Genomic DNA, 57,671 nt, shown 5'->3' on the forward strand with positions numbered 1-57,671 from the left:
GGCGTTTCAGGATCTATCGCACAATAGTACATAGCCACCGCATCCTTCACAAAGGGAACTTTTCCAGCCGTGGACTTTACCTTGTTGAAAAATCCCTTTTTCACCTGTTCTTCCTGTTTTGGATCATACTTGGCTTTGGTTACGTCAAAATCCTTCATAGGTTCCTCCTCTTGCTGACTGGTGAGTTTGAAAGTGCCACCTTCCCGCTTACCAAGCGGATAATTTTGAACCGTCATTTTCACTAACTCAACAGACTTATAGTCATATTTTACTATGACCTCCTTTGATATTCTAGTATATTTTTCCTATTCCTTGCTCCTATGTATTTGTACAGGCTTTTGCTTACGATTCCAGAACAAACTAAACGACCTTTCCCATTAGAATTTCGAGAAAAGGCCGTTACTAAAACAATATGAATCTTTTACTGTTTACCGTTGCTATAAATCGTGCTTAACTTGGATGTTGCTCTGATGCCATTCGGACCTTCAATAATGGCACGTCCTTGTTCAGTATAGCTCGATCCTGCCCAGTCGTTTGACATATCCAAATATTCTAGACCTGATCCATTTCCTTTCCAAGACCATCCGAGATAACCTACACCTTTTTGTTGGGCATAACTCATAATGGTGGCCTCGTCAACATCACCATTTGTATGCTTGATTCCGAATTCTCCAATGATGAGAGCTAGATTTTTGTTTAATACATTGTCAATATTGCTTTTTACTGTTTCGGCATTTCCCCCAGCGTATTCGTACATATGAATGGAGAACATCGTATTTTTAAGCGGATCGGCATCAAACACTTGCGTTCCGTAGTCAAAAATCGACTTCGGATATTGCCCCCACCCAGCGGCGTCAACCATAATGGTATTTTTGATGCCAGCATTTCTTAGCTTTGGAATAACTGATTTATACCCCTGTGCCCAGCCGTTCCCATCCCAAGTACCAAACCATTCATTCGCGATGTTGAGAATGACTGTATTTTCTTTTCCAATCAGTGCACTTTTCATTTCAATCCAGTAATCTGCGATTTTATTCAACACAGCAGCATTATCATTTCCCGTACCATCATGTACTTCAAGGATAACAACCAATTTGTTTTGTTCTGATAAAGTGATCAGGTTTTGCAACGCTGACAAATCATCTTTCGTCCATTGTTGACCGTCAGACAGCACGATTCTAATCGTGTTCGCTCCGGTTTTGGCAATTGCAGGTATCGCAACCGACTCTTGACCTTTGTACCAAGTGTAAGCGTGATTAACTCCTCTCATGACAAAGGGATTTCCGTTGCCATCATAAAGCGTCGTACCTTTAACATAAAATCCTGTATTTTGAGAGGAGTCGGAACTTGTTGTTACTTTTAAGACATTACTTGGTTCCGAAATATTGCCTGCTGCATCTTTCGCTTTTACAGTGAAGTTGTAGGATGTGTTCGCAGTGAGACCCGTCACTGTATAACTTGTTGTGGTGCTCGTGCCTACCAGATCTGTTCCGTTATAAATAACGTAGCCAGTTACACCTACATTGTCTATTGAGGTCGTCCATGTAAGAGTGACAGATGTGCTCGTCTTGGATGAGCTTTGGAGGTTTGTTGGGGCGGTTGGTGGTGTCGTATCTGTTGTCGTATCAATCTGCGTGAATCTCCACCTTTGCTGAGCGCTACCGTTGTCGGCCCATTGTTGAACGTTTGCACCGTCATGGGTATAACCACCGACAACATCCAATGCTTTACCACTAGATTGCGAGATCAGCTTATAATATCCACCACCAACGTCAATGATTTTCCATTTTTGCTGAGCGTTCCCGTTGTCTGTCCATTGTTGAACGTTCGCTCCGTCATGGGTATTACCACCGGCTACATCCAATGCTTTGCCACTAGATTGCGAGATCAGCTTATAATATCCACCACCAACGTCAACCACTCTCCACTTCTGTTGCTCCTTTCCGTTATCGGTCCATTGTTGAACATTCGCTCCGTCATCCTTTGATCCCCCTTCAACTTCCAGGCTTTTTCCGCTATGCTGTGCAGTAATTTTGTAAACAGCATCTGAAATAATATCCGATTGGGCAGACGGTGTTGAATTAAGCGCTAGATTAGTAACTCCATCATTGTTAGCGCTTACAATCATGGTCGGCAATATATAAACAAGCATACTCAACGAGATCAAACACGACAATAACTTCTTCATTTTGTAACCTCCAGGTAACCAGCGTTACAATTCACCGTTTGCTCGAAGTTTCCAACATTTCTATTTAACTGCATCTCGACTTACCCCTCTCCCTTAGCTTATATATTCAAATTTCCATCCCTTAGGCACGTACTACGATCTCTCCCTTCCGGCCATAATTCGGAAAAGAAAAAAGAACCAAAAAGAGCTCTATCCTAATATTAGGTAAACGCTTTCAATTATTCCAAACTAATTATGTGATTGGGAAATGAATTCTTACTCATTCTAGTTTACGTTATACTAAATGTCAATTGTTAGCATAACAAAAATATGTAAAATACAATAATTATTAAAAAAACAAACACCATATAAACATAACAAATTAGTGATATTGATTACCAAGGTTCTTCCATTACCTCCTTTTTTGCTCTAAAAAAATTATATTCATTGTTTTTTTTACACAAGGACGAAAAATAGAAAAAAAACAAAAACATTTAACTTCATTTTGTTAGTCTAATGTTTTTGGAACAACCATCTTGTTAGCTAATTTTAGCACGACAAACCTCTACCATAAATTTAAATTTTTCCGATGATCTTGAATAGCATAGCAAATGAGTTCTTTGAAAATCATAGTCAAAAAAAGCACGCTATATTGGTACTACCAATATGCGTGCATGAAAGAAGATATTGAAGTTCTTCTTGATCCATCACCCCCGTTAATCCTCAAATGTCTCACCGTTCTGATACTTGGTTGATAACTCTATTCTTTCTTTAATATTTACCAGATACACACTGCCTGCAATCAGCACCAGTCCCACAACAAACGTCAAAGTAAGTGATTCCTTGAGCATTACCATACTAAAGACCGTGGACAACACCGGTATCATAAACGTATAGGAGCCGACGGTTCCTGCATCTCCGTTATCGATCAGTTTAAAATAAATCATCCAGCCCATCGCAATCACGAATATCGAAATAAACAATAAAATCGCGATAAAGGAGGTAGTCCAGTGAATATCGCTCCATTTCTCGGTCGTAAATCCAATCCCATTGAGTATGATCCCCCCAAAAATGAGCTGCATCGTCACCGCCCAAATGGAGTCCAATTGATTGCTTTTTTTCTTCATATAAATCGTTCCGAGCGCCCAGCACAGTCCTGAAGCTAGCCCCAACACAATGCCCAGTACCGACAAATGCCCTGCCATCCCACCAGAGCTAATCACGATCACCCCGCCAAAACCCAGTACCAGTCCAATGACCTTCAGGGGAAACATACGCTCCCCCAACCACATCCAAGAGAATAATCCCAACAAGATCGGCTGAAGGAACACTAAAGTGGAAAATAACCCAGCAGGCAAATAACGTAGCCCTACCGTCTGCAAGCCATAGTAGCCTACAATATTAAATATGGCCAGCACAAGATAAGTCCACGCATTCTGTCTAAAGCGCAAGGTTTCCCGGTGACGCATAGCGAACAATAGCAGAATCACACCACCCAGTAGGGTACGGATTCCTGAAAAAAATATCGGCGGTGTATCTGGCAAAGCCAGCTTGGTCAACGGCCAGTTGATCCCCCATACCATCACTAATATCAAGACAAGCCACAGTGTAGCTTTAGGTGTTAATTTTTTCATAGATGTCTTCTCTCCCTTAGATTTTCATCGCTCATTGCTACCGACTAAAATCTGAATAGCCGTTTGCAAAGTTTTGCTTTACTAGCGTATACTGTGATCACTAATAAATAAAATGAATGTTTTCAATAAGGGAGATAACTTTTCACTTATGACCATTACTCAAATTATGATCTTCGTTCGCGTAGCTGAAACGCTAAGCTTCACCCAAACTGCCCATGAGCTGCATATGACGCAGCCCGCGGTCAGCCATGCCATCGCCAGCATCGAAAACGAGCTGGATGTCCAGCTATTGCTGCGCGACCGAAAAAAAGGAGTGCTGCTGACCGATATCGGGAACAAGGTACTGCTGCAATTCCGTATGATGCTGCAAAGCATGGAAAAGGTACAGCAGCAGGTGGCTGCTGAAAAAGGTCTAGACGTGGGCACGATCACGATCGGTGCCTTTCCTTCTGCCTCAGCCTATTTTCTGCCCCCGATTATTCATCATATTCGTCAGCATTATCCGAACCTTGTTTTCGACCTACATGAAGGCTCCACGAATGAAGTCAAGGAGTGGGTGCATACCAGAGAAATCGAAGCGGGTATCATCCTGTTACCAGACCCTCAGGTAGATGTCATCCCTTTATGTCAGGATGACATGGTTATTCTCCTGCCAGACGGTCACCCTTTGCAATCGCACAATAAAATCGCCATTCGAGACTTGAATCAGCAGGATATGATCTTTTGTAAAGGTGGACATGAGGTCGCCATTATGGAAGGTTTTGAACGCGAGCAAAGTCAGTTGCAGGCACAATTCATTACTCATAATATCAGCACCTTGGTCAGCATGGTTCGACAAGGACTGGGTATGGGCATTGTCTCTTCACTCGCCTTGTCCACGTTTCCCCATGATCTGACCGTCAAGGAGACTTCACCTCTGATCACACGCCAAATCGGTATCGCTGTACCATCCCTGCATAATGCTTCACTTGCTGTACAGTTATTTGTGCGAACCGCGCAGGAGCTATTTACGGATTCGAAGCAGTAGAAGCATTGGATCATGATCATAAGGAGGTCTATTCATATGCAGAGAAATCAAATCATTCGACCAAATAGCTAAATTTCTAACCCATTTCAGGTGGTTTTAGGGAAAGACGGAAACAATTCGTGGGGCCGAAATAATTGGTTGCCTATGCTGGACTACGACAAAGAGCAAATCAAAAATTAAAGGTCTATTAAGAAAAGAAAAAGAAAGAAGGCAAGCCTTACAAGGTAGCTCGGATCGCCTGCGCCAACAAGCTTATACATCACATATAATGCATTAATTCCACTGGTATATTATTCTAGCGCAGCGGGTAACCTATACTGAATACCTGCAATTTTTAAACTAGGAGGGTTTTGCATGGACCATCTCGCTATTTTGATCAGAAGTTTCTCTGCATTCGTTATCCTCATGCTAATTGGGAGAATACTGGGGAAGCAAACCCTCTCCAATATGAACTTTCACGAATTCGTGACGGCGGTCATATTAGGGGCTATAGCAGCCAACTTTGCCTTTAACGAAAAAATAGAAGTTGTCCACCTATTAATAGCCCTGTCTGTTTTTACAATTACTTCTTATGTTTTATCCAAGTTTTTTTTGAAATTCAGAAACTTTAAAATGTGGACAGAGGGAGCACCCACCGTTCTCATAGAAGGAGGGTTCATTCTCGAAGATAACTTAAAAAAAATAATATGACATTAGATTCTTTAAATCAACAGCTTCGCCAGAAAGAAATTTTTAATATAGAAGAAGTGGAGTACGCCCTCCTTGAGATTAACGGAAAACTATCTGTTCAAAAGAAAAAGGAACTGCAAGCCGTGACATTAAAAGACCTGCAGTTGAATGCAGGTAATGCCACACAGTTCCCAATTGAGCTTGTAATCGACGGACAGCTTTTACATGGCAATTTAAACTCCAATCATATTCCCGAATCATGGCTGCTGTCTCAACTGAAGGCACGCGACAAAAAGTTAGAGGACGTATTCTATGCCGTTAAAGGCAGCAACGGCCAACTCTATGTGGATGAATATAAGGATAAAATCCAGCATCCAATTGATGTGGAGTAGTATTGACTTGCGGTCAATAGTTACCTGAGATTCAACGTAATCAGATAATTGTATTTGGCAGCGTGCTTAAGCTCATCCAATATGATACCGTACACCGTGTCCTTATAGATGCCAGCAGGCAATCCAAACCAGATGTTGCGGTATCGTTCCACCGCACCCAACTCCCCCATCAAGGCGCGCTGTAAACCTTCTGTATAAGATTGCACCCTCTCATATTGCTCACTACTGATGCCTGCAATTTCCTGTCCTGTCAAAGCCCGATACATCTCTCTGAACATTTTATTGTGGCCGCGCTCATCGTTACGGATGCTTTCAATAATAGCCACCTGCTCTTGTGAGGGAGCCAAATTGATCAATTCATCGTAGAACAACTCATCGTTACGCTCCCCTTGTACCGCTTCCTTTATCATTTGTACTGCTTTCGGAAATCCTGTGTTCCAGATAGGTACAAAATTGGCCCGCATATAGTATGAATTTCCCCAGTAAGAAGGTACTTGATACAAGTTTATCTCCACCCGATGTTAGTTTTTAGAAAGTATATGCGCATCTGCCCATGTTGGTTCCTAACATTAGGAAAAATGACTGTTTCGCACACTCCTAGTCGCCCTTTTCTAGTGAAGTAATGCTAGTGGCTATTTGACTTACCAACATACTGGGTTGATTATACTGATGATAGCTAACACAGGGGAAGAACTCACTAAAAAACTAATTGCGATTTGTGTCATAGTTGAAAGTGCTGCATCTATTGCTATAAGCTACAGAGAAATAGACGAGGGACTCCTTGACAAACATTAGCTGGTTTTCTTGTCTTAATATAGTCTACTAAAAAAATAAATAGGAGTTTTCCATAAACGGAAAACTCTTTCGCACTTTAAACAAACTGCTTCTATACTTTCTTCAATGTCGGACCAATCCACCAGCCAAATCATCCCATCGCCAAGAAACCTCATGTCCATGGAGATGCAGCCCCCCAAACCACTCATCGATCCCTTGAACTGCAATGCGGTCCGCTGATCCATTCAGTACCTCTTTACCCAACTCTGTCAGAATTACCTTTCGGTTCAGAAAATCCGGAATTTGTCTGAAATCCAAGCCAGCCTCATCCCCGTCAATCATCAGTAAAGGATGTTCACCTTGCACCAAAGCACGAATAAATTTCCAGTATTCGAGATCACCCATGCCGAGCACATGCAGAACGTCTGTTACCTGACGAAATAATTCCAATGGCGTATTCACTCCATTATGAACGGCCTGAAGCGTGGTCTGTTCCACAACGCCAAGACCATTCTGCTCCGAGGGCAGCCGCTTGAGATGCGCTGTGAAAGCTTCATAGGCAAAAGGCAGGCCGGATGCTGCCAATTCTGCCTTCTTGTCTTCCAGCAGATTAGCCATTTGAACAGGATCAGGAGAAGCATACGCCTGCCAAAGCTCGCTTCCAAGCTCCATTTCTTGCCGCCCAATAGTCCGCCAGGTCCCGGATAATGTTTGAAGCTGTGCCGGAGTGAGCTGTCCCAGACCATGAAACCGTTCGATTCCCGGAAACTCCCCAATACAGAGCAGGCTCAGCTTCGTGCGGCCCAGTTTCTGTCTTTTGAACCAGTGGAGCAGATAGGCGAGCATGCTCTGATCAAACAGGTCATGCTCAAACCACAATACGACTTCATCATACTTAATAAACTCTCGAAGTTTCTGCTCTTGTTCCTCACAACCCGTAATATATTCGTTGGTCGGAATACCCATCGTTTCTTCCAAGACCCGGGCCCGCAGTGCCCGTTCTTCCGCCCCCGCTGGATTTGCAAATATCGGTCCTGCCGGATACACCTCTCTCCATACAAGCACATCACCCTGTACAACACCCTGCTTCAACATCTCGCCTACAACATCACCGTTAACAATATGCAGCATGTTTTGCCCTCCCTCATACAAATGATTGAACACGGAAACAAGGTCGGCTACCGGGAGTGTACCTTTCAACTTTCGGCGGGCATCGTGCAGCCGCTTCTTAAGCGTCGGGACCGGAGTGCCCAGATAATCCGAAATTTCCTGCAGAGAGTAGCCGTAAAAATAAAACAATCGCAGCGGCACGCGCAGCTTGGCAGACAGTGCCTTCACCGATTGTTGCAGAACTTGACTCTCCTCCCTACGCTCCGCAATTTCTGCTACACCCGGTACTCCTCCGGAAACCTGCACAGCCTCATCCAGAGGAAGCATCGAATGATGCTTCCGCCGCAGCATCCGCTGGCACTGTCTTACGACAATGGTCTTGAACCAGCCTGGAAAAGCGGACGGGTTCTGTAGCTTCTCCAGATTCTGATAAGCCTCTATGAACGCATCCTGCACGGCATCTTCCGCGAGATGAACATCCTTCAGCATGTCATAGGACACCGCATAGGCCATCCCGCGAAAATGCAGCATCAGCTGCCCGAACGCTTCCGCGTTCCCTTGCCGCGCCTTTTCAACCCACTCCCTCATACGTTCCTAGCCTCTTTTCATACGTGTTCTTAATCTTAAGTGCTGGCTCAGTGGGGAAAGGTTACAAGTCATGTTGATGGAAAAATGAAATGATTGATAAATAGCGTCACTGAATACAGCTGTACACAGCAACCATATTAACAGATTCTTTCTCAAAAGAAGCATAAAGTAGCTACAGGTTGTTGGTTTTCAATAGAAATATATCATCCTTTATTTTTCACGAGGTTAAGCTCAATTCCATTATCCCTATCCTTCTGCATTTAAAAGCGCATACTAAAATTATAGAGAAGATAAATTATCACTATAAGAAGTTATGCAATAACAAATGCTGATTAAATGTACAGCCATAAAAAAACACTAAAAGGTGCCCGCCTTTAATTGGCCAAACACTCATTTAGTGATTCAATTTAAAAACTAAATCGTTAGTAAACTAGCATCGACATTGAATCGCGACAGTTTTGGTGCGTATATATGATCAGGATAAAGGTCTTACTATACTCAGATCAATTGCAGTACCCATAGTTATGATTAATTTACCACGTAAGAGATTGGACTATCTTTATGTTGTGTCATTGTCGACTCCTCTGCCAATCCATACATATGATAGAAGCAACCCTGAAGCTCTATTAATTCACAAAATGTCCCTCTCTCTATAATTGCTCCATCAGCGAATACAAATATCATATCATAGCGCTCTAATACTGGTTTTGATAACCGATGAGTAACCATCACGCATGTAGTATTGTCTAAATTCAGAACTGTTTCTTCAATAGCATTTGCTGTTTCCTGATCAAGTGACGAAGTCGGCTCATCCATTAACAATAGAGGAGTGCGACGTATTAACGTCCTTGCTATGGCTATTCTTTGCTTTTCACCTCCAGACAAAAAACTTCCTTTCTCTCCAACCTGTGTCTCCATTCCATTGGGTAGCTTATTAATTAGCATACTCAGACCAGATTTTTGAATAGCATCTTCAATTTCCTTATCAGAAAACATCTGGTGTAATACAATATTTTCCTTAATGCTACTATCAAATAAAAAAACATCCTGATGCAGGACAGACTCCAGTCTGCACCAATCCTCCATATTGATTTCCTTTAAATCTACTTCATCAATACTGATCCTGCCTTTGTAGTTCTCATATTGCTTCATTAAAAGCCGTAATACCGTTGATTTTCCTGACCCGCTCGGCCCGACTAAGGCATACTTCTTCCCTAACTCCAAATCCATATTTAATCCATGTACATTATAGCAGTCATCTTTATAACCAAAAGACACTTCTTTTAACGATACTTTATCCTGGATAGTCGGTTTGCGAATGTAAATCTTGTCCTGTTGCTCTGTATGTAAAAGTTGTGTAATCTTTGCCGAGATATCACGTAACGACTTGATTTGAGTTATATATTGAATACTCATTTGTATCGGATTAACGATGCTATTAGTTAGTTGAACACAAGCAATCATAGTTCCCAACGTGATAAGCTGCCGTAAAGTAAGGAAACTCCCAATAATAAATACTGAAATAAACATAAATCCACCAAATACTTCACTAATAGAGGTAACCCAAGCACTCAATTTCTGAAATCTATATTTTTGATTTTCCGTCTCCTGATTAATACCATCAAATTGTCCTTGTACATGCCCCTCAATACCAAAGCTTTTAATAACTGCAAATCCTGAATACATATCATTCGTATGAATCATAAATTTTTCTAAAGCTTCAACTACTTTTCTCTTACAATTTACAAGTTTCTTTTCAAACATTCGAGGGATAAACATAGATGACAGTGTTAATAAGACAAGGGCTATGACAATTGTAGGACTGAGTAAAAACATCGCTAACAAAGATGCTGAAAAAGATATAAATGTCCCAATTAACGAGAATATATTTTTAAAATAATCATCTTCAATCATCTTTATATCATTACTAAAAATAGAAATATACTTGGCGCTATGATTTGAAGAAAATTGTGTTAGACTTTTATTTAAAATATGCTCAAATACAATTTCTTTTAGATTAAGCATGGTCTTCCTCATATAAGAAGCATGAGATAAATTCGTTAGTAATCGAAGTATTGCACCCAGAATGATTAAAAATACAGCCAAAAAAGCTGATTTAACAAATTCTTGTTCACTTCCGGTTGTAACAGTGTCTACCAATTTCTTAAAGATAAAAGCCATATACATATTCATGAGACTTGATAAAGTGATGCAAATGATAAGTAATATTAACTTAAATCTATACTTAAACAAAAAAAGCTTCATCACTAACCCCCATTAGAATATATTTTTGCTGATCACTGACTGCGAGATTTTTCTTGTATTTTTTAATTTATAATTTTCACACATTAATCATCCCTCTATTTTTAGCAGCAACTACAGCTTCTAATCTAGAATGCACCTCAAATTTATTAAAAATATTAGTTAAATAATATTCCACAGTCCTTTGACTAACACAGAAGATGACAGCGAGTTCCTTATTGCTTTTCCCCTCTGCGATGCATTCCAAAATAGACCGTTCCTTGTTGTTGAGCACTACATAATCCATTACTCCTTCACGGTGATGAAGTTGTTTTAATAAGGCTACGGGTAAAACGGAAATACCGTTTAACACGTTTCTTATAGTCCAAATTAGTTGATCGTGCGAAGGATTATTTTCAATAAATGCTATAACGCCCAGGTTTAAGAGTTTATCCATCATTGTATATGTATGAACCTGTCCAATAAATAGTATGGGTATATCCTGAATTAGATGGATACATTCCAAATCTACAGGAAGCATTTTATTCAAATGATAGATACATAGATTAAAATTATATTTAGTTAAGTTCTCTTTTGCTTCCAAAATAGTTCTGATAAGTGTGACATGTATATATTGATCTTGTTCAATCCACAACTTGGTAACCTATCCTGATTCAGGATGATCATCAATAAGTAAAATGCTGTACATTTGACTAACCTCCTGCGTATTTTATACTTACTAATATATTTCCTCGACAAAGTAGCTAAATAACCGCCTGTCTACTAAAGATAAACAGGCGGTTTCATAATAAAGAAGATTACCAGGAGAAAATAATGCAACCATGATAATACCAACAAGTACTGGCAGGTTCAACAGAACTTTGGGCTGCTTTTGGCTCTACAATCCAACGCATATTTCTCACCTCCTTTCAAAACTACAAAAGAGCGAAATAATAGAAAGTTAATACTTATACTTCAAGTCGGTGATAATTAAATTTAAGCATTTCACCTAAATTGTACTTGTACTCACAACAAACAGGCTGTTTGTCGATACTTTCAAACGCTTGCTGGGCACAACCTCCACCACATAACGGCAGCACTGAGCAACTTCGGCATTTTTCAATTTTATATGGGGAATAATTAAGCCACTTCTCCGTACGCTCATTAGAATTTATACCATTACTAATATGACCTATCGCATAATTTGAGTTTCCTACCGTATTCCAGCATTTTTGAATCCAGCCATCTGGCTGCACTACAATTGAATTATCTGCAATAGCAGCACAAACAACAGGTACATATTGAGGGTAATAAGAAATATTAAGCCCTTTTTCCAATGCTTTCTCATACAAGCTCAGAATAACTCCAGAGAATTCTTGATTGGCAAAGCAGCTATTACTACTTGAACAACCTCCTGCCACATAATCAGTGGTGGCAGAAAAATAAATATTCACTTTTCCCCTAAAGTCTTGCTGCCCTAAATAATCCATATAATCTTCCATTGAAGCTACGTTGTTCAAATCTACATTTGAGCGTATATTAATGTGAATAAAATCACATGAATCTCTAATATTATTTATTATTTGATCAAATGTCCCTTGTTGGTTCGCCAAAACCCTTCTTTTATCATGATTCACCTTATTACCATCGATCGTAATTTGAATACTTTTCAAACCCAAATCTCTTAAAATAACGGCACGACTTTTAGTTAATAAATATCCGTTGCTAACCATGTAGTGCGCTATTTCAATATGTTTCAGCGCTGCCATAGTATTCATTTGATCCATGAGCCGAGTAACCTTTTTAAATTCAAGTAATGGTTCTCCGCCTGTCCAATTGACAGTAATATGTTTCAAATCTGTAGCTTCCATTGCACTTTCTATATAATTCAAAATATCTTGCTGAACTTGATCAGTGAAAGAATGATTACCTGTTTTCTCAGTCAAATTTTCATAGCAATAAGAGCATCTGAAATTACAATTAAACGTAGGTAAAATTGTAAGATGTAATGTGCTTTTTTGATATCTAGTTGTAGTGAATGACTTCTCCATTATCTCTAATTCATTAACGGGATTCAGATATAAAAATCGTCCTTGTATTAAATGTTCTAACTCTTCACAATTCGTTAGATAGGAAAAATCTTCATTAACGAGGGCATCGTATAAGTCCTTCTTTATTTCTCCTAACCCGTTAGTCAGGCTATTATATATTAAATATTTCCCTTCTCCTTCCTCATCTAGTTTCAAGTACTCGTTGTAAGAAGAAATTTTCATGTGTACCCCTTCTATCATTTAGTATTAAGTACTAGATTGACCTACTTCCACAATGCACTGAACTAAATAACTATTTATTACATCATTTTACATCAGAATAATCAATAACCATTCATTCATCTATTTGATTATATTTTACCATTATCTTTCTTAAAAATCACCGCAAATTAACCGCAAATTATAAATAAAGCAAAGATAAAATCATAGAGTGTAAGACAGACTATTTAACAAAAGTGGCCCTAGTTCCCCTGTTTCTACCCACTGGCAGAAACGAAAACACAAAAAACCTCCATAACGATATAGTACGCGACTATACCGCTGGAGGTCTTAACTCACAAACCTAAAATAAATATTTACATTTCGTAATTGTTAGCGTTCATCATGCAAGATTGTACGCGCTCAAGCACACTCAATAACCACACATAATCTGCAATTTTTTGTATTAATTATCGTTCAGATTTATTTTCATACCACCACTCGAAAAACCTGAATTAACAAGGCTCTTCGTTCGGTTTCCCGGCATCCGTAGCTGTACGGAAGCTTGAACCACAGCCACATGTCGCTACAGCATTCGGGTTATGAATCGTGAACCCGCCTGACATTCCAGACTCTTCAAAGTCGATTTCCAGACCGTCTAGGTAGCGGATGCTTTCCTTTTCCACTACAATCTTCATATCCTGTACGTTCATATATATATCCTGATCCGTCTCGTTGTCGTCAAAGCCCATTGCATACGAGAATCCAGTGCAACCACCCGGCGTAACACCCAGACGTAAAAACATATTCGGCGTTTCCTGCTGCTCCAGCATATCTTTCAAACGCTCAGCAGCGGAATCGGTGATGTTAATCATAGCTCCATCCTCCTCTTTTACTTCATGTTCTCCTTCAGTATACTCCACTATTTGCAGGTGCTCAAGTCATGGAATGTCCTTCCCTTACAGGCTTAAAGACCTGTTTTTCTATTCGTTTGTATTGAACACCAGTGGTGTGAGGTTTATAATAGGTGAAGAGTGTGTAAAAGAAACTGTCGGAAATTTGTCATTTCAAAGGCGATATTTTGAGATATTCATCATTGTAGCCTGGCATTGTAACATTTTTCACATATCGTATATCCGCGCTGCCGGATTCTTACCGACGGAACGGGACATCCTGTGCGCACTTAGCGCTTGTGCCGCTGATTTGGCGGACAGCCTCGCACAGAGCAACTTGAAGGAGGAATAGGCATGTCCACATTAGTTACACCTTTTACAGACCGCAGAATGGCGGAAATTGTAGAAAAGGTACAGAACGGTATTCGTTTGAACCTTGAAGACGGTATATATTTGTATGAAACTGACGATATCCTCACACTGGGTCAGTTGGCTAACGAAGCTAATTTACGCAAGAACGGAAAAAAGGTTTATTTTATCGAAAACATGAGCCTGTACTTCACCAATGTATGCGAAGCGCGCTGCGCGTTCTGCAATTTCCGCAAGGATCAGGGGGAGGACGGCTCTTATACGTTGTCCGGGCAGGAAATGATTGATTATGTAGAGCAACACATCCATCCGGGGGTAAGAGAATTTCATATCGTCGGTGGTCATAATAATCATGTGCCTTTCCAATACTATGTAGACTCATTGAAGGCACTAAATGAAAAGTATCCCCACGTTACACTGAAAGCTTACACTGCAGCGGAAATTGACTTTTTCACACGCATAAGCGGCTTGAGTATTAAAGAAGTGCTTCAGGAGCTGCAAAAGGCTGGACTTCAATCCCTGACTGGTGGTGGCGCGGAAATCTTGTCCGACGAATATCGGAAGAAGATGCGTGTTACCAAAGCCAACGTGGACCGCTATCTCGAAGTACATCGCACGGCCCACAATCTCGGCATGAAAACTCATACGACTATGCTGTACGGTTCGGTCGAATCGTATCAGGATCGTATTGAACATATGCTGCAAATTCGCGAATTGCAGGACGAAACGAACGGATTTATGGTATTTATTCCACTGTCCATGCAGCCGAAAAGCAAAAACGCCAACATCATGCGTCGTAACTCCGCTTACGAGGATCTCAAAACCATTGCGATCAGCCGCCTGATGCTGGACAATATCGACCATGTCAAAGCTTACTTCATTAATATTGGACCGCAATTGACGCAGGTCGCTCTCACCTTTGGCGCATCAGACGTCCATGGCACGATTGTGCGTGAGCAGATCAGCCATGCCGCAGGTGCGTTAACCCCTGCCGGATTGACCCGTAAAGAGCTAATCTGGCTGGTCAAAGGTGCCGGACGTATACCTGTTGAACGGGACACCTTCTATAACGAAATCGAAGTTTTCGAATAAATGTAATATCGGATTCAAATTTCCCGCGAGCATTTCATCCCCATTACTCACACCATGCAGCATCTGCTGCCTCGGAATACGCTGGTCTGCCTGACAAAGGCAGGCCTGATTCTCGGGTTTTATAACAACAAAAACTTGTGTTAGATCGACGAGACACCAGACCATTTGCCGGGGACACGGTAGCGAAAGGAAGGCGGATTTTGATGAAAAATTTCGTTATTCTGGGGGGCGGCTATGGTGGCCTTACCATTGCCAAAGAATTGCTGGATAAACACATTCCCGACGATGTTCAAGTTATTTTAGTGGATCGAATGCCCTTTCAGGGGTTGAAAACAGAGTACTATGCCCTCGCGGCAGGTACGGTTTCTGATTTTGATTTGCGGGTGCATTTTCCAGATGAACAACGTCTTATTCGCAAATACGGAGAAGTCACCTCGATGGATCTAGAGAATAAGATTGTCAATTTTCAAGACGGTGAACCCTTGCCCTATGACCAGCTTGTCATTGCGTTGGGTTGTACCGACCGCTTTCACAATACACCGGGGGCTGAAGAACACAGCTGTACGATCCAGTCGTTTAACCATACCCGCCAAACCTATCTGCGCTTGAACGAAATCAAGCCATATGGACATGTCCATATTGTAGGCGGCGGTCTTAGCGGTGTTGAGATTGCTGCGGAGTTACGTGAAAGCCGCACGGATTTGAATATTACCATTATGGATCGGGGCGAGCGGGTGCTGTCGGCATTCCCGCAACGTTTGTCTGCCTATGTACATGCTTGGTTCAAGGAGCATCAGGTTAATGCCCTGAATCATGTTGCGGTTTCCCGTATTGAGCCGGGGGCTATTTATAACCGCGACGAGCAAATTGTAACGGATGCAGTGGTATGGACAGCGGGGATTCAGCCGGTAAAAATCGTGCAGGATTTAGCCGTCCCTAAAGACCCTCAGGGTCGTATCGTGCTCAACGAGTATTATCAAATACCGGATCATCCTGAGGTGTATGTGGTCGGAGACTGTGCGAGCCTTCCCTACTCTCCAAGCGCTCAGGCGGCAGAAGTGCAAGGGGAGCAAATCGCACACATTGTACGCGACCTGTGGAAAGGCCAAACGCCTCACCCGCATCCTTTAAAGCTGCGCGGTACATTAGGCGCACTTGGCAAGAAGGCCGGGTTCGGCTATGGCTTTATGGGCAGTACCTCATTGCGCGGACGAGTACCACGCCTGCTTAAAAGCGGCGTGCTCTGGAAGTCCAAACGCCATTTTGGCTAACCGCATGCTCAACAAACAAAGAAGACCCGCTCCCAGAGCAGGTCTTCTTTGTTTGTTGAGTGTATGATGATGTATATTTCCTATACAAAAGGAAGCTGGTTAAACGGACCATTCTATTTCAATCCAAATCTAGGTTATCCCATGCTTCAGCTTCCTTAATTTTGTTCATAATCACTTCGTACAGAAGCTCTGCTGAATCTGCGGATACAATCTCACCGTTGACCATCGCATAGGGTTCGGCGTTGCACTGACCACAATTGCTTAGGCATCCGTATTCAATCACATCATAATCTGGATTCTGCTCCAGCTTGGACATGATTTCATCGGTACCCCAATGCATATTACTGGTGCAAAACTCAATAATAGGCCTTAACATTTTTTCACCTGCTTTGGATGACGGGCATTTTAATTTGGCCCGCTTTGTAATATAATAATAAAGGTATAGGAAAGGAGTTGAATTCTAATGAGCGAAACACAAAGCGTTCAAATGTATGACGAAGTAGCAGATGTACTGGATAAGCTCCGTCCGTTCCTGCAACGCGATGGTGGCGACGTTGAGCTGGTTGACGTTGAAGACGGCATCGTTAAGCTGAAGCTGGTAGGCGCTTGCGGCAGTTGCCCAAGTTCCACAATCACGCTGAAAGCAGGGATTGAACGCGCTCTTCTCGAAGAAGTCGACGGCGTCCAAGAAGTGGTACAAGTATTCTAATGCTTGATGCATAATGATCATGAGAGTCTTGACTTCGGTAACGAAGCTCAAGACTCTTTTTTGTATTACAGCGTCTGAAGGATCACTTAAGCTTATATGGTTGGCCGAATGGGATCTAAACCTCCCGATACATCCATAATATTGCCTGTTATAAAATCCGAATGCTCCTCACATAAATAGGCGATCACTCGTGCAATGTCCTCTCCGCTCCCCGGACGTCCACGCGGTGTCTCTTTATCCTGCATGCCGATGACATCGGCGATTGACATTTCCTTATTTGCTCCTCGGATGTCCCCTGGACAGATCATATTGACCGTAATGCCATAAGGAGCTTCCTCCACAGCCAGTGACTTCGTAAAAGACACCAGCCCCACCTTGGCGGCTGCGTAGACGGCACGATGCGGCCAAGCCCTTGCTTCTCCAGCATGACCAAAGCCAAAATGAATAATACGTCCCCAATGCTGGCTACGCATGTGGGGCAATACCAAATGATCCAACAACATGGTACCGACCAGATTTCCTTGTATCATGGCATGAATCTCAGCCACACTGTAATCCGCAAACAGACGGCGTTCCCGGATGAACGGTCCGGCATTGTTCACCATAATATCGACTCCACCCAGCCGATCCTGTACTTCACCAATCAGCCTCGTGATATCTTCCTGAACAGAGATATCCCCTTGTAAAGACAGGCAGCGTACTCCTTTAAACTCAATCACCCGCTTAAGCGCTTCGGCTTCTGCTTGGCTATGCACATAATTTAGCGCAATATTACAGCCTTCATCCGCCAGACGCAAAGCGGTCGTTTTACCTAAACCTTTGGCACTGCCGGTTATGAATGCGACTTTATCTCTCAACAATTTTCCTCCTGTTCACAGAGAACGGTCACCCCCAAGTATAAAATATTTAAGCTTCCCCTACAACTCCATCCAAAAAGAAACCCCAGTCCTCTTGTTCAAGAGAATCTGGGGTTTGCGTGCAATGCGTTCTCGTTCCCTGCTTAAAATGCTGGAATAATCGCGCCTTGGTATTTATCTTCGATGAATTTTTTAGTTTCTGGAGATTGCAAAGCTTTGATTAGCTTCTGAATCGCTTCGGAATCTTTATTATCAGGACGTGCTACCAGAACGTTAGCATAAGGAGAATCTTTATCTTCCAGTGCCAGTGCATCCTTCGTTGGATTCAGCTTCGCTTCCAGAGCGTAGTTCGTGTTGATCAACGCAATATCCACTTCAGGCAACTGACGTGGCAGCATAGCCGCCTCAAGCTCCTTGAATTTCAGGTTTTTCTTATTTTCAGTAATATCTTTTACCGTAGCTTCAATGTTGCTTGCGTCTTTCAGCTTGATCAGACCTTGTTTCTCCAACAACAGCAATGCGCGGCCTCCGTTTGTCGCATCGTTCGGAATGGCTACAGTTGCGCCATCTGGGATTTCATCAAGCTTTTTATATTTTTGGGAGTAGATACCGAATGGCTCCAAATGAACTGCGCCCACAGAAACCAGATCCATTTTGCGCTCTTTGTTCATCACATCCAAGTAAGGTACATGTTGAAAGAAGTTAGCATCCAGTTGCTTGTCAAACAATTGTACGTTCGGCTGTACATAGTCGTTAAACTGAACGACTTGGAGACGAACCCCTTCTTTTTCCAACTGAGGCTTGATCGCTTCCAAAATTTCCGCATGCGGCACAGGAGAAGCTCCAATTTTCAGCTCCACTTCACGTGGTGATCCGCCTGTATTTTCGGTCGCATTGTTTGTATCCGATGTTGTGCTCTTTGTACCGCAAGCCGCCAGCACCGCAATTAATGTCAAGCTTAGTACAGCCAATACCCATTTCTTCATGTTATTACCCCTCCAATAATTTGTAATATTCAGGATCAGACGTCCTGATCAATAAGGATATCTATATGTTTTCCCTATTTTCGAGTATAATGCCGCACGAGACGATCTCCCGCCATTTGCAGCAATTGTACCAATACGACCATCAGCACGACCGCAACGATCATGACAGCCGTTTCATAACGATAATAGCCGTAGTTGATAGCCAGTGTACCCAGTCCACCGCCCCCGATCATCCCGGACATTGCCGTGTAGGATACGAGTGTAACGACGGTAATGGTTAATGCAGCGAGCAGACCCGGAAGTGCCTCACGTAACAGCACACGCCGGATAATTTGTCCTGTCGAGGCACCCATCGCTTGTGCGGCTTCAATGACGCCCTTGTCCACTTCACGCAGAGACGTTTCGACAAGACGTGCGAAGAATGGGGCAGCCCCAATAACCAATGGTGGAATGGTTCCCAACACCCCGGTCGAGGTACCTACCAGCGATCGTGTAAAAGGAATAAGTGCAACGATCAAAATGATAAATGGTACGGAACGTAAAATGTTAACGATGAATGATAATACAATGTATATCACCTTCATCAGAGTTAACGAGGAGCGACTCGCCAGAAACAATAATATGCCAAGCGGCAAACCAATAATGAGGGTGAACAATGCGGATGCTCCGAGCATCTGAAGGGTTTCCAGAGTAGAATTCCCTAGCTCATCCCAACTCACTTGTGAAAAATCAAGTTCGCTCATTGTCCGATCACCTCCACATCAAGTCCTTGCCCAGACACTTCGCGCAGCGTATGCTCTATATCTTCATGGTTTCCTTCAAAACGAACGATCAGCTGTCCATAGGGTACATTTTTAATCGTAGATATGGTTCCCTGCAAGATCGCAAAATCAACACCAGTGCTTCGAGCCGTACGCGACAGAATCGCATCATATGTTTTACTGCCCAAGAAGGAGATACGTACTACCTGCGCCGACTCGCCGCCACCTGCTGCCGCAATCGCTGCTTGCAGCTCCTCGGGATGTTCTGACTCCCGTTGGATAAAGTCCTTGGTCACCTGGTGCTGTGGCTTCAAAAATACTTCCGCCACTGGACCTTGCTCCACGATGTCGCCCTGATGAATGACGCCAACTCGATCACAAATGCTTTGAATGACATGCATTTCATGTGTAATCAGCACGATGGTTAAATTAAAGCGCTGATTAATATCCAACAACAATTTCAGGATAGACCCCGTCGTTTGCGGATCAAGCGCAGAAGTCGCTTCGTCACACAGCAATACATGAGGATCACTAGCCAGCGCCCGTGCAATTCCTACCCGCTGCTTCTGTCCACCTGAGAGCTGTGACGGATACTTTCCACTGTGTTCTTCCAGACCCACCAGTTCCAGCAGCTCACGAACTTTCATGTCCAGCTTTTCCCTGGGAGTGTTTACCAACCGCAAAGGAAATGCAATATTGTCATACACCGTTGCCGAAGACAACAAATTAAAATGCTGAAAAATCATTCCGATTTTTCGACGTTGCTTCTGTAACTGGGATTGACTCACAGTAGCGAGGTTTACCCCGTCTACCCATACTTCGCCTGAAGTAGGGCGTTCCAATAAATTAATACAGCGGATCAATGTACTTTTCCCCGCCCCGGAGTGACCAATCACTCCGAATATTTCTCCACGCTTTATAGAAAGATTCAACCCAGACAGCGCATTAACGCGTCGGTTGCCTTTGCCATAATGCTTGGTTAACTGCTTAAGCTCTATCAACGTGCTGCGACCCCCTTCACTTCTTCCTTACCCTTTTAACCAATTGTCATCTCTCAGGATTGTATAAAATCGCTATTTATTTATACAAAAAAGAGCCCCTTTCACAGAATGAAAAGGGCCCCACCTTGCGAACCTTTTCTCATCTGCCAAAATCGCTATAACTCTAGCGGTTTTGTAGGAATTAGCACCATCATGTTCCCTCCCAGTGTATTACACCGGGAAAGAACGGGTTGCCGGGCTTCATCGGGCCAGTCCCTCCACCTCTCTGGATAAGAAAAATATGTTAAACTCCAGCTTTAGCTGTCCGTTAAGTTTATATAAAAAAAACATAATTCAAGCATTTTTCTGAAACTAGGTTTCAGTATAGATAGTTTACATTGCTTTGTCAAAGGATATTTTCTATCATATTTTTGGGCGTACTGCCCGGTTCTCCCATTGTTTCGCAGTATAAGTAAAGGCGTTTGACAGCGACCGACATACCATTTCCAAGCCCTGCTGCAAATCTTCCAAATGGTGATCGAGGTCCTCCAGTTGGATTTTTCCATACAAAGCTCGGTGTCGTTGCCAGAGATCATCCTGCATTTCCGTATTCATATAGTGTATCTCCGTATTCCGACGCTTACGCAGCCGATTGATGGCATCGTTGTAAGTGTCCTTGATATCATTTAAATTATCGGTCAATACAGGATGCATTTTGAGATACTTGAGCTGCCGCAACACGGTAAAATACGAATAATGCGCCTTATACTGCCCTGTTTTTAAATCATACAGATCATTTAGCCAGTTACCCAGCTTATCCAAAATAGAGAAAACCCGAACAAACCCATCTTTATAAAAGAAAACATATAATGCATAATCGGATTTTTCATCCTCACTCATATCTTCAGCATATCCGGCTTTCACTTTCATACGGAAAAAGGCGGAAGCATGATGGCTCTGCTCCAGTTCATCCAGAGATGACATTAGACCGCGTGTTAAAATATCCGCCTTCCGAAAATCGTGGGTCGGATCTCCACCAGCCTGAATTTGCCGCTCCAGCAGGTTCAACATAGCTGACATGCTATTCATGGCATCTAGCAGGATGCCTTTGTTCACACGTGATGGCTCACCCAGTAGCTTGCGTATCATGCTTACGCCTCCTTATAAATGTAGAATCCGGCTGTAGGTTTAATTAGGGCGTCAAGCGAAATAACTCGTCCATCGTTGATCTACAAGCTTAACAATATCCTCACGCGGTAACACCTCATCCGGATACCCCGGCTTCATACGCGCATCCACTACAATCGGCAGCTTATAGTTCAGATGATGCAAACGCACTTCGCTGTCCGCGTACATATCCGTAGCCGGGTTAAAGCGTGTGAATACCGTCCACAGGAACGAGGCTTGAGAGCGAACGACTTCTTTGGCATCGTCCACAATGAAAACGAGCGGCCACTCTTGCTCACCCGCTGCTAATCGCTCCAAAACACGTGCCGCCAGCTCAGGCTCCTGCTCAAAGGACGCACCCGATACGACGAGGCAACCTCCGCAATAGGGCTCAATTTCACGAATTCCCGGCAGATCGCCTCCCTCATAAGCACGAGGCAATTCACGTACAGGCTCACCTATCCCCATCAGGATGGCCTTACTGCCATGATTCAGCTTGCGGCCTGTGTAATCGAGTGTATCGTGTGACGTGTGATTGAATATAAATAAATCCCTTGCTGGATTAAATCGCTCCAGAATGGTTTCCAGCAGCAGGTTAAAGTCCGATAAATCAATTACTCGATCCGTCAGCATCAGGAATTTAGTCAACGACAATTGACCTTGACCCAAAATAGTAAAACCGGATACAAGCGCTTCACGGGAGTAGCTTTCACGTACCACTGCCGCTGCTAGCGCATGTACACCCGTTTCCGCATACGCCCACAGGGACTTGACGGAAGGCATCACAAGCGGATATGCAGGCGACAGCAGACGTTGCAAAAACTCACCGAGATAGTAGTCTTCTTGCCGAGGCTTACCTACAATGGTTGCCGGATAAATGGCATCCTTGCGGTGATGCATATGTTTGACATGAAATACAGGGAAATCATGCTGTAATGAGTAATAGCCAAAATGATCACCAAACGGGCCTTCCGGACGGCGTTCATGAGGCGGTACATAACCGCTGATTGCAAATTCTGCTTCTGCTGGAATCCGGTGACCCCCAAGCGGGTCTTCTGTCATGGGCAGCTTGCCTCCCATAATAAGCGAAGCCAGCAACAGCTCAGGCAAGTTTTCCGGTGCTGGCGCAATGGCAGACGCAATCAGGGCAGGCGGGCCACCGATGATAATCGTCGTAGGCAATGGCTCATTACGCTGCTCCGCTTCATGATAATGAAAACCGCCGCCTTTATGAATTTGCCAGTGAATGCCCGTCGTCTGATCATCATAAATCTGAATGCGGTACATCCCCAAATTATGATCCTTGGGCTGACCTGGCTTCTCAGTATACACGAGTGGAAGCGTAATAAACGGCCCTCCATCCTCATGCCAACTGGTCACTTTAGGCAGTGGTGCCAGCGGAGCCTCTGTACGGCGAACTCCCAATACAGGGGCCTCGCTATGAGATACTGTTTTTAGCCCTACTTTTAGCATGTCCTTAATCAGGCCACGTTCATTCCACAATGCTTTGGGTGTAGGTGGAAACAATGTTTTGGTCGCTCCTACAATCGCATCCATCAGCTGCTCTGGTCGCGGGCCAAAAGCCATGTCCACACGGCGATTTGTGCCAAACAGATTACTGGCTACAGGAAACGGGGTTCCTTTTACATTCGTGAACAGAAGTGCCGGCCCTTCTTCCTCAATGACTCTTCGATGAATCTCAGCCAGCTCCAGGTAAGGATCGACAGGTGCCTCTATAATTTTAAGATGATTTTCTTTACGCAGCGCTTCAATAAATTGGCGCAAATTCTGGTAGATCAACTGGACGACTCCTCCTAAGCAAATCAAGCCCTCGAGAAACTCGCGGGCCTGGTTTGTTTCTTATATGCTATTATACGTGTTTAAACGCCTCTTGGGCAAAAATCCGCTTGACTATGATCTATGAAACGCTTAGGTACGTTGTGCTTGGGTCGGAACAAGCTTGCGGTCCGGTGACAATTGCCATACACGATAGCTCAGATAAGCCAAGATGGAGAACAACGATGCAATCACCAGCATATGTCCCAGCACGATAAACATGTAGATTTCAGGTTTGTTGACGTACAACAAGATAATTCCAATCACCACTTGAAGCAAGATTAACAAGACCGATACGACACCCAATATACGGATATCCCGGTGGTTCGGGTGATAACGGTATGAGTAGTGACCCACAGCCAAGATAATGACGAACAGCAGACCAGCTGAAATCTGATGAAGCAGCAGTGGAGATATGAAGCCCCCAATATTTACAACCTTCTGGATGACCGAGTGACTAAGCAACGCCCCTGAATAGACAGCAATATAGGTATAGATCGTCGATAACCATATAAAGTTACGAAAGCCCCGACTGACAGGCCCAGGAATCAGACGCGGGGTGTGGCGTGAATCTGCATGCTCCTGCCAAGCCCCCAACGTCATCATAGTCGCACTGGCAAAGGCGATAAGCGCAAAGCCAAAATGCAGTCCCATGACTGCAGCCGATTGGGAGAAGACGACAGCCAACGCCCCCATTGCACCTTGTATGATGACAAACATGAGCGTGAGCAGCGAGAATAGCTGCAAATCCTTCCGATGCTTCATAAACAGCAAAAAGCCAACAAATGAGGCGATAGAAAGAATCCCGGCCATGGCACTGACGGAGCGATGAGAGAACTCAATAAGGGATGCGATCGTATGTGCCGGAACCAGCTTACCATTGCACAGCGGGAATTCCCGGCCACAGCCGAGACCAGAATCCGTTCGCGTCACGACACCTCCACCGAAGGTAGCCAAAAACATGACAATACATGTTACGAGTGCCAGCCATTTTAATATTCTGATTTTGTTATTCAAAGAATTCACCCGTATCCTTCCAAATATAATATTTATTCACTTTATATGTTGTGAAATGATCACTTAAAGTAATTATAACTGATATATCGTTCCTTGACATACGAGCTTTGTTGACAAAATGTGAACGTGTCCGTGAGAAAGCCGCCCCCTGAGAAGGAAGCGGCTTTCTGAATGTCTTGATGTTATTTTGCCAAGCTCGCGTGGACTTCAACAGCCCGATCCAAAAATTGCTCAATCTCTTCGCGGGATTTGCGCAGTCTGTTTACCAGACGTACCAGTTCTCGCCCTTCACTGTAAGCGATAAAGCTAGGAATCCCCAATACATTTTGCTCTTGACTGACGCTTTCGGCCTGTTCTACATCAATCTCAATTAATGTAAGCTTATCTGCATATTGTTGTTCCACATCAGGCATGAACGGATCGATGAAATGACAATCCTTACACCAGTCCGCCTTAAACACAGCCACCGTAACGCCCGGAGTGGATATTGCCTTATTAAAGTCTTCATGAGAGACGATTTTTTGCATGGATGATTCCTCCTTAAATTCTTTTTGTGCTGAAAAGATTGCACTTTCTATTGTAACGCCAAGTGAAGCTTTTGCACACTCCCCCATTCTACTCACATGCCGATTGGAAGCCCTCTCATTGAGGCATACTAAAGATATACTTAAGAATCCACATAAGCGTCGACATCCTAACAGCATACCCAACATACTTGGCAGGATACGGGGGATGCTTGCAGTTGGAAAGGAGGTTAATTTAGTCATGTCTCTTACCGAATGGCTCCATACAGCATCTCGACAGCTTCAAGGAGGGCTAAAGTTACTGGGTTCCGTTCCCCGTGTTGCAGAGGAAGCTTGGGAGGGCAAACGGGCGGCTTGGACCGAATCCCGCAAATTACGCTACCCCTTGCGTGAACTAGCGTGGGATTATCATACGGCACAGGCCGCTATGAATGAAGCTGAAGCGATAATGCTGGTGAACGGACCCGCTACGCGTCCCTCTTCTCTGAATATGCCCTTATGCGAAACAGACTGTGAGCTACTGGAACGGATCAAGAACGATACAGCACAGGAGAATCGCAGCAACGTTACCCGCACTGCCGCTTACCTTGAATGCTATCGTGGCTACCCGGAGTTACATTGGGCATTACTGGCCCACCTGGTTTCTCGTAATGGCGGCTATAATATGACCGATCTGAAAGGGGGACTGATTGGCAACCTGTTCGGTGAACAGGAAAAGGAATGGCTGTATCGGCTACTGGAGCGCTGTAACGCCCTTATTTTTCAAGACGCTTATCCGCAGTTGCAACTTTACATGCACAGCCGTCATTTAGGTCGAAGTTGCTTTCATTTGTTGCCTTATTTTCACGTTTCGCCATTCATGAAGCCCTTTTGGGAACGTTTCTGGGCTTGGCGGGATAGCTCTCTGTTGACTGTGGCGCTCATCATTAATGAACAAAACTATATTGAAGGACGTGTGGTAAAAGATCCGTATTTTCAAAAATTTGTGACACACAAGCCGGGGTTTTATTTGCATGACTGGCTCCAGCTTAATCAGGTTATATTTCCACTTGGACTAAACGGTGGACTTGCTGGACTAGTAATGGAGCGTTTCGGCCATTTGGACGAGCGGATCGGCTTTGGCAAAAGTCTCTATGCTATGCTCTTCGGCCATCAGCAGGTGCTGGACCAGGTATCCGCATTCGCTAACAGTGTGCCGCATACAGGTTCACGCAGCGACTATTGGCCCGGATTGTTCACCCCGAATGAACAAAAAGCGCTGCACTCTCCAGATGAAAGTGCAACGCTTTTAGCACATGAATGGCTACCGCCAGGACAACGTCTGTACAGTCCGGAGCTGAACGCCGTCTGGTCCGATACAGCTTATGATCCAATCCCCCGGTATGACTGGTTTCAGGACGGCTCCACACTTGGACATCTCAGCGAACCAAGGCGACCGCTGTTATTTGCCATGCGCCATGAGCATCGTCATGGCATCCAAAAAACAGCAATGGCCCACGTTGCCCATAACAGCTTGCAACCTTTCCACTGAAAGACTGGGGGACTCTTTTAGCCTCGTTGTCCTGTGGACTCACGCTGTAGACGCATTAACGGACGCAGTACCTTTTGCAACATACGCGGATAGTTGCCCAGCTCGTCCCTGCGCAATACGCGCAGTACAACCAGCAACAACAAGTAGCATACCAGTACAGCTGCCCCGGCAATGCAGCACGCGATCAAGAAGGCCACACGCGCAGGCATCAGATGCACCAGCAGAATACAGGCTTCATTTACACCGTATCCGATAGCTCCCGAGACGACGACTGCGGTTAAGAACCCTGCCCAGCGACGGCCCATGATGGAAAAGGAGACAATCCCTTTAAGCACACGCAAATTCAGCAACGTGATCACGAGGAAACATAATCCGGTTGCAGCAATGATCCCATAAATTCCAAGCCAACCAGCCAGCAGCCAGCTCGCTGCAAACTTGACGACGATACCGACCATGACATTAACCATTGAAATACGCGGCTTGCCCATACCGATCAGTATCGAATTAGAAGTCATCATCGTAATCTGGAATATCGTTCCGAGTGTCAGAACAGCGATGATACCACTGCCTCCAAGCGAGCTAAACAGTAAACCATTAATAGAATAGGCGGTTACACATAAAGCCAGCACAATCGGCATCCCAGTCAAAATAGAGATACGCAAAGCCAGCGTCATCTGATTTTGTAAATGCTGCTCATCCTTACGGGCAAATGCCGCTGAAATGATCGGAATAAGCGATTGGCTGAGCGCAATGGCCAAAATCGGCGGAATTCCCGCCACACTCTGTGCCCGAGAGCCTAGATAACCCAACTGAGTAGTCGCCTGATCCAATCCCACTTGACCAGACAATAGTCTCACCACAATAGACGTATCAATAAAGTTGACCGCCGGAACCGTCAGAGACGACAATACAATGGGAATGGAAAGCTTGAAAATATCTTTGTAAATGCGCATCATCGGTAGCGCGGAGCTTTCCTCTTGGAATTGATCTTGACGATCCTGTCGATCCTGGCGACGCAATTTCACCGTGTAGTACAACATGACCGCTAGAGCGCCAAGACTTCCCATGACACCTCCAAAGGAGGCTCCGGCCGCAACCTCGCGATCTCCATAACCTAGCTTCAAAATAATAAAAGCGAGTACAATAGCGGTCGCTACCCGTGCAACCTGCTCCACAATTTGTGAAATACCGCCTGCGGTCATATTACCGCGCCCTTGGAAGTATCCACGCATCATGGCAATGGCAGGGAACAGCAGTAATGCTGGTGCCAAAGCCTGAATGGCCAAAGCGGATTGCGGAACCCCTGCTACATGCTCGGCAAAGTAAGGCGCTCCAAAATACAGCAGCGCTGTAATGATAATGCCTGCCGCGGCCGCGAATATCAAAGCCGCACGATACACACGTCGCGCTTCCGAAGGCCGATCCAGTGCATAACGTTCTGAAACCATTTTGCTCAACGTGCTTGGAATGCCGGCCGTAGCGACCGTGAGCAGCATCAAATAAGCGTTGTTCGCAATGGTAAACGAGGCGTTCCCGACGGAACCGAGCAGATGCTCCAATGGAACACGCTGTACCAGACCAAGCACTCTGGCCACCAAGGCGGCAGCGGCTAAAATAAGCGTACCTTTAAGGAATGTTTCTTTATTGGACAAAATGCGTTCCCTTCTTTCTTGCTGTTCACACGCATGCAAAAGCCCCGCACAAACAGTCATGGCCTGAGCCATCACCGGTGCGGAGCCGCATGTCGATTCTGTCTCTGCAAATCATAATAAACCAAAACGAATCTCGGGTCATAACACCCAAATTAAGAATACAATAATCATGGCAAGCTGCAAAATCACTTTCATCACGGTGCTGGTAAAAAGGCCTAATACAGAGCCAAAGCCCACTTTTATAGCTCGATCCAGTGGGGCTTTGCTTATCAGCTCACCTAGCACAGCACCAATAAATGGTCCCAAAATCAGGCCAAATGCCGGAATAACGAAGGGGCCGATAATAATCCCGATGGTACTCAGTATCGCCGACAGACGCGAGCCGCCAAATCGCTTGACACCCCACGCATTCACAGCATAATCCGCAACAAAAAGGGCAACGACGATTAGTGTTTGTATAATCCAAAACAATGCATTGTATGGAGCAAACGAGAAAAACCAGCCGTATACAAAAAATGCAAAATAGATGGCGAGCGCCCCCGGCAATACGGGATATACCGCCCCGGCCATGCCCACAATGAACAGCACAATAACAACAATCCAGCCTACAACGTCCATGGGCCTCCTCCTTCTCGTCCATTCATCCGGCCTGCTGCATTATTCATTTTATTACACAAGCACATAATCACGGATCACTTCTACAATGCCGTCGTCATTATTCGAAGCCACGACCAAATCAGCGGCTTCTTTAACCGTATCCTGAGCATTCCCCATTGCTACGCCCAGTCCAACCGCTTGAATCACAGCCAGGTCATTCAGACTGTCGCCAACGGCAACCACCTGCTCCAGAGTAATGCCAAGCAGATCGCACACTTCAGCGATTCCACTGGCTTTGGATATACCAGCTGGGTTAATTTCCAGATTTGTCATCGAAGAATTGGAAATTTCAAGTCCACCCATATCCTGAAGCTTAAGTAAAATTTGGTGGCGAATTTCGTCATTTTCCGTATTATAACCGAATTTGAGCCACTCCTGTGTGTCCAATGTATCCGGCCAACGATCCCTATTATATAATTCCTCCGTTGAGTAAGCCCAGAACCAAGAGCCTGTTTCTACAGCAATTTGGTGCATCTTACGAACGAGCTCCTTATCAAGTAAATAACGGCGCCACAACTCGTGGGGTGATTTCCACACCTCACTGCCGTTTACGGTTACCATTGGCGTTTCCAGGCCGAGTTGCTGACCGTAAGGCAGAGCATGCATCGCTGCACGTCCGGTGGACAAGCATACATGAATCCCTTCCTGAATCGCCTTGTTAATCCAGTTAATCGTTTCCAAGGAAATTTCATGATTATCATTCAGTAAAGTTCCATCCATGTCGAGCGCAAGCAGTTTGTATTTATATTGGTTTTCTCCCATAGTCTCTCTTCCTCCTGTATGTCCCTTATGTCCAACGACATTTTACCATGAAAAAGAGAAGCCCACAAAAGTATTCAAGTCCTCACTTTGCTGCCAGAGGCTTTTTAGGAGTACCATCTAGCCCATATACTTCGTCATACGCATCAAATATTTTACGCGCAACCGGTCCTGCGCTCGTCGCACCAAAGCCCCCTTCAGGAATGATGACCGCTACTGCCAGCTTCGGATTTTGACGCGGAGCAAAAGCGATGAACACCCCGTTATCTTTAACCGTACGTCCCACCAGCTGCTGGGAAGTCCCCGTTTTGCGGGCATAATCATAAGGAAATCCATTAAAGGCTTTAACATCCGTGGCCATACCTCGAATCACTGTATTCCAGTACGTATCTGAAAAAGCGACCTCATTCAGCACCTTCGGCTTAAATTCACGTACAAGATTCCCCTGATCATCTACAATTTTGCTGACCAAATGAGGTTGCATACGCTTGCCCTTTGTTGCCAACACAGTCGTATACTGGGCCAGCTGCATCGCCGTATACTTTCCCTGCTGACCAAAGGATGCCTGCACCAATCGTGTCAGCGCACTTTCATGCTTGCTCGTATACTCAAGTCTACCTGCCCACTCGCCCGGCAGATCTACTTCTGTCGGAACGCCTAATCCAAATTCCTTCATATACTTGTCCCATACGTCAATTCCCTGATGTACCCCTGCATTACTTCCGTATTTGCCATACAGCGGCTTGCCGATCATATCCACCATAAACGTATTCGACGAGACCTCAATTGCCCTGCTAGGTGTCAAAGAACCATACACATGTCCGCTAGAATTCCCAACCCGGCTGGAGCGATTTTTGCCGTAGTACGCACTTCCCGTATCCAGATAAGTTTGTCCGGGAGAAAACAGGTTTTCCTTCAACCCGATCAGCACGGATAGCGGTTTAATGGTTGAACCCAGAAGCACCGAGGATTCTGGATGTGGACCCGCTTTTCCGCTAGGCACGGATTTAATGGTTCCATTTCCCATTTTATGCTGAATTTCGTCATATACCGAAGGCGAGGTACTTCCACTTTTCCATACATTAGAGTCATAATCCGGCATACTGGCCATTGCCACGATATTTCCGGTCTCTACCTCCATCGCTACAGCGAAGCCAGTGGTAGCGTCTTGATGAAGCTTCCCCGATACGGCATGAGTATGAAGCCAGCGAAGCTGATCCATAATGGCCTGTTCGGTTTTCTGCTGAATTTCCTTGTTAATGGTGGAATATAAATGATGTCCTTTTTCAGGAGGAGTAATGGATTCAATGCCCTCCGGCATGCTGCGCGGATTGACTTCTACCGTTTTATATCCGTTTTTTCCTCTCAGCTCATCCTGGTACTGAAGCTCCAAGCCATCATATCCGACCGTTTCACTTTCCGAATACACCTGTGTCGGTCTTAGAACCTCCGAATTAGCTTCATAGAGCTCTTTATATTTGGGCCGGTTCGTTCGAGCTCCTTTGAACTTGTACATATATCCAATCGTTTGTACCGCCACCCGATCCGGGTCATAATGGCGTATACTTTCTTCTACAACCTCTACACCAGGGAACTCTGTCCGATGTTCCAGAAAATAAGCGATTTCCTCCCGACTCAGGTCGGATTTGACCAAACGTGGGGTAAATCCCCTATATTGATTATAATCCGGGTCCAGTCGCTTTTTTATTTCCTCTGCATTAAGCTGCTCTCCTTCGTTACGACCCAGTTCGTTTAATTTGGCAGCAAGCTTGGCAGCAAAAGCATTGAGCTCAGGGAGCAGCTTTTCCCCCGGCTTGCGATCTTTCTCCGTACGCTTGCTATAATCCTTAGATAAAGTTACATACAGGGACTGTACTGGAGTCGAATATGCCAGCTTAACCGTACCTGTGGAGTCATAAATCGTGCCGCGACTCGGGGCTAACGGTACATTTTTCGTATTTACGGATTGCTGCTGGCCTTTCAGCTCCTCCGATTGTACAAACTGCAATACAGCTAGTCTGGTAATGATCAGGGCAAACAGCACAAAAGCACTAAAAAACAGTAGGTTGGTTCGTAAAACCGTCCGTTTTTTTCGTGACTCTTCATTCTCTTCAACATTTTTCTTTTTAAATGAAAACTTTTTATCCAAACTTCCTCTGTCCATATTAGCTGGTCATTACTCCTTCCAAGTTAGGGTTTCACATTCCTGATCCTACCATATCCAAAGCAATAAACGATGAATTCCAAGATGACAATTTTGTAAGAAAACGTAGAAAAAGCATAAAAAAGCTTCGCTCAGCCCTAAGGCTAAGAGAAGCTTTCATGAAATGATATCGTATAAAATGATTATGGCTGTTTGATTGCGTTAGGATCGGTCGTTGTAGCATCCTTTTTCTTAGGCACCCCGTCCAATCCATAAACTTCGTCGTAGGCATCAAAGATTTTACGTGCCACAGGTCCGGCGCTCCAAGCCCCGAAGCCTCCTTCTGGAATAACAACTGCTACTGCAAGTTTGGGGTTCTGGCGTGGAGCAAATGCAATAAATACCCCGTTATCTTTTAGTTCTCTGCCTACACTTTGCTGGGATGTCCCTGTTTTGCGAGCAAAGTCATAAGGGAAACCTTTAAATGCGCTGACATCTGTTGCCATTCCGCGTATGACTTCATTCCAGTATGCATCCGGAAATTTCACTTCATTCAGCACCTTCGGCTTAAACGTTTGAACTACATTGCCGTTGGTATCTTTAATTTGACTGACCAAATGCGGCTCCATCCGTTTACCCTTGGTAGCAATCATCGTTGTGTATTGGGCAAGTTGCATAGGTGTATATTTACCTTGTTGACCAAAGGATGCATATGCCAATTTAGAAAGTGCTGACTCTGATTTACTCGTGTACTCCCGCCAACCCCGGAACTCACCGGGCAAGTCTACTCCAGTAGAAACACCTAATCCAAACTCCTTCATATAACGATCCCATACGTTAACGCCCTGGTCTTCTGCGGCATTGTTGATGTATTTGTTATATAAGCGTTTGCCAACCATATCGACCATAAAGGCATTGGAGGAATGGCGAATAGCGGTTGCCGGGTCCATTGAACCGTACACATGACCAGATGAGTTGCGCACCCGTGAGGAGTTGTTACGTCCGAAATAAGCCGCTCCTGTATCTTGATAGTACGTATTTGTTGTAAACAGTCCTTCTTCCAATCCAATAAGAACGGACAGCGGTTTAATAGTTGATCCGAGAAGTACAGTAGAATCAGGGTGCTGTCCAGATTGGCCAGAGCCAACGTTCTTAATTGTGGCGTTTTGATACACATGTTCAATCTCTTTATATTTATCTGTCGAAATTGTACCCGTTTGCCAGTAATTCGCATCATAATCCGGCATGCTCGCCATGGCTACCACATTACCAGTATCCACTTCCATAGCCACAGCGAAGCCTGTTTTGGCATAAGGATGAGTCTTTCCAGAAACCGCGTGTGTATGGAGCCATCTCAATTGATCCATAATGGCATTTTCAGTCTTAACCTGAATTTCTTTGTTAATCGTGGAATAGACATTATCTCCTTTTTGCGGAGGAGTAACGGAATCTACACCTTCCGGCATATTCCGTGGATCAATTGGAACTGTTTTATATCCGTTTTTCCCTCGCAACTGTTCCTGATATTGAAATTCAAGTCCATCAAAGCCTACAGACTCGTTATCCATATAGATGAGACCCGGATCATTTTCAGCTGACATGGATTTTTGAATATTTTTATATTTATCCAACGTTTCACGCGCACTTTTGTAGCTTTTAATGTAGCCAACCGCTTGAACTGCTACCGTATCTGGATCGTAATGACGTACCGTTTCCTCTACGACATCTACGCCCGGGAACTCACTCTTATGCTGCATAAAATAGGCAACTTCATCTTTATTAAGATTCGTTTTAATCAGACGCGGCGTAAAACCGCTAAATCTCTGATAGTTTCGGTCCATAGCGTCCATAATTTGCTCTGCCGTCATTTTCGGCTCATCTTTATTACCATATTGAGCAAACCGATTTGCCAGCTTTTGTGTCATATTTTCCAGCTCAGGCAACAGCTTTTTATCAGGATTACGTAACTTTTCCATACTGTCACTATAGTTCTTGGAGAGTGTGATATACAGCGATTGTACAGGTGTAGAATACGCCAGTCTATTCTGCCCGGTCGAATCATAAATCGTTCCGCGAATCGGCGTAAGTGGTACATTTTTGGTAACATTACTGGCCTCCTGCTGCTTAAGCTGAGGTCCATCTACAAATTGAAGTATCGCCAGTCTTACAATAATGACCGTAAATATAATGAACGAGCTGAAAAAGAACAGATTGATCCGAAAGCTGAATCTTTTTCGATCAGACGTCTCGTTGTCTTTTCCCTGCTCGTTGTCTATCTTTCTCATGTGCCCTTTTCCACTCCTTATTAAATCACTTTATCCTTGATATGTGTTTGGGCAAAACCAGGCGGATTAAACCAGTCCCCACTTTGCGCCCAGGTCGGGTCTAACGGTACCCACTGATCCTGCGCGCTCAAATACACTTCATTCCATGCATGGGAACCATATCCTCCCTGTCCGTTATATCCAAGCCCTGTCACCACCTTGACCTGTAGTCCCTGCGACCGAGCCATCATCGCATACAGGCGGGCATAATCAATGCAGACTCCTTTACGTGTATCAAACGTATCTCTGGGGGTCTGTTCATGCCAGTCACCACGCTGCTCATAGGCTTCTACCTTACCGAAATCATAGCTAATACGGGTACCTACCCATTCATACAACGCTCTGGCCTTTTGCTCATCACCGCTCATCCCCTGTGTAATCTTGGCCGCAGCCTGACCGATATCGTTCGGAATTTCCCGGTCAATCATTTCGTATTTTCGCTGCAGGATACCATTTAATTCCTTGGTAACGGCCTGCGTAAATACGGGCAATTTATCCTTAATCAGTGTACCGGATAACGGCTCAATGACCGATTGCGCTCCCTGCTTATAAATCGGTGAAGCTTGGACGTAGCTGCTAAACCCGCTGTCTGGATACAGACTTACGCCGATGAATAGCAGGGCTATAACCATGATAGCGCGTGCTCCACCAATAAGAGTACCTATTCCAGCCCCTGCCACCCTGCTGAAAAAGCCTGATTTTTTTTCATGCTCATGGAAAGAAGAATCTGACTTGCCCCCTACCATCAACACATAAATTGCACGTAGTACAAATTGGGCGATCGCATAACTGAGCATAAACAATACGGCGAACCGCAGCAGCGGAAACCCCTCTAAGCCCGCCACCAACGTATAATAAAATTGCTCAATCCCGCTTAGTTCTCGCTGAGGCAAATGTTCCATGTAAGCCGCCAGCCATTGTTGTACCTTCGGTGAAAGCCACATGGCTAATCCGAGCGAGCACAAAATACCCGCCACAGTCAGTATGCCATCCACAATAAGACTGAACAGCGCCCCTACAGATCTGGAAGCTCCTCGTCTCCAGCCCTGAATCAACGACAGCAGTACAATGACAATCAAAAACACCGTCACGCCATTCCAATGAAGAATAGGCTCCAGCCAGGATGGTTTCATTGTGTTCCTCCTGTCTCTACGGCGACTGTGGCGACTGTGTTACAGCCGAGCCTTTCGCACCTTCGATATATTTCTTGACGGTATCGCCCATACTCCACTCGCCCAGCGACATCCCCTGAAACCATACCTTGACCTTGTCACCATCAAATGGACCTTTCACTTCCAGGTTGGAGCTGGTTACCGAAAACGTACCATCCGCGTTGGATGTGTATTGGGCATCCCGTCCCTCTTTGATCATCATGTTCAAAGCCTCGCTCTGAACCTTGTTAATCGCATCATCCTTTGCCTGAGTAACGACCTTGCCGACCTGTTCAAAGGAAATGCCACTGTAGATAAGCAAGCCTGCAATTACGACAATAACAATCAGCCATTTTATGAGAGTTCTTACAACCTTCAATATGACTAACAATAGGACAAGCCCAATTAATATATACAGCCAGTTATCCTGAACGATCTGCCAATTATGTTCCAAAAACTCTGTCCAGACGCCCTTATCCATTTCGCTACACTCCCGTTTTCAACTACATCATTTAAATCACAAAATTGTCTCTGTAATTATACATGATTACGTGATGCCCTGTCAGCTTAGCTCTTTTACACACCTTGTTATTCAATTCTTGTCCATACAAAGTGGTCTATGTTCGTCCACTCCAGCGTACAACTTAGGAAGGGCCGATACGTAGTGCAACATGAAAGTTTACATTAGGGAAGGGGGTCATCCCATGAAAACAGCCCTCTGGCTGTATCTTTTTTTATTCATTGCCTTTTTCGATCTGCATGCACAATATCCTATTTTGACACCATTCGCTATCTCCCTGGGTGCAGCACCTACTTTTATTGGCTGGATGATGGGGATTTACTCTCTAACTCACCTGCCTGGTAATTTGATGGCCGGCCCCAAGGTCGACAAACACGGCAGCCGCCGATATATTATGTTCAGCCTAACAGCCGCAGGCATCATTCTTATCATTCAATCGTACATCCACACACCGTGGGAATTACTTTTTCTTCGGGCGATTAGCGGTTTTGTGTTGGCCTTTTTATCTCCAGCCTGTCTGGCCATGTTGGCACAGCTATCCGATCATCCAGTTACGCAGGGCAAATATATGTCGGGACATGGTGTCGTTCACACATTGGCCTCTGTCCTGTCTCCAGCCGCCGGCGCATTTATCGTAGCCAGTTTCGGCTTTAGTGAGACGTTTAGTTCCCTTGGCATCATTCTCGTAGTCACGGGACTTATGGCTTATTTCACCTTGCCCAAAAGAGTTCCCGCTCCACAGGCCCAATTATCAGATGGTCATGCGACACCCGCTCCACTATCCGGGGCACAGAAGACGCGTTTACCATTCAATTGGCGTTACCTGCTCCTGCCTTTTGTTTTGGCGTGTGCACAAGGAATTTTATTTTACGAAATTCCATTACGGAATAACGGTTCTGCGTCCATGATGTCCACCGGATTGCTCTTTTCCATCATCAGTTTGGGAGCACTTTGTACGCTCAGCTTGCTGTTTCTGAACAAATATTCACCAATGTTGCGACTACTTTGTGGCATTATTTTGATGTCTCTAAGTTTTTACGCACTCGCCACCACGCCTGAAGCGGCGATTGGCATCATACTTTTTATTTTGGGAACAGCCAAAGGTATCATTTTTCCAGCGCTGGCCTCTCTTTTCATACGAATTGGAGGTGCGCGACTGGGTAAAACCTTTGCACTACAGTCTATTGCAACATCTATCGGCTCCTTTGCCGGACCTGTACTGGCAGGTCAGCTACCCGATCACATTTCTCCTTTTTTTATCGCATTTCTGATTCTGATGGCTGGCCTGCTATTCGTTCCCGTTAAGCGCTTATCTCCGACGCCGCCACTGTCTGCCTCAGGACCTTATCATTCCTAGCTAGTCTGAGGCAGTGGTTTGCTAATATGCTACCTTTAAAGCCCAAAATGCCGTTCAAGAGGGCAAATGCACAGTACACCATCCCCCTATCCACATAGACTATTTTGACTGAACATTCACAAACAAAGGGAGGTGCAGCCTGTGAGCCACTGTCATCCTTGCCCTATTGGAACTTCAACTGGCACCATTCTTGTTCTTTATATTTTGCTCGTCATCATTCTCCGTACTTGCTGGATTTAATGTCTGAATTGCCCTAACTTGTTGCCCCTTGTGCCCATGCCTGCCACTTCTGGCAGGCTGTTTTGTTATTTTTTGCATGAGAACCCTATTTGGAGCTACACTATACACATATTCTTCATTTCCCGGGGAATTTCGAGCATATGTATCAGACAAGGGGTGAGCTTACATGGCGATAACCGTGATCGTCGAAGGGAAAAATGACCGCAGCAAACTTCGCCGATTACTTGACCCGGAGGTCCACATTTTATGCACCTTCGGCACACTAAACTCTATAAAACTGGAATCCCTCCACAAGCGGGCCAAGCACGACGAAATATACTTATTTATGGACAATGACAGCTCAGGGAAAAAAATAAGGGGAGTGCTTGCAGACTCTTTTCCGGATGCATTTCATATGTATACACGCAAAGGCTATGCTGGCGTAGAAGGCACTCCAGACGAATATGTGATCGCTCAATTGGAAAAAGCAGGGTTGGAAGAATACATTATATACCCGCCACCTGTTCTTTAGTCTTGAAAATAACAAAAAAGCTGTCCTCAGGCCGCTTGCATGCCTGTTGGACAGCTATATGGTGCACTATAAAATGCCTCTAAAATGACATTAGAACTTATGAACCGTATCAACGATCATCAGCAAGAAGCTGAGTGTCAGATGGTTAATGGAAAAGAAAAATACTTTTTTTGCCCAGGAATCCGTTTCTTCTTCCTTAATCGTAAAACCTTTAAAGGCATAGAATGCCCACAGCACGGACAGTAACACGGACACGATCATAAAAATCATACCGGCATATCCATAAGCATACATAAGGATGGGTACCGGAATCAGCAATACAATATAAGGAATCATCTGAATCTTCGTCCGATGGATACCTTTTACGACTGGCAACAACGGAAATCCTGCTGCGCGATATTCCTCAACTCTGCGAATAGCAAGTGCCCAAAAGTGAGGAGGCTGCCATAAGAACAGGAGAGCGAATAAGAGCCACGCGCCCATATCAATACGACCCGAAGCGGCCACATAACCAATCACCGGAGGCATTGCACCAGAAATACCGCCGATGGATGTACTCCATGTAGATGAACGTTTTAACCAAAGTGTATAAATACCGACGTAGACGAACATACCAAGTAATCCCAGTAATCCTGCCGTTACACCAGAGAAGGAGAATAGAACAGCTAACCCGACAACGCCCAAAATAATAGCGTATGACAACACCGTTGTAGGGGTCAGACGCCCTGTTGGCAGTGAGCGATTACGTGTACGCTCCATTTTCAAATCCAGCTCACGGTCAAAATAGTTGTTAAAAACACAAGAAGACGCCATAACCAGCATTGTACCTAAAAGTGTAAGAATTAGCTTTATATAGTCAACATCCCATTGCGATGCTAACCAAAAACCACCAAAGGCTGCAACCAGATTGGTACGAAGGATGCCTGGCTTGGTAACTGTAATAAAATCTTTCCAAGTGCCCGCTTTACCGGGTGGTTTAGATTTTACAGAATAGGTAGCCGCATCCGAAGAAGTCTTATAACTTATATTATCCATTGTGAGTAACTCCCCCTTAGAGATGTATGAATTCGGGAGTAAGTTGAACTCCGATATAAATTTTATCATATACCTACCCCAAAAAGTTTGACAGAAAACGCACAAAACGTTCACAATTCCGATGGCAAATCGCCCCTGCTGATCGTTTACAGTAAATTTGGGTAGTAATAAGTACAGGAAACAATACAAAAGGAGCGACAGATATGGATACAGCCACACACTTTGTCATGGGAATCGGATTGGCCGGGCTGGCCTACACTGATCCTGTCGTCGCCGGAGATCCAAAGTTGGCCGCAGTCATACTGCTCGCTACAGTCGTAGGGTCACAAGCTCCGGATTTTGACACTTTGCTTCGGTTGAAAAACAATGCAGCCTACATTCGCAATCACCGTGGACTGTCGCATTCAATTCCCTTCTGGTTGATATGGATCTTGTCCATAACAGGACTGATTTGCCTGATCTTCAGAGATGTGCCCCCAGGTCATGTAGCATTATGGGTAACGATTGCCGTCTGCCTGCATGTATTCACAGATTTATTTAATACGTACGGAACACAGGCATTCCGGCCATTTACAAACAAGTGGATATCTTGGAATATCATCCATATTTTCGATCCCTTTATTTTTGGCACCCATGTTGCTGCGATTATGCTGTGGATCACCGGATTGACTCCACCCGCTCCCTTATTTATTACGCTGTACGTTATTATTGGCCTCTATTACATTTGGCGAACCTGGAGTCATTTTATAACCAGAAAAGCGGTACGTAATATGGACAATGAGCGTCAGGAGGGCGACATCTATTATATCATTCCCACCGTATCATGGAATCGGTGGCATGTGGTAAAAGCTCATCAGAATGGAAGTTATGACATTGGCGGATTAAATGGCAAACACTTATTTTGGACGAAACATGCAATTCCATCCACACATCCTGCCGTAGAAGCCTCCAAATCCTATCGCGATGTGCAGGCATTTCGCTATTTTTCCTCCTTTGCCGTTGCCGAGGTGGAGGAACTGGAATGGGGCTACATTGTGCGATGGGGAGACGTCAGGTATCGACACCGGAGACAATATCCATTTGTGGCTGTGGTCGCGATGGATAAGCAGTTCGGACTGATCAACAGCTATATTGGATGGCTCAGTGACGAAAAGATGCAAAAACGCCTTTCCCTGCATACGAATTAAAACCTGCTTACAAGCTAACAACAAGCCGTATGAACAACAGACAGCAAGTTCCCCTTAATCTGGGAGCTTGCTGTTTTTTTGGTCACTCCCGCAAAAAATCAGATCTCATGAAAGCGCCCTCTTGACGAAGCGGACTTGCGTGATTCACAATGGTCATAAGCCATGCGTAAAAAAATCCGGAGCATGATCGCTCCGGATTTTCTTCATCACAGTTGCTCATAATACAGCTTCCAAGATGGAGTGTTTATGTGTATTACTGCAAACGGCTGCTGCCCGACAAGGATTGTTCTGCTTGTTGGACCAGCTTTTTCGTGATATATCCCCCAAGCGAACCTGTTTCGCGGGAAACAACATTACCGAAGTAACCGTCCTGAGGGATGGTGATGCCAAGTTCTTGAGCTGCCTCATATTTTAATTGTTGTAAAGCGGCGTTGGCCTGCGGTACTTGCAGGTTGTTTGAACGACGTCTGCTCATATTTGAATCTCCTTTCAGTTCTTTGTGAGTGAGGTTCATTGCAAGCTTGCAAGATTATTATGGCTCGCTTACAACTACTTATTCCTGAAATTCAACATTCGAACACTGGAGGTTTTTACCAATGAGCAAAGGTTTATCCCTATGGTTCGCCGTTTCATCCATTGTCCTGCTGACCGCAGCCGCTATATCCATCAGTTATTCCGCATGGCTTGCCATTCTACTTGGGCTATTATCTGTCGGCAATATCGGCTGGGGTTTCGTGGTCAAAGCTCGACAACGCCGCTCCTAATCCAATCTTATAAAAGGCCTAATCCGTTCGCCTCAATATGCTTTAGCGTAGACGTGGCAGAAAGCCCATGCGCTCTTTGACCGCAGACAACGTGACTTCAGCCGCTTCTTGTGCGCGCTCTGCGGATTGGGCTAAAATACGTCCAATTTCACCGGATTCCCGGATGTCGCGATAGCGCTGCTGAATCGGTTCAAGCATAGCTACAACCGTCTCTGCCAGTTCTTTTTTAAATGTTCCGTACATTTGACCTTCATAGCGATCCTGCACTTCTTGAAGCGACAAACCGGAACACTGGCTGTAGATGCCCATCAGATTACTAATTTCCGGTTTATTAGCCGGATCATATCTAACCTCACTGCCAGAATCGGTCGTAGCGCGGCTAATTTTCTTGCGTATGACTTTCGGTTCGTCCAGCAGGGCAATAAAGCTGCCTGCATTCGGATTGCTCTTACTCATTTTTTTAGATACATCATCCAGGGACATAATTCTCGCCCCTACTTCAGGGATATACGGTTCGGGAACAGTAAAATAATCTCCGTAACGGTGATTAAACCGACCCGCCAAATCGCGTGTCAGCTCCAGATGCTGTTTCTGATCGTCGCCTACCGGAACGAGATCCGCGTTGTAGAGCAAAATGTCAGCTGCCATCAACGATGGATATACGAACAGCCCTGCTCCTACGGAGTCCTTGCCTGCCGCTTTGTCCTTAAACTGAGTCATACGTTCCAGCTCGCCCATATTCGTCAGTGTTGTCATCAACCATCCCAGCTCAGCGTGCTGAGGAACATGGGATTGTAAAAAGACATTGGATTTCTCCGGATTAATACCTGCTGCGATAAATAATGCCGCTACCGCCTCCGACTGCTCACGTAATTGGGCCGGTTCCTGCGGTACGGTAATTGCATGAAGGTCTACGACCATAAAGTAACATTGATGATCCTCTTGCAATTTGACAAAGTTTTTCATTGCACCAATGTAATTGCCCAAAGTAAGTTGTCCACTAGGCTGAATACCTGAAAGTACAGTTTTCATATTCTTCCTCCTCCGTTTATTTCAAAATTAGAACGCAAAAAGGCCCCGCATCCTCAAGGGACGCGAGACCGTGGTACCACCCTTATTCATTGCCGTCAGCCTATTACTTGTCGGAGCTACGCTCCGTGGCTGCCTGCAATCTTAAAGCTCCGTTAACGGGGAGTAATCGGCCGTCATACTGAGGACAGTAGAATCCTGTTCTGTGCGGCACTCCAAGGTCCATTCAGCAGTGCAGGCTCACCGGTTCCCATCCACCACCGGCTTTCTGAAGAGCTTATGCGAAAGCTTACTTGTCCTCATCATCGTGTTATCCATGTCATTACTTTCTAAACTACATTAATGATAATTCCGCATAATGTTATTGTCAAATGACGATTGTGCCCTACGATCAAAAATCTGTTATCATAATGACACGAAGCTTCAACCGATTATAGTGGACAAAGGAGCATGGATATGAAACAAGTGACCAAAGAACACTGGAACGGTTACGACACGTATGTTTTACATAGTGGTGAACTGGAAGTTACGATGATCCCTCGCCTCGGGAATAATATTATCTCAGTGCGTGATCTGAAGCTCGACCGGGATATCGTACGTCGGCCTGGTGAGGAAGAATTGGCTTTCTATTTACAAAAGCCTTATCATTTTGGCTTGCCCATTTTGATTCCTCCAGGCCGAATTCGCAAGGGACAATTTGAGTTTGACGGTGTTCCTTATCAGTTCGACCGAAATACAGCCAATGACAATCATATACACGGTCTGCATCGTAATCAGTCCTGGCGCTGCAGTGATATTGAAGAGGATGAAGAAGGTTGCAGTGTTACTACTGAGCTTTTGACAGAAAGTGATCCGCACTGGATGGAACAATTCCCCATTCCTTTACGTTTGGAGATGACGTATCGCTTGCAGGGTGCTGTATTAAGTCAAACGCTGCGCGTAACGAATTTAGGTGAAAAAGCAGCCCCATTTGGCTTGGGATATCACACTTGGTTTATGGTGGACGGAGAACCTGAGCGCTGGCGCCTAAAGCTGCCTGTGAACGGCGTATATGAGCAGGATGCTGAACAGCTACCTACAGGTATCATTACTTCGTTAGATGACTTGGAGCAGCTCTCTTCGGGTCTTTCTTTGAAAGGAACAAATCTAGATACTTTGCTGCGGGCAACGGAAGGCCCTGCTGAAGCTCTTTTGACCCGTGACGACGGTTATCAAATCCGCTACACAGCAGATGAGCAATACTATAAGTATTGGGTTTTATATACCAAAGGTGAATGCGACCAGTATCTTTGCATTGAGCCTTATACATGGCTGCCTGATGCACCCAATTCACCTGATCCTGTCGGGGAAGCCGGGTTGATCCGTCTGGAGCCTCAGCAATCCATCGACCTCAAAACTCAGATTCATATCATATATCCGTAATTTTCCTCTAGTCACTTTTCTTCCTTCGGCGCATATTTTCATAACTCTGTCGCATACTAACCTCATCACAGCCGAAGGAGGTGACTACACATGAATGAAGCTAATCAAGGCAGAAGCCGTCGCAGTAACAACCTAGTTGTTCCTCAAGCCAACAACGCATTGCAACAATTGAAATATGAAGCTGCACAAGAGCTGGGCATCACCATTCCGGCAGATGGTTACTACGGTGACATGCCATCCCGTGAAGCTGGTTCTCTGGGAGGCTATATCACTAAACGCTTGGTACAGCTGGCCGAACAGCAATTATCAGGTCGTTCAGGTCAATAAGCGTCATTATTCCGCGTGAGCATTCCGTTCATCGTAATTTACCAAAATGCGTTATAACGGGCATATAACAAAGGCGGTCTTCCCTAGGAAGGCCGCCTTTTCTTTACTCTTTTTTATCAGGATTTTGCAAAATTCGATTCCAGTCGCTCCGAAGTGCAAGATATAGACGAACTAACCATTTCGATCTATATCTTGTTCATTGGAAGTCGCTTATGGGATTTTTGCAAAATTCTCATATAAATGTTTATTCCGAATTAGCCGCTCGGTATGTAGGCTTGTTGTAGCGGATCATGAGATTCGCCATGTTGTAGTTGGACTCCAGTGTTGCATCTACCAAAATCGTTCCTTGTCTGATGGCAAAATCGAAAGCAATCTCACCATGAGTCCAGCTACGCTTATGATTTAGCGTTTCTAGGGCCATACGCCGAAAATCCTCCCGATGCTTTACTGATAACCCCGGTTCTACTGCTGCAAATGTGCCACCTTTACCTGCAAGCGGATTATGACGAATCCCAAATTTCCCAACTACATTGTTACGTATTTGTACAAATACGATACCTGACGACAAACCCGCCAGTTCATTATCCAGTTCTTTTAAAACGATATCCATCTGCCTTGCCAACGACAATTGACCTACTTCATCCATTACAAAAACCCTCCTATATACCTTATCCAAAAATATTTAATAGGTCTTACGGCTCAATTATATGCGAAGATTTTTAACCTTACAATCAAAACCAACATAATTGGGTATTTATAACTATTTTCTAAGTATATCCATCATTTTAAATTTCGCCAACAGGTAATGTTAATTACACTTCGACATTTTGCGACTTTATTCATCATCTTCTGCAAAAATTACAAAAAAGGCCTCCCTCGTGGGAGACCTCTAAAGTGTAAATCCGTTATTTTGTCATTTGTAAAAATTGCTCAATATCCTGAACAGTAACTTGCGCAGCATTACGCCAGAAGTCAGCCTGTGTTAAATCGGTACCTAAGTGCTTGGAAGCCAATTCTTCGACTGTCATGCGACCTGTATCACGCAGCAAGGCATCATATTGGTCGGCGAAGCCGTCAGGATTTTCCTTCGCAAAAGCGTAAATTCCTGCACTGAACATATACCCGAATGTGTACGGGAAGTTGTAGAATGGAGTATTCGTAATATAGAAATGCAGCTTGGATGCCCAAAAATGAGGATGAGCCTCATCCAGGACACCACTAAACGCTTCACGCTGCGCTTGTTCCATCAACTCGCTTAATTGTTGTGCTCCTACGACTCCTTTTTTCCGCAGCTCGTAAAAACGGGTTTCAAACAGGAAACGGGCATGAATGTTCATAAAGAAGGCTACACCACGCTGAATTTTATCCTCCAGCAAAGCCACCTTCTCCTGACCCTCGGCAGCTTCCAGCAACGCATCTGATACAATTAGTTCTGCCAGCGTCGATGCCGTCTCAGCTACGTTCATGGCATAATTTTGATTCAATGGGTGCAATTCATTCATCACATGCTGATGATAACCGTGTCCGAGCTCATGGGCCAGTGTCGAAACATTGGATGGTGATCCGGCATAGGTCATAAAAATACGGGTCTCTTTGCTCAGACGCAGAGATGTACAGAAACCACCCGGACGTTTGCCTGGACGATCTTCTGCTTCGATCCAGCTTTTCTCAAAAGCCATTTGGGCAAATTCAGCCATTCTCGAGCTAAATTTACCAAATTGCTCAACAATCGTTACAGCAGCATCGTCGTAAGGGATTTTAGTAGTTGACGTCCCCAGCGGAGCTTCAACATCATGCCAGGACAGCTTCTCTAAGCCCAGCAGTTTTGCTTTCCGCTCCAAGTATTTGACTACAATAGGCTTTGTTTCATTAATAACCTGCCACATCGTATCCAGCGTTTGTGCAGACATACGGCTGATTTCCAGCGGTTCCTTAAGCACATCTGTCCAGCCTCGTTTTTCATATAGCTTCAGACGGAAGCCTGCCAAATGATTCAATGTATCCGCGCAATAGTCCTCTACCTGAGTCCATGCCTCTTCCCAACGTGCAAACACGTCTTTACGTACGCTGCGATCTGCTTCATCCAGCTTATTAGCTGCCTGACCTACAGACAGGTTTACGATCTCGCCATTTTCTGGCACAGGGATCGTCATATTTTTGACAATGGTATCATAAAAGTCGCCCCAGCCATGGTAGCCATCCACTGCCAGATCCAATGCAAGGCTTTCCAGCTCAGGAGCCATTTTTTCACGTGCTTCGTTCCGATATTCGGTCAGGACAAAAGAAATCGGCTGGATAGCTTCGCGCTCCATCCATTTCTGCCAAATGTCTTCACTGGTTTGTGCCAGCAAGTTCTGGAAAGATACTAAAGCACTTTTTCCTTGGGCATATAGCGTATTGACACGCGCCCCCAGTTGAACAGCCAGCTTGTCGTGCTGGTTTTGAGCAGTTAGACAAGAGACAAAGGAACCCGCCTGCGACGCACCATTAAACAGCTCCTGTATGCTATTCAGTACACTATCCAGACGCTCGGTATCCAATACCGTTTGTGGTACTTTGGCTGCTTTAAGCTGAGCTTGCAGTTGTTGGACCTTGCTTTCCATTTCTTCCAAAAATGCAAGAAATGAGGCAGAGGAAGATCCTCCGCTAAAAATAGATTCCAGATCCCATGTTTGCTTTAACGGTGTTTTCATAATAGTTCCACCTTTCTTTTTTGGCGAATTCTTGTGGTTTCATATACAATAAAGCTACATCGTGATAGTAAATCACTACAATTGGGAGGAAAACAGGATGAGACCCTTACAAATTTCGCCGGAAACGGCTGTGAAATTATCCGAAAAGCTCGGCATTCCGCTGGAACACCTTATGCATACACCCCAGCACATTTTGATGCAAAAGCTAGCCGAACTGGCTAAAGAAGAAACCGCTGACCCGAACGGCGGAGAATCGGACAAATCATGATCCCTTTTCATAAAACCTGGCCTTATGACATCGTCATGGGAGACGTTTATGTACAGTCTTGTCCGTTTTGCGACCATGATAATGTTTTGCTGCCCCTGAAGCCAAAAGAACTTAAGCTCATACACGAAGGTATGAAAAAGCTGCTTGTGTTTCCATGCTGCCATAACAAGGTTACTTTAGTGGATTGTGATGACGATTATTTGCTGTCAGATACCACATTGCGTCATCATTAATTCATGAGGCAGTTGTAAGATAAGATAACCCGTTTTACAAACAAGGTGTGAACCATGAGCCTAAATCGGCCATAGTGCACACCTTTATTTCTTCAGGAGGAGCTTGCGTCTTGCATTTCCTCCGGCAGTTGGTAATTTTTAGCCAGCATTTGTTCTCGCAGTACAGACCACTGTTCACGGGAAGCCCGGATCATGGCTGCATCCATAATCTTTTTGTCATTAATGACACGCGAAAACCAGCGTACCGCTTCGTTAAAGTTGCCTGTACGTCGATGCAATTCACCAATCAGATAAAGCAGTTTGGCATTATTCGCCCCGACACCCTCCAGCTCATAGACCCGAACATAAGAATCCAGGCTAAATTTGAGAAAGCGAAGCTCCTGCTCCTCATTTCCCTGGTATCTGTACATCCAAGCGATATGCTGTAATAGACTAGCTACTACGCGTTCCTTTTCTCCGATGACCTGGGCACATAGTAAACCCAGTTTATACGTTTCTAATGCCTCTTCCCAGCTACGATGCCCGCCATATTCGCGAGACTGCCAGCGATTACCGATTTTATCCTTGAATATCTTGGTTTGCTGTTCGCTTAACTGAACGGTAGAGTGCTCTGTCGAGGTAAATCCACAATGAGGACAGACCCTTACGACATAAAAATCCGGATTTTCATTCTTATAATAAGCACAAAAATCTGAATCCGTACGAATGGCCTTCTTTAGGCTTGGTCTTACACGGGATGTCTGAAATTCTTCTTCGCAATGTGGGCAAATGATTTTGATCTGATATAACGGTTCAAGTTCCAATGTTTTTACAACCCTCTCCAAAATTCGGCAATCCCCGAAAGCTTACGGGGTATTTACAAAATGATGCGCAGGACCAGACAAACGGTTAAGTATGATTGAACGAAGCGGCTCCTCAATGCCCGTATCCGTTAACGCACCTGCCATACAAGACAACCATGCCTCTGCTCGCTCCTCCGTTACGGGAAACTTCATATGTCTGGCACGTAACATCGGATGACCATATGCATCAGAAAAAAGGGACGGTCCTCCAAAAAACTGGCTCAGGAACATATACTGCTTTTCCTTAACCGGTTCCATGTCTTTAGGAAACAGGGGACTTAACAACGGATCTTTATAAACTCTCGGGTAGAAGGCCTCAATAATAGCACGAACACCTTCCGCACCCCCAAGGTTGTCATAAATGCTCAGGCTAGGGTTCACTTTTTCTCCAACTTTCTGTGCTATGGTAATAAATATACACCCGTATTATAACAAAAAACAAAAAATGACGCTAAAAATAAGCGTCATTTTATCAATTTAACATATGAAGAGGGTGTGCTTCGTTGCACACAGCTTCGTCATTCTATAAATACCACTAATAACTCCGCCAATCCTCTTCACCGGGATGGACGAGAGAGGCACGAATAACATACACAAAAGCACATACGAACAGACCAGCAACGATACTCATCCTGATCACTCCATCCTTAAGGTTATGGATCGTTGTTTTCCTATTTTAACATACTATTTACAAAAATACAGCAATAAAAGTAACCGTTTTCTTTGTTTTTTTTGTACTCTTTGTCCATCCCCGACATAGGTATATTAGTACAACTCCAAAGGAGGGGCCTCTATGTCGCTATACCGTCGTTACTCGCTTCCTCTGCTCATCCTTACACTGCTATTCCTGTTTATGCTTATGGCTGTATACCCGCAATCTTCTCTGAATGCCGGGCTTCGGGGGCTTGCCATCTGGTGGGACGTGCTGTTTCCGTCTTTATTCCCGTTTTTCGTTATTTCCGAGCTTCTCCTCGGTTTCGGAATTGTTCATTTCATAGGTGCGCTGTTGGATCCGCTGATGCAGCCTCTATTCCGTGTACCTGGCTGTGGGGGTTTTGTCGCTGCGGTCAGCTGTGCATCCGGTTACCCGATTGGAGCTAAACTAACAGCCAAGCTGTGGGAGCAAAAATGGATCACACGCATTGAAGGAGAGCGTTTGGTCGCGTTTACCACTTCCTCTGATCCGATATTTTTGATCGGTGCGGTTTCCGTTGGCTTCTTCCATCAACCAGAAATTGCACTCGTACTAGGCGCGGCCCATTATGGTGGCGTGCTCATCATCGGGCTGCTTATGCGCTTCCACGGTTCCCGTTCAGGGGAAACAGGTACTCGCAGCGACCGCCAACCTACTCAAAAAGCCTGGTCGAAGTCCAAGAATACAAAAGCAGCAGATCGCAATAGGCAGCCTGGACCCCTACGCCAAGCATTATATGCCATGCATACAGCTCGTTTGGAAGATGGTCGCCCATTGGGTGAGTTACTTCGTCAGGCGATTACTTCCTCCCTACGCCTTATTATTGTCGTAGGAGGGCTAGTTGTATTCTTCTGCGTCATTTTAGAAGCTTTGACGAACTCCGGTTTAATGAGCGGGCTTCATCTGCTTACAGCAAGCCTATTGACTGCATGTGGTCTTCCTCCTACGTTAACGGAGTCCATTGTGGGTGGTATTTTCGAAGTCACTTTAGGAGCGCAAGCCGCAGGTAAAGCCACGGCAGCGGCGTTACCATTCAAGGTAGCCGCAGCCGCTTTTGTTCTCTCCTGGGGCGGGCTGTCGGTTCATGCGCAGGTTGCAAGTATTTTAAATATGACGGATCTTCGTTATTTGCCATTTTTGTTGGCCCGGGCTGCGCACGGCATCATCTCAGCACTGCTAGCTCTCGTGTTATGGCGGCCTCTTATGGGACAGGGAAGCTCTCCAGTCTTTTCTCCGATATACGACATCGCGTGGTCTCCTGGCTTCTCGTCCGTCATGTTGTTGCAAAGTCTGCTGTTTCTTGCCTTTATACTGGCTGGAATGCTTAGTCTCTCATGGTTGAGTGTGGGTACAAGTCGCTTATATGTACGTTTGAGAAGAACACACAGGCAATGAACGATTGTGTTCTTGCTCATAATTGATTATGATCGATATATACCCATGACAAAGGAGCTTTTCATCTTGAGATATTATGTTCTGGATCGCGGGGATCAGCACTCCATGGACCTGAGTCAGCAATTTCACCGTCTTGCCCAAGAAAAGAATTTCAAGCTGGATGCCGAATCGCCGGAAATCGTCGTGTCTATTGGAGGCGATGGTACGATGCTTCATGCGTTTCATACCTTCATCGACCGCATTCCGGATATTGCCTTTGTTGGTGTACATACCGGTCATCTAGGCTTTTACGCTGATTGGCGTGCGGACGAGCTGGAGGAGCTAATCCACCTGATGAGCCAAAGCGGATCTGAAGGACCGCTTAACCCGAGAATCGTTAAGTATCCACTGATTGAGTTGGAAATTCACAAGAAGTCAGGCAATGCTTCTTTTATTGCCTTGAATGAATTTACATTAAAAGGGGTGGATGGCACTGTCGTTGCCCAAGTAGATATTAACGATATCACCTTTGAAATGTTTCGCGGTGATGGTATATGTGTTTCTACCCCCTCAGGAACGACCGCCTATAATAAAGCACTTGGCGGAGCTATGGTTCATCCCACCATTGAAGCATTGCAATTGACTGAGATCGCTTCCATTAATAACCGTGTGTATCGGACACTGGGATCGCCATTGCTACTGCCCAAACACCATCATTGTGATATTTTTTCACGGAAAGATCAGCGTCTCTTATTGACAGTAGATCACCTCAACTTTCCTGTGGATGACTTAATCTCTGTTCGATGTCAGGTCGCAAGTCAGAAGATCAGCTTCGCTCGTTACCGTCCTTTCCCATTTTGGGATCGAGTACGCAACGCTTTTCTCAATTAGAACCTATAAAAGAGCCGAATCTGGCTCTTTTTTTAATTGAGTAGGTGATGCTAACCCCAATGAGTTTTTGTAGATTTGCTACCGTTATACCGTCCACACTGGTCATACCCCTTAGAAAAGAGTAACGGCAGAATAGATAAGTAACAGACACATGATTGTATTAATGATTTTATCGTATTTTGTAAATATCTTTTTAAAAGCTGAACCAAATATCGCCCACAGTAATAATGCCGCGCAACCTATGAGGATGGTTAGACATATTAAAAAGAGCATAGATCCTTTTGAATTCTGATATGGAAGTATGAAGCTGGACGTCGCTGTTAAAAAATATAAGATACTTTTTATATTGATAATTTGAAAAAACAAACCTGAAGAAAAGGAAAACTGGCGATACATATCCTGATCATTACTTTTCTTAGGCAAAGCAATTTTCCATGCCAGATACAATAAATATGCCGCACCAACAACTTTAAAGTAAGGTTCTACTATAGGTAACCACTCATATAGTCGTGCAGTTAACAAGGATGTCACGACACCAAGAATAATAAATCCGGAAATAATTCCAATGAAGAAATGGATCGATCTCTTTGAATCCAAATCTTCTTGCTTCATTCATCACCAACATATTACTGGGTCCCGGAGTAAAAGATGTAATAATGACATAGGAAAGGAATGCTGCAAAAATCATTTAGTTAATCTCTCCTCAGAATAAAAGATAGTTGAATAAGTTCCGTTATTCATTGTAATATAGGCCTATCTATCGGTAAAATTGAAATACATGAATTAATTCATTGATTTTTATGATGTCAATAGCAATAGGGATAACTATTCGATTAAAGTGGGTGAGTTATGGAAATACGTCATTTTGTCACATTCAAAAAAGTCATTGAATGGGGAAGTTTCACACAGGCAGCAGAATTTTTAGGTTACACTCAATCTACAGTGACTTCTCATATTCAGGCACTAGAAAAACATATTGGTGCCCCCCTGTTTGATCGAATGGGTCGAAAGGTAAAGTTGACGGATGTTGGGAAAAGGTTGCTGGGGTATACAGAAGAAATTTTAAGTACTTATAGCAAGATTGAAAACATTGCAAACGATGAGAAGGCTGTGCGAGGAGAGTTGAAAATAGCGGCTCCTGAGTCTTTAACGGTCTATCGCTTAGAACCTATACTAAGTGAATATAGGAAAAAATATCCTCACGTGAGTATTAAACTTAGTAATGCTACCTGTGGAAATAATCAAAAAGCGCTACTAAATGGGAGTGCGGATGTCTCGTTTGTCATGTTGCCGGAATTACGTGATTCTAATTTAACTGTCCATTTATTAAATAAAGAGCCTATTGTCGTTGTAGGAAGCCCTGACTCTACGATGAATGTTTTAAATAAAAAGCTTACTGAGGCCTTGATTTCCAATGGGAAAGATTGTATTTACCGTACAATGTTTGAAAAATACTTAGAAGAGCGTGAAATTACTTCTTCTCAAATTATGGAGCTATGGAGTATTGAAGCGATCAAACAATGTGTAATGAGTGGGCTAGGTATTACTTGTTTACCTTTCATGACAGTTATAGAGGAACTTCATCAAGAAAAGTTAAAGATCATTCCCTGTGAGGGTGGCTTTCAAGAAATTTTCTCTCAAGTGGCTTATCACAAAAATAAGTGGATTTCTCCAGCCTTATCGGAATTCATTGCTATTACTTTAAAACATGCAAAAAGTTGGTCATAAGCCCTTGGCGACTTCGGAGGTACTTACACAACAAAACGGCCCCTGAAAATTCAGGAACCGTTTTGTTGTGGAGCTGTAAATGTTTTATTCTTTTTACTACCCTCAGCTCTTTCGGCTTTAGCAGCTGGCTGGGTCTGACGCTGGCCCTCAGGTTCACGAGAGACACGAACTTGCCGTCCCTCCCGATTTTCCTTTGATTGACGCTCATAGCGTGGTCCACGCGATTCCTTTTTATCGAAACTCCCTTGCTGATTGCGCTGTCTACGTGGTTCCCGGGCTTGCTGCCCTTCACCCGGATTGCGTCCATCCTTTGCTTCACGTGGTTCTCTTGGCTGGCGCGAATCGCGTGCTTCACGTGGCTCACGCTGCCGATTTCCTTCACGTCCTTCTCTGGATGGACGACTTTCGCGAGCTTCACGCGGCTGTCGCTCACGTACTTCCTGGGCATCCTTCGATTCCCGACGTTGCAACTCGCGTGGTTCCCGGGATTCTCGAGGCTGCTCCACTCGCGATTCCTCCGTAGCTGTGGAATCCTGCTGTGATTGCGGCCACTCCTGTTCTCCAGCTGTATGTTGCAATACTTCTTGCTGCTCTTCGGGTTCTAGCGTTCCTGCTTGTTCCCTTTGAGCATCTACCAACTGCTGAATATCTGGAGCAATGATTTCATCATTGACCCCGTTTTTATTAACCACTTCACGACTTTTTTGCAACACAAAATAGGCACAGCCAAAATTGCAGTATTCATTAATGTAATCGTCCAGTATCACTATAGATGTATCCTTATTTGCTTTGGGATGACCGTCTCGATAAAAGCCCTTCAGACGTAGCTGATTGTAACCCCAATCACCAATAATGTAATCATAGCGATCCAGCACTTCACTATACCGATCACGAAACGCTTCGGGATTCCACCCGTTCTTGTGATCCTGCAACAATTCATAGTTTTTACCACCGATTTGAAACAAGCTATTCTGACCGCCTTTCCCGGATCAAGCCTGCGAAAGGGCGCCTTCTTCCTTATGCTGAGCGGCTGACTTCACCTGCTCATGCGCTTGGTAGGAGCTGCGGACCAACGGTCCGGATTCGACGTGGCTGAATCCCCGCTGTAATCCCTCTTCCTTTAACTTCGCAAAATCTTCCGGTGGATAATATTTTTGCACATATAAATGTTTCTCGGACGGCTGCAAATATTGACCAATTGTCATAATGTCACAATCGACTTTGCGCAGATCATCCATGGTTTGTAAGATCTCGTCCCACTCTTCCCCGACACCTAGCATGATGCTTGATTTCGTTGGAATAGCCGGATTTAATTGCTTCGCACGTTGAAGCAGCTCCAGAGAGCGACGGTATTTCGCTTTAGCCCGAACTTTGTCGGACATTCGCTCCACCGTTTCAATATTATGATTCAGAATATCTGGCTTGGCATCCATGACGATTCGTAGCGATTCAATATCGCCCATAAAATCGGGAATCAATACTTCTACACTGCAAAAAGGTAACCGGCGGCGAATCGCACGAACCGTTTCTGCAAATATAGTAGCACCCCCATCTTTCAAATCGTCGCGAGCCACACTGGTTACGACACAGTGCTTCAAATTCATGTTTTCAGCCGCTTCAGCGACGCGTTCAGGCTCCTGCAAGTCCAGTTCCGTAGGCATTCCCGTATTTACTGCGCAAAAACGACACGCACGCGTACAAGTATCACCCAAAATCATAAATGTAGCTGTCCTATTGGCCCAGCATTCATATATATTAGGGCATCGTGCCTCCTCACATACGGTATGTAATGTCTTGGAACGCATCATGCTCTTGATTTCCTGATAGTTATCGCCTGTCGTAAGTTTAATACGAATCCAGTCGGGCTTAGCTTCCTTCACTTTTCTAGACAATGGCATAGACCTTCTTTCTGATAAGCTTAAGCTGTCATTGCCATACATTATAACATGAAAGCCATGGAAAAACCTCCATTCATTGTTCCCTTTTTGATATGACATTGATGCCGGAAAAAGTAAACTCTGTACATGGATAAAAGCGGCGGATATGGCTCAATCTAAACAAAAGCGCCCTACTCACACTATTGAATACGGGGCCTAGAATTTACCGGGCGATTAAGCCCTTCTATAGGAGGTCGGTTCACGTGCCTTACCCTACGCGGACAGCCCGAGCTGTTCGTTTGTTATCGCTGCTGTTATGTGCTACTACACTGGCAACGGCCTGTCCGCTTCCTGCCCATGCCTTTGCCCATCACTTACAGTCCTCGTCCGCCAGAAGCAGCCTGACCGCAAATGTAGATGCTTCACATGTTCAGTCCTCGTCGTATACGTCCAGGCTGGCTCTATATCATTCCATCGAAGCCTTGACTGGAGTTCCTTGGTACAGGCTGGCCGCCATCGACCAGTATGAACGCACACTTACAGTGGCCCATCCCAGGGATCGGAAGCATGCGGAACGGATCATAGGTATTTTCATCACGGGACCAGTCTGGTCCGGCCTGATGAACCCTGATTCGGAGGATCAAAATCCGCGTTCCATTGAACTATTTTCCGGGCTGGGACAAGACGGTTCAGGTGATGGAATCGCTGACCGTAATAATGACAAGGATCTGCTATTCAGCATCGCATCTTATCTCGGAAAGTATGGAAACAACGAGGATGAATTTGGTATTGCCGTTTGGGAATATTACCATAACAGCCGCGCAGTTCAAAGAGTTCAGCAGTTTGCCAAGCTGTATCGGACGTATGGCAAGCTGGATCTGGTCAGTCAAGCCTTCCCCCTTCCTTTAGGCAGCATTTATAGCTACCGCAGCACATGGGGAAGCCGTCGCAGCTGGGGCGGTTACCGTATACATGAAGGAACTGATCTGTTTGCTGGCTATGGAGTTCCAGTTCGCAGTACCTGCTACGGTGTAGTTGAAATGAAGGGCTGGAATCCCTTCGGAGGATGGCGAATCGGAATCCGAGATCTCAACAACCGCTATCACTACTATGCGCATCTTTCCGGCTTTGACAAAACTGTCCACAACGGAGACATCGTTACACCCGGTCAGACGGTTGGCTGGGTCGGAAGCTCGGGCTATGGAAAACCCGGTACCCAAGGTAAGTTTCCACCGCATCTGCACTATGGTATATATCGGGACAATGGCTGGGCAGATTGGTCCTTTGACCCGTATCCGTTATTAAGACAGTGGGAGCAGACCGAACGCAAAGCGCTCAAAACAGGAAAAACAAAAGGGACCTCCTCATAGGGTCCCTTTTGTTTTTCCTGAGCGTCTCACGTCAGTCCCCCTCTGCTCTATGGCGTTGGGGACTGACTGGAGGTGTTTTGGTCTTCCTGTACCTCTGGAACACTTACTGTGCTGGGATCTACAGCGCCGCTACTCTCTATGGAATGGGGAGGCAACGCCAACTGCGGAGCGGCTGCACCATTTTTACCCACTGGTTTCCCCTGATTGTCATAGTAGTACATCGGAACGTTGCCTACCACTAATAAATAAGAAACCGGAATTTCCGTCTCCACAATCTGAGGTTGCATCTCAAACGGTATAACCACGGACACTTCCGTCGTAATCCGAATGTACACTTCCACCAAGATCATGTTTATGCCCGCATCCTGTTGACGGGTATTTAAATCCACCTTGATTGCTCCATGCGGCTCCACCTTTAGGGGGACCGTTGGTCCATAAGCTGCCAACAGTGGACTGCCCAATGCCTGACCAATCGGAACACTCTCATCAAAATGGCTCATGCTGTCCATCGTTGCCTTGACTGCTTTGAGCGTGTCTGACGTAATTCTCATATGCTCTGCATAATTCAGAACAAAGCCGGAGGTTCTTCCTTGTGCATCCGTTCTCCATTCGATCAAATTATCAGCCGTCTTACCCTGCTCTACCTGTGCTGTAATTGCTGAATTAATAGCCTCCGTCGCCATTTGTTTGACCCGTACTTTTGCCAGGTGCATCATAGGCGGCTTCAAATGCTGCTCCACATAAGCAGCCACCTGTATGATTCCCACCAGCAGCGCCAGTACCACAATCAAAAATACTCTACGTCTGCCGCGTCGCCTTCTGTTGGGCGCGCTGTGCCATTGCGGTCTTCTCATCATCCGATCCCCCCGCAGCGTTGAACTTACCCTACAAGGATATGCAAGGGAGGGACGAAAAAGAAGCCGCCCGTCCGGCAGCTTCTCTAGATGGAATACATATACAATTGCAAATTTCAGGTGCACTTATTATTTGAAAATGTGGTCAATCTTTTCGATATCAGCCTGACTCAATTGGACATTTAGCGTCTTCAGATTCGCCAGCACCTGCTCCGGCCCCTTCGCCCCTGGAATGAGGGCATCAATCGAATCGCGGGTCAAATACCATGCGAGCACAACATGAGCAACCTCTGCATTCAACGCATTGGCAATCTCCCTTACCTGCTCCACTTTGTCCAAATTACGAGCAAATGCATCTCCCTGAAACAGTGGATTTTTTGCTCTGATGTCCGTGAAGGTCATGTCTTTCGTATACTTACCACCCAGCAATCCTGAGGCTAGCGGGAAATAAGGCACAAACGAAATGCCATTTTCCTTGGTATAAGGCAGCAGATCCTTCTCAGCTTCCCGTTGAAACAAATTATATTGGGATTGGAGCACATCTACATAACCGTCGCTATTCGCATCCTTAAGTTGTTCAATGGAAAAGTTAGATACGCCAATAGCCTTGATTTTGCCTTCGTCCTTAAGCTTCTTCAGTTCTCCGACCGCTTCTGCCTTCGGCGTTGCTTCGTCCGGGAAATGGATATAAAACAGATCGATATAATCGGTCTGCAATCTTTTCAGGCTGGATTCAACGGATTCACGTAAAAAAGCAGGCGAGTTGTCAAAAACGACCTCTCCGTTCACAAATTTGTGTGCACCCTTCGTGGCAATAACAGCTTTATCACGCTGACCACGCTCTTTCAATACCTCACCAATCAACCGTTCCGAGTGCTCAGGTCCATAAATAAAAGCCGTATCCAGAAAATTGATGCCGTTGTCC

At 44.9% G+C, this 57,671-nt stretch carries 55 protein-coding genes, 1 pseudogene, 1 riboswitch and 1 other annotated feature (2 of these 58 cut by a window edge); of the genes and pseudogenes, 19 read left to right on the forward strand and 37 right to left on the reverse strand.

Going from position 1 to position 57,671, the window contains the following annotated elements; translation table 11 throughout:
- From MKY24_RS21615 to MKY24_RS21625, 3 genes are all read right to left on the reverse strand, one after another.
- Nucleotides 1-158, reverse strand: the 5' portion of a protein-coding gene (locus MKY24_RS21615; RefSeq protein WP_049828405.1) for a YkvA family protein. It extends 187 nt beyond the left edge of the window; only the first 158 of its 345 coding nucleotides appear in the window; it begins with the start codon at nucleotides 156-158; its stop codon lies beyond the left edge, outside the window.
- A gap of 263 nt (nucleotides 159-421) precedes the next feature.
- On the reverse strand, nucleotides 422-2,188 hold the full coding sequence (locus tag MKY24_RS21620; protein WP_339200840.1) for an RICIN domain-containing protein: 1,767 nt from the start codon (nucleotides 2,186-2,188) through the stop codon (nucleotides 422-424).
- A 695-nt stretch (nucleotides 2,189-2,883) separates the two neighbouring features.
- Nucleotides 2,884-3,801, reverse strand: a complete 918-nt coding sequence (locus MKY24_RS21625; RefSeq protein WP_023990169.1) for a DMT family transporter — start codon at nucleotides 3,799-3,801, stop codon at nucleotides 2,884-2,886.
- Nucleotides 3,802-3,949: 148 nt separating this feature from the next.
- On the opposite strand from MKY24_RS21625, the gene MKY24_RS21630 reads away from it, so the two are divergent.
- The 3 genes from MKY24_RS21630 (at nucleotide 3,950) to MKY24_RS21640 (ending at nucleotide 5,889) form a co-directional block, all read left to right on the forward strand.
- Nucleotides 3,950-4,828, forward strand: a complete 879-nt coding sequence (locus MKY24_RS21630; protein WP_339200841.1) for a LysR family transcriptional regulator — start codon at nucleotides 3,950-3,952, stop codon at nucleotides 4,826-4,828.
- 354 nt (nucleotides 4,829-5,182) lie between these two features.
- Nucleotides 5,183-5,518: a hypothetical protein gene (locus MKY24_RS21635; RefSeq protein ID WP_305954144.1), complete on the forward strand. Its 336-nt coding sequence runs from the start codon at nucleotides 5,183-5,185 to the stop codon at nucleotides 5,516-5,518.
- A complete protein-coding gene (locus MKY24_RS21640) occupies nucleotides 5,515-5,889 on the forward strand; it encodes a YetF domain-containing protein (RefSeq protein WP_305954143.1) in 375 nt (124 codons plus the stop codon). Before MKY24_RS21635 ends, MKY24_RS21640 begins: the two co-directional genes overlap by 4 nt.
- A 20-nt stretch (nucleotides 5,890-5,909) precedes the next feature.
- On the opposite strand, the gene MKY24_RS21645 is transcribed toward MKY24_RS21640, so the two are convergent.
- The 6 genes from MKY24_RS21645 to MKY24_RS21670 all read right to left on the reverse strand — a co-directional run bounded on the left by MKY24_RS21645 (nucleotide 5,910) and on the right by MKY24_RS21670 (nucleotide 13,726).
- On the reverse strand, nucleotides 5,910-6,392 hold the full coding sequence (locus MKY24_RS21645; RefSeq protein ID WP_028541437.1) for a ferritin-like domain-containing protein: 483 nt from the start codon (nucleotides 6,390-6,392) through the stop codon (nucleotides 5,910-5,912).
- A gap of 394 nt (nucleotides 6,393-6,786) precedes the next feature.
- Nucleotides 6,787-8,361, reverse strand: a complete 1,575-nt coding sequence (locus MKY24_RS21650; RefSeq protein ID WP_339200843.1) for a sigma-70 family RNA polymerase sigma factor — start codon at nucleotides 8,359-8,361, stop codon at nucleotides 6,787-6,789.
- 528 nt (nucleotides 8,362-8,889) lie between these two features.
- Nucleotides 8,890-10,626 (reverse strand): ABC transporter ATP-binding protein, encoded by a 1,737-nt coding sequence (locus MKY24_RS21655; protein ID WP_339200845.1) that lies wholly within the window; start codon nucleotides 10,624-10,626, stop codon nucleotides 8,890-8,892.
- 76 nt (nucleotides 10,627-10,702) lie between these two features.
- Nucleotides 10,703-11,257: a LuxR C-terminal-related transcriptional regulator gene (locus MKY24_RS21660; protein ID WP_339200847.1), complete on the reverse strand. Its 555-nt coding sequence runs from the start codon at nucleotides 11,255-11,257 to the stop codon at nucleotides 10,703-10,705.
- Nucleotides 11,258-11,570: 313 nt separating this feature from the next.
- Nucleotides 11,571-12,875 (reverse strand): radical SAM protein, encoded by a 1,305-nt coding sequence (locus tag MKY24_RS21665; protein ID WP_339200849.1) that lies wholly within the window; start codon nucleotides 12,873-12,875, stop codon nucleotides 11,571-11,573.
- A 491-nt stretch (nucleotides 12,876-13,366) separates the two neighbouring features.
- Nucleotides 13,367-13,726 (reverse strand): iron-sulfur cluster assembly accessory protein, encoded by a 360-nt coding sequence (locus MKY24_RS21670; protein ID WP_013311832.1) that lies wholly within the window; start codon nucleotides 13,724-13,726, stop codon nucleotides 13,367-13,369.
- Between the two features lie 372 nt (nucleotides 13,727-14,098).
- On the opposite strand from MKY24_RS21670, the gene mqnE reads away from it, so the two are divergent.
- Together mqnE and MKY24_RS21680 are read left to right on the forward strand one after the other, a co-directional pair.
- Nucleotides 14,099-15,205, forward strand: a complete 1,107-nt coding sequence (mqnE, locus tag MKY24_RS21675; protein WP_023990177.1) for an aminofutalosine synthase MqnE — start codon at nucleotides 14,099-14,101, stop codon at nucleotides 15,203-15,205.
- A 203-nt stretch (nucleotides 15,206-15,408) separates the two neighbouring features.
- Nucleotides 15,409-16,476, forward strand: coding sequence for an NAD(P)/FAD-dependent oxidoreductase (locus tag MKY24_RS21680; protein ID WP_076264903.1), 1,068 nt, complete (start codon nucleotides 15,409-15,411; stop codon nucleotides 16,474-16,476).
- Between the two features lie 118 nt (nucleotides 16,477-16,594).
- Here the strand turns inward: MKY24_RS21680 and MKY24_RS21685 are convergent, their stop codons facing one another.
- Nucleotides 16,595-16,852 (reverse strand): YuzB family protein, encoded by a 258-nt coding sequence (locus MKY24_RS21685; RefSeq protein WP_023990179.1) that lies wholly within the window; start codon nucleotides 16,850-16,852, stop codon nucleotides 16,595-16,597.
- Nucleotides 16,853-16,939: 87 nt separating this feature from the next.
- Here MKY24_RS21685 and MKY24_RS21690 point away from each other — a divergent pair, with 87 nt between their 5' ends.
- Nucleotides 16,940-17,185: a NifU family protein gene (locus tag MKY24_RS21690; RefSeq protein WP_013311836.1), complete on the forward strand. Its 246-nt coding sequence runs from the start codon at nucleotides 16,940-16,942 to the stop codon at nucleotides 17,183-17,185.
- 92 nt (nucleotides 17,186-17,277) lie between these two features.
- Here MKY24_RS21690 and MKY24_RS21695 read toward each other — a convergent pair whose 3' ends face one another.
- The 8 genes from MKY24_RS21695 to MKY24_RS21730 form a co-directional block, all read right to left on the reverse strand.
- The gene (locus MKY24_RS21695) at nucleotides 17,278-18,042 is read right to left on the reverse strand and encodes an SDR family oxidoreductase (protein ID WP_339200850.1); all 765 of its coding nucleotides are present in this window, start codon (nucleotides 18,040-18,042) and stop codon (nucleotides 17,278-17,280) included.
- Nucleotides 18,043-18,185: 143 nt separating this feature from the next.
- Entirely contained in the window at nucleotides 18,186-19,028 is an 843-nt protein-coding gene (locus tag MKY24_RS21700; protein WP_023990181.1) for a MetQ/NlpA family ABC transporter substrate-binding protein, read from the reverse strand.
- A 74-nt stretch (nucleotides 19,029-19,102) separates the two neighbouring features.
- Nucleotides 19,103-19,771 carry a methionine ABC transporter permease gene (locus MKY24_RS21705; RefSeq protein WP_023990182.1) on the reverse strand — a complete coding sequence of 223 codons (669 nt, stop codon included), beginning with the start codon at nucleotides 19,769-19,771 and terminating at the stop codon, nucleotides 19,103-19,105.
- The gene (locus MKY24_RS21710; RefSeq protein ID WP_053326058.1) at nucleotides 19,768-20,790 is read right to left on the reverse strand and encodes an ATP-binding cassette domain-containing protein; all 1,023 of its coding nucleotides are present in this window, start codon (nucleotides 20,788-20,790) and stop codon (nucleotides 19,768-19,770) included. The genes MKY24_RS21705 and MKY24_RS21710 overlap by 4 nt, the downstream gene beginning before the upstream one ends.
- Before the next feature lie 136 nt (nucleotides 20,791-20,926).
- Nucleotides 20,927-21,066, reverse strand: a riboswitch (SAM riboswitch).
- Between the two features lie 126 nt (nucleotides 21,067-21,192).
- The gene (locus tag MKY24_RS21715; RefSeq protein WP_339200854.1) at nucleotides 21,193-21,918 is read right to left on the reverse strand and encodes a Cthe_2314 family HEPN domain-containing protein; all 726 of its coding nucleotides are present in this window, start codon (nucleotides 21,916-21,918) and stop codon (nucleotides 21,193-21,195) included.
- Between the two features lie 51 nt (nucleotides 21,919-21,969).
- On the reverse strand, nucleotides 21,970-23,736 hold the full coding sequence (locus MKY24_RS21720; RefSeq protein WP_071642836.1) for a UbiD family decarboxylase: 1,767 nt from the start codon (nucleotides 23,734-23,736) through the stop codon (nucleotides 21,970-21,972).
- Between the two features lie 129 nt (nucleotides 23,737-23,865).
- Complete coding sequence (locus MKY24_RS21725; protein WP_023990186.1) at nucleotides 23,866-24,798, reverse strand: COX15/CtaA family protein; 933 nt, start codon at nucleotides 24,796-24,798, stop codon at nucleotides 23,866-23,868.
- 173 nt (nucleotides 24,799-24,971) lie between these two features.
- Nucleotides 24,972-25,316, reverse strand: a complete 345-nt coding sequence (locus MKY24_RS21730) for a thioredoxin family protein (protein WP_028541427.1) — start codon at nucleotides 25,314-25,316, stop codon at nucleotides 24,972-24,974.
- 238 nt (nucleotides 25,317-25,554) lie between these two features.
- Between MKY24_RS21730 and MKY24_RS21735 the strand changes: the two genes are divergently transcribed.
- Complete coding sequence (locus MKY24_RS21735) at nucleotides 25,555-26,844, forward strand: DUF2515 family protein (protein ID WP_053326060.1); 1,290 nt, start codon at nucleotides 25,555-25,557, stop codon at nucleotides 26,842-26,844.
- 17 nt (nucleotides 26,845-26,861) lie between these two features.
- Here MKY24_RS21735 and MKY24_RS21740 read toward each other — a convergent pair whose 3' ends face one another.
- The 7 genes from MKY24_RS21740 to MKY24_RS21770 form a co-directional block, all read right to left on the reverse strand.
- Nucleotides 26,862-28,496, reverse strand: coding sequence for a polysaccharide biosynthesis protein (locus MKY24_RS21740; RefSeq protein ID WP_023990189.1), 1,635 nt, complete (start codon nucleotides 28,494-28,496; stop codon nucleotides 26,862-26,864).
- A 138-nt stretch (nucleotides 28,497-28,634) separates the two neighbouring features.
- On the reverse strand, nucleotides 28,635-29,114 hold the full coding sequence (locus MKY24_RS21745; RefSeq protein ID WP_023990190.1) for a DUF456 family protein: 480 nt from the start codon (nucleotides 29,112-29,114) through the stop codon (nucleotides 28,635-28,637).
- Nucleotides 29,115-29,165: 51 nt separating this feature from the next.
- The gene (locus tag MKY24_RS21750; RefSeq protein WP_023990191.1) at nucleotides 29,166-29,915 is read right to left on the reverse strand and encodes a Cof-type HAD-IIB family hydrolase; all 750 of its coding nucleotides are present in this window, start codon (nucleotides 29,913-29,915) and stop codon (nucleotides 29,166-29,168) included.
- 82 nt (nucleotides 29,916-29,997) lie between these two features.
- On the reverse strand, nucleotides 29,998-32,076 hold the full coding sequence (locus MKY24_RS21755; protein ID WP_075154718.1) for a penicillin-binding transpeptidase domain-containing protein: 2,079 nt from the start codon (nucleotides 32,074-32,076) through the stop codon (nucleotides 29,998-30,000).
- A gap of 182 nt (nucleotides 32,077-32,258) precedes the next feature.
- The gene (locus MKY24_RS21760) at nucleotides 32,259-34,340 is read right to left on the reverse strand and encodes a penicillin-binding transpeptidase domain-containing protein (RefSeq protein ID WP_339200859.1); all 2,082 of its coding nucleotides are present in this window, start codon (nucleotides 34,338-34,340) and stop codon (nucleotides 32,259-32,261) included.
- A gap of 20 nt (nucleotides 34,341-34,360) precedes the next feature.
- On the reverse strand, nucleotides 34,361-35,512 hold the full coding sequence (locus tag MKY24_RS21765) for a transglutaminase domain-containing protein (protein WP_028541422.1): 1,152 nt from the start codon (nucleotides 35,510-35,512) through the stop codon (nucleotides 34,361-34,363).
- Nucleotides 35,513-35,528: 16 nt separating this feature from the next.
- Nucleotides 35,529-36,011: a hypothetical protein gene (locus MKY24_RS21770; protein ID WP_053326064.1), complete on the reverse strand. Its 483-nt coding sequence runs from the start codon at nucleotides 36,009-36,011 to the stop codon at nucleotides 35,529-35,531.
- Between the two features lie 223 nt (nucleotides 36,012-36,234).
- Between MKY24_RS21770 and MKY24_RS21775 the strand changes: the two genes are divergently transcribed.
- Both MKY24_RS21775 and MKY24_RS21780 read left to right on the forward strand, forming a co-directional pair.
- A complete protein-coding gene (locus MKY24_RS21775) occupies nucleotides 36,235-37,407 on the forward strand; it encodes an MFS transporter (RefSeq protein WP_339200861.1) in 1,173 nt (390 codons plus the stop codon).
- A 406-nt stretch (nucleotides 37,408-37,813) separates the two neighbouring features.
- Nucleotides 37,814-38,158, forward strand: a complete 345-nt coding sequence (locus tag MKY24_RS21780) for a toprim domain-containing protein (RefSeq protein ID WP_023990198.1) — start codon at nucleotides 37,814-37,816, stop codon at nucleotides 38,156-38,158.
- Between the two features lie 90 nt (nucleotides 38,159-38,248).
- On the opposite strand, the gene cyoE is transcribed toward MKY24_RS21780, so the two are convergent.
- Nucleotides 38,249-39,193, reverse strand: coding sequence for a heme o synthase (cyoE, locus tag MKY24_RS21785; RefSeq protein ID WP_023990199.1), 945 nt, complete (start codon nucleotides 39,191-39,193; stop codon nucleotides 38,249-38,251).
- 203 nt (nucleotides 39,194-39,396) lie between these two features.
- Here cyoE and MKY24_RS21790 point away from each other — a divergent pair, with 203 nt between their 5' ends.
- Nucleotides 39,397-40,380 carry a metal-dependent hydrolase gene (locus MKY24_RS21790; RefSeq protein ID WP_023990200.1) on the forward strand — a complete coding sequence of 328 codons (984 nt, stop codon included), beginning with the start codon at nucleotides 39,397-39,399 and terminating at the stop codon, nucleotides 40,378-40,380.
- Between the two features lie 253 nt (nucleotides 40,381-40,633).
- Here MKY24_RS21790 and MKY24_RS21795 read toward each other — a convergent pair whose 3' ends face one another.
- Nucleotides 40,634-40,855: an alpha/beta-type small acid-soluble spore protein gene (locus tag MKY24_RS21795; RefSeq protein ID WP_013311857.1), complete on the reverse strand. Its 222-nt coding sequence runs from the start codon at nucleotides 40,853-40,855 to the stop codon at nucleotides 40,634-40,636.
- 121 nt (nucleotides 40,856-40,976) lie between these two features.
- On the opposite strand from MKY24_RS21795, the gene MKY24_RS21800 reads away from it, so the two are divergent.
- Nucleotides 40,977-41,144: a hypothetical protein gene (locus MKY24_RS21800; protein ID WP_007431986.1), complete on the forward strand. Its 168-nt coding sequence runs from the start codon at nucleotides 40,977-40,979 to the stop codon at nucleotides 41,142-41,144.
- Between the two features lie 42 nt (nucleotides 41,145-41,186).
- Here the strand turns inward: MKY24_RS21800 and trpS are convergent, their stop codons facing one another.
- Complete coding sequence (gene trpS, locus MKY24_RS21805; protein ID WP_023990202.1) at nucleotides 41,187-42,176, reverse strand: tryptophan--tRNA ligase; 990 nt, start codon at nucleotides 42,174-42,176, stop codon at nucleotides 41,187-41,189.
- Nucleotides 42,177-42,229: 53 nt separating this feature from the next.
- Nucleotides 42,230-42,488 (reverse strand) — a binding site (T-box leader).
- Nucleotides 42,489-42,629: 141 nt separating this feature from the next.
- On the opposite strand from trpS, the gene MKY24_RS21810 reads away from it, so the two are divergent.
- Together MKY24_RS21810 and MKY24_RS21815 are read left to right on the forward strand one after the other, a co-directional pair.
- Nucleotides 42,630-43,595, forward strand: coding sequence for an aldose 1-epimerase (locus MKY24_RS21810; protein ID WP_023990203.1), 966 nt, complete (start codon nucleotides 42,630-42,632; stop codon nucleotides 43,593-43,595).
- 90 nt (nucleotides 43,596-43,685) lie between these two features.
- On the forward strand, nucleotides 43,686-43,922 hold the full coding sequence (locus tag MKY24_RS21815; protein WP_013311861.1) for an alpha/beta-type small acid-soluble spore protein: 237 nt from the start codon (nucleotides 43,686-43,688) through the stop codon (nucleotides 43,920-43,922).
- A 244-nt stretch (nucleotides 43,923-44,166) separates the two neighbouring features.
- On the opposite strand, the gene MKY24_RS21820 is transcribed toward MKY24_RS21815, so the two are convergent.
- Nucleotides 44,167-44,568 carry a hypothetical protein gene (locus tag MKY24_RS21820; RefSeq protein ID WP_023990204.1) on the reverse strand — a complete coding sequence of 134 codons (402 nt, stop codon included), beginning with the start codon at nucleotides 44,566-44,568 and terminating at the stop codon, nucleotides 44,167-44,169.
- A gap of 259 nt (nucleotides 44,569-44,827) precedes the next feature.
- Nucleotides 44,828-46,615 (reverse strand): M3 family oligoendopeptidase, encoded by a 1,788-nt coding sequence (locus MKY24_RS21825; protein ID WP_075154720.1) that lies wholly within the window; start codon nucleotides 46,613-46,615, stop codon nucleotides 44,828-44,830.
- A gap of 97 nt (nucleotides 46,616-46,712) precedes the next feature.
- Between MKY24_RS21825 and MKY24_RS21830 the strand changes: the two genes are divergently transcribed.
- Nucleotides 46,713-46,883: a YycC family protein gene (locus MKY24_RS21830; RefSeq protein WP_014277894.1), complete on the forward strand. Its 171-nt coding sequence runs from the start codon at nucleotides 46,713-46,715 to the stop codon at nucleotides 46,881-46,883.
- On the forward strand, nucleotides 46,880-47,116 hold the full coding sequence (locus tag MKY24_RS21835) for a hypothetical protein (RefSeq protein ID WP_023990206.1): 237 nt from the start codon (nucleotides 46,880-46,882) through the stop codon (nucleotides 47,114-47,116). Before MKY24_RS21830 ends, MKY24_RS21835 begins: the two co-directional genes overlap by 4 nt.
- Before the next feature lie 92 nt (nucleotides 47,117-47,208).
- Here MKY24_RS21835 and MKY24_RS21840 read toward each other — a convergent pair whose 3' ends face one another.
- Both MKY24_RS21840 and MKY24_RS21845 read right to left on the reverse strand, forming a co-directional pair.
- Nucleotides 47,209-47,940: a DUF2225 domain-containing protein gene (locus MKY24_RS21840; protein WP_025723607.1), complete on the reverse strand. Its 732-nt coding sequence runs from the start codon at nucleotides 47,938-47,940 to the stop codon at nucleotides 47,209-47,211.
- A gap of 21 nt (nucleotides 47,941-47,961) precedes the next feature.
- Nucleotides 47,962-48,339 (reverse strand): globin, encoded by a 378-nt coding sequence (locus MKY24_RS21845; RefSeq protein ID WP_023990208.1) that lies wholly within the window; start codon nucleotides 48,337-48,339, stop codon nucleotides 47,962-47,964.
- Nucleotides 48,340-48,751: 412 nt separating this feature from the next.
- On the opposite strand from MKY24_RS21845, the gene ylbJ reads away from it, so the two are divergent.
- Both ylbJ and MKY24_RS21855 read left to right on the forward strand, forming a co-directional pair.
- Nucleotides 48,752-50,047: a sporulation integral membrane protein YlbJ gene (gene ylbJ, locus MKY24_RS21850; protein WP_023990209.1), complete on the forward strand. Its 1,296-nt coding sequence runs from the start codon at nucleotides 48,752-48,754 to the stop codon at nucleotides 50,045-50,047.
- 66 nt (nucleotides 50,048-50,113) lie between these two features.
- Nucleotides 50,114-50,917: an NAD kinase gene (locus tag MKY24_RS21855; RefSeq protein ID WP_013372943.1), complete on the forward strand. Its 804-nt coding sequence runs from the start codon at nucleotides 50,114-50,116 to the stop codon at nucleotides 50,915-50,917.
- A 111-nt stretch (nucleotides 50,918-51,028) separates the two neighbouring features.
- On the opposite strand, the pseudogene MKY24_RS21860 reads toward MKY24_RS21855, so the two are convergent.
- Nucleotides 51,029-51,605, reverse strand: a pseudogene (locus MKY24_RS21860) (LysE family transporter).
- 161 nt (nucleotides 51,606-51,766) lie between these two features.
- On the opposite strand from MKY24_RS21860, the gene MKY24_RS21865 reads away from it, so the two are divergent.
- Complete coding sequence (locus MKY24_RS21865; RefSeq protein ID WP_053326068.1) at nucleotides 51,767-52,645, forward strand: LysR family transcriptional regulator; 879 nt, start codon at nucleotides 51,767-51,769, stop codon at nucleotides 52,643-52,645.
- Between the two features lie 50 nt (nucleotides 52,646-52,695).
- Here the strand turns inward: MKY24_RS21865 and MKY24_RS21870 are convergent, their stop codons facing one another.
- Nucleotides 52,696-53,610: a YutD family protein gene (locus MKY24_RS21870; RefSeq protein WP_028541418.1), complete on the reverse strand. Its 915-nt coding sequence runs from the start codon at nucleotides 53,608-53,610 to the stop codon at nucleotides 52,696-52,698.
- 24 nt (nucleotides 53,611-53,634) lie between these two features.
- Nucleotides 53,635-54,537, reverse strand: coding sequence for a lipoyl synthase (gene lipA, locus MKY24_RS21875; protein WP_023990211.1), 903 nt, complete (start codon nucleotides 54,535-54,537; stop codon nucleotides 53,635-53,637).
- 248 nt (nucleotides 54,538-54,785) lie between these two features.
- Between lipA and MKY24_RS21880 the strand changes: the two genes are divergently transcribed.
- On the forward strand, nucleotides 54,786-55,892 hold the full coding sequence (locus MKY24_RS21880) for a M23 family metallopeptidase (protein ID WP_339200865.1): 1,107 nt from the start codon (nucleotides 54,786-54,788) through the stop codon (nucleotides 55,890-55,892).
- A 47-nt stretch (nucleotides 55,893-55,939) separates the two neighbouring features.
- Here MKY24_RS21880 and yunB read toward each other — a convergent pair whose 3' ends face one another.
- Nucleotides 55,940-56,749 (reverse strand): sporulation protein YunB, encoded by an 810-nt coding sequence (gene yunB, locus MKY24_RS21885; protein ID WP_023990213.1) that lies wholly within the window; start codon nucleotides 56,747-56,749, stop codon nucleotides 55,940-55,942.
- Nucleotides 56,750-56,875: 126 nt separating this feature from the next.
- On the reverse strand, nucleotides 56,876-57,671 hold the 3' portion of the coding sequence (locus MKY24_RS21890; RefSeq protein ID WP_023990214.1) for an aldo/keto reductase. It continues 137 nt past the right edge of the window; 796 of the gene's 933 nt are visible here — the last part of the coding sequence; its start codon lies off the right edge, out of view — the gene reads right to left on this strand; its stop codon occupies nucleotides 56,876-56,878.

It is taken from the genome of Paenibacillus sp. FSL P2-0322 (genome assembly GCF_037975315.1).
GTDB classification, from domain to species: domain Bacteria; phylum Bacillota; class Bacilli; order Paenibacillales; family Paenibacillaceae; genus Paenibacillus; species Paenibacillus polymyxa_B.

What these genes read in the sequence shown, in the direction of transcription:
- MKY24_RS21620 (WP_339200840.1), bottom strand. Translation starts at nt 2,188, where the DNA reads ATGAAGAAGTTATTGTCGTGTTTGATCTCGTTGAGTATGCTTGTTTAT.
- MKY24_RS21625 (WP_023990169.1), bottom strand. Translation starts at nt 3,801, where the DNA reads ATGAAAAAATTAACACCTAAAGCTACACTGTGGCTTGTCTTGATATTA.
- MKY24_RS21630 (WP_339200841.1), top strand. Translation starts at nt 3,950, where the DNA reads ATGACCATTACTCAAATTATGATCTTCGTTCGCGTAGCTGAAACGCTA.
- MKY24_RS21635 (WP_305954144.1), top strand. Translation starts at nt 5,183, where the DNA reads ATGGACCATCTCGCTATTTTGATCAGAAGTTTCTCTGCATTCGTTATC.
- MKY24_RS21640 (WP_305954143.1), top strand. Translation starts at nt 5,515, where the DNA reads ATGACATTAGATTCTTTAAATCAACAGCTTCGCCAGAAAGAAATTTTT.
- MKY24_RS21650 (WP_339200843.1), bottom strand. Translation starts at nt 8,361, where the DNA reads ATGAGGGAGTGGGTTGAAAAGGCGCGGCAAGGGAACGCGGAAGCGTTC.
- MKY24_RS21655 (WP_339200845.1), bottom strand. Translation starts at nt 10,626, where the DNA reads ATGAAGCTTTTTTTGTTTAAGTATAGATTTAAGTTAATATTACTTATC.
- MKY24_RS21665 (WP_339200849.1), bottom strand. Translation starts at nt 12,875, where the DNA reads ATGAAAATTTCTTCTTACAACGAGTACTTGAAACTAGATGAGGAAGGA.
- MKY24_RS21670 (WP_013311832.1), bottom strand. Translation starts at nt 13,726, where the DNA reads ATGATTAACATCACCGATTCCGCTGCTGAGCGTTTGAAAGATATGCTG.
- mqnE (WP_023990177.1), top strand. Translation starts at nt 14,099, where the DNA reads ATGTCCACATTAGTTACACCTTTTACAGACCGCAGAATGGCGGAAATT.
- MKY24_RS21680 (WP_076264903.1), top strand. Translation starts at nt 15,409, where the DNA reads ATGAAAAATTTCGTTATTCTGGGGGGCGGCTATGGTGGCCTTACCATT.
- MKY24_RS21685 (WP_023990179.1), bottom strand. Translation starts at nt 16,852, where the DNA reads ATGTTAAGGCCTATTATTGAGTTTTGCACCAGTAATATGCATTGGGGT.
- MKY24_RS21690 (WP_013311836.1), top strand. Translation starts at nt 16,940, where the DNA reads ATGAGCGAAACACAAAGCGTTCAAATGTATGACGAAGTAGCAGATGTA.
- MKY24_RS21700 (WP_023990181.1), bottom strand. Translation starts at nt 19,028, where the DNA reads ATGAAGAAATGGGTATTGGCTGTACTAAGCTTGACATTAATTGCGGTG.
- MKY24_RS21705 (WP_023990182.1), bottom strand. Translation starts at nt 19,771, where the DNA reads ATGAGCGAACTTGATTTTTCACAAGTGAGTTGGGATGAGCTAGGGAAT.
- MKY24_RS21715 (WP_339200854.1), bottom strand. Translation starts at nt 21,918, where the DNA reads ATGATACGCAAGCTACTGGGTGAGCCATCACGTGTGAACAAAGGCATC.
- MKY24_RS21730 (WP_028541427.1), bottom strand. Translation starts at nt 25,316, where the DNA reads ATGCAAAAAATCGTCTCTCATGAAGACTTTAATAAGGCAATATCCACT.
- MKY24_RS21735 (WP_053326060.1), top strand. Translation starts at nt 25,555, where the DNA reads ATGTCTCTTACCGAATGGCTCCATACAGCATCTCGACAGCTTCAAGGA.
- MKY24_RS21745 (WP_023990190.1), bottom strand. Translation starts at nt 29,114, where the DNA reads ATGGACGTTGTAGGCTGGATTGTTGTTATTGTGCTGTTCATTGTGGGC.
- MKY24_RS21750 (WP_023990191.1), bottom strand. Translation starts at nt 29,915, where the DNA reads ATGGGAGAAAACCAATATAAATACAAACTGCTTGCGCTCGACATGGAT.
- MKY24_RS21755 (WP_075154718.1), bottom strand. Translation starts at nt 32,076, where the DNA reads ATGGACAGAGGAAGTTTGGATAAAAAGTTTTCATTTAAAAAGAAAAAT.
- MKY24_RS21760 (WP_339200859.1), bottom strand. Translation starts at nt 34,340, where the DNA reads ATGAGAAAGATAGACAACGAGCAGGGAAAAGACAACGAGACGTCTGAT.
- MKY24_RS21765 (WP_028541422.1), bottom strand. Translation starts at nt 35,512, where the DNA reads ATGAAACCATCCTGGCTGGAGCCTATTCTTCATTGGAATGGCGTGACG.
- MKY24_RS21770 (WP_053326064.1), bottom strand. Translation starts at nt 36,011, where the DNA reads ATGGATAAGGGCGTCTGGACAGAGTTTTTGGAACATAATTGGCAGATC.
- MKY24_RS21775 (WP_339200861.1), top strand. Translation starts at nt 36,235, where the DNA reads ATGAAAACAGCCCTCTGGCTGTATCTTTTTTTATTCATTGCCTTTTTC.
- MKY24_RS21780 (WP_023990198.1), top strand. Translation starts at nt 37,814, where the DNA reads ATGGCGATAACCGTGATCGTCGAAGGGAAAAATGACCGCAGCAAACTT.
- cyoE (WP_023990199.1), bottom strand. Translation starts at nt 39,193, where the DNA reads ATGGATAATATAAGTTATAAGACTTCTTCGGATGCGGCTACCTATTCT.
- MKY24_RS21790 (WP_023990200.1), top strand. Translation starts at nt 39,397, where the DNA reads ATGGATACAGCCACACACTTTGTCATGGGAATCGGATTGGCCGGGCTG.
- MKY24_RS21795 (WP_013311857.1), bottom strand. Translation starts at nt 40,855, where the DNA reads ATGAGCAGACGTCGTTCAAACAACCTGCAAGTACCGCAGGCCAACGCC.
- MKY24_RS21800 (WP_007431986.1), top strand. Translation starts at nt 40,977, where the DNA reads ATGAGCAAAGGTTTATCCCTATGGTTCGCCGTTTCATCCATTGTCCTG.
- trpS (WP_023990202.1), bottom strand. Translation starts at nt 42,176, where the DNA reads ATGAAAACTGTACTTTCAGGTATTCAGCCTAGTGGACAACTTACTTTG.
- MKY24_RS21810 (WP_023990203.1), top strand. Translation starts at nt 42,630, where the DNA reads ATGAAACAAGTGACCAAAGAACACTGGAACGGTTACGACACGTATGTT.
- MKY24_RS21815 (WP_013311861.1), top strand. Translation starts at nt 43,686, where the DNA reads ATGAATGAAGCTAATCAAGGCAGAAGCCGTCGCAGTAACAACCTAGTT.
- MKY24_RS21820 (WP_023990204.1), bottom strand. Translation starts at nt 44,568, where the DNA reads ATGGATGAAGTAGGTCAATTGTCGTTGGCAAGGCAGATGGATATCGTT.
- MKY24_RS21825 (WP_075154720.1), bottom strand. Translation starts at nt 46,615, where the DNA reads ATGAAAACACCGTTAAAGCAAACATGGGATCTGGAATCTATTTTTAGC.
- MKY24_RS21830 (WP_014277894.1), top strand. Translation starts at nt 46,713, where the DNA reads ATGAGACCCTTACAAATTTCGCCGGAAACGGCTGTGAAATTATCCGAA.
- MKY24_RS21835 (WP_023990206.1), top strand. Translation starts at nt 46,880, where the DNA reads ATGATCCCTTTTCATAAAACCTGGCCTTATGACATCGTCATGGGAGAC.
- ylbJ (WP_023990209.1), top strand. Translation starts at nt 48,752, where the DNA reads ATGTCGCTATACCGTCGTTACTCGCTTCCTCTGCTCATCCTTACACTG.
- MKY24_RS21865 (WP_053326068.1), top strand. Translation starts at nt 51,767, where the DNA reads ATGGAAATACGTCATTTTGTCACATTCAAAAAAGTCATTGAATGGGGA.
- yunB (WP_023990213.1), bottom strand. Translation starts at nt 56,749, where the DNA reads ATGATGAGAAGACCGCAATGGCACAGCGCGCCCAACAGAAGGCGACGC.